The sequence below is a fragment of the Ferrimonas pelagia genome (assembly GCF_039543565.1).
Classification (GTDB): domain Bacteria; phylum Pseudomonadota; class Gammaproteobacteria; order Enterobacterales; family Shewanellaceae; genus Ferrimonas; species Ferrimonas pelagia.
This window is the reverse complement of the sequence record NZ_BAABJZ010000016.1, coordinates 1-56799: the sequence shown is the minus strand read 5'-3', so window position 1 is coordinate 56799 and position 56799 is coordinate 1. Positions and strand designations below refer to the sequence as shown.

The window sequence follows — 56799 nt, the reverse complement described above, 5'->3', positions numbered from 1 at the left end:
TTGTATTCCCACTACCAAAATCACCATCTCGCAACGAGCGGGGGCCTGACTGATCAGCCAGAACCCTATCTGCAGGCGATGTCATTGATTTACACCCAACTGAGGATCGCTAACGATGCAAACCGTTGATGCACGTTTTGTCATTCGCGCTGATAACCAGACCGACAATACCTTCCGGCAAGTAAAAACCAACCTAGAAGGGATGCGTAAAGAGAGTAGCGTGCTCAATGGCGTGCTGGGGACGCTCTCCACTGGGCTAGGAGCGGTGGGGCTGGCCGGTGGTTTCTCGGTCACCGCCTTAGCCGGTTTTACCAGCCAGACTGCCGCGGCTATCGACGAACAGGGCAAGTTCGCCGCATCACTGGGATTGACCTACACCCAGCTGCAAACACTGGATCATCAATTCACCCTGACCGGCGTTAGCGTCACAGAAGGGCACACCGCTCTACAGCGCTTTGTCCGTCGTCTGGCCGAAGCGCGCCGGGGGGCTGGTGTGGCTCGCAGTGCATTGGAAGATCTGGGGCTGGATGCCGTCGAAGTGCAGGCCATGGATACCTATGATGCCTTTGGTCTGGTGCTGGATAGGCTGCGGGATGTGGCTGATGAAGGTCAGCGGGGGGAGCTGGCCAACCGCTTCTTTGATATGTCCTGGCGTGCGTTGCAAAACACCATGGTGGAAGGCAGTGCCGGCTTAGCCAATGCCCGGGAAGATCTGGAAAAGCTCAACGCCTTGGTGGGCGATGATGTGCCGACGTCTGCGGCGCAATTCGTGAGTGCGCAAGAGCGCATGTTCAAGTCGTTGTCGGGCAGCACCACCGCCTTTCTCGTGGCGGTCGGTGTGATGGAGAAAGGTGCCGCAGTCATGGACTGGGTCGCCACGACATGGGCGACCGGCTTCAATGCCGCCTCCGACTCCTTTGAGCGTTGGGGCGGTATCATCGATGATCTGAATACCCGCACCGATGCGGTTGGCCGCATCTATCAGCTAACGATGGGTGGCCTGCTTGGGGTGTCGGACGAGTACAGTCAGCAGATCCATGACGCCGTGAACCAAGGCAAAGCCGAACTGGTCAGCGTCGGCACTCCTTTGCTCAACGCCGGCGAGCAGGCGGGCGAACAGACTGCCGACGCCTGGCTCAAGGGCTACGCTCAGCGGATGGTGGAGGGCAGGGTGATCCCCGAGATCATCAATCCCGACGCCATCGACACCAAGCCCCCCGAGCTGCCCCAATTAAATCAGTCGCTTTATATCCCGCAGGACACGGCCGAAAGCTGGGAGCAGGAACAGGCCGCACTCAAAACCCTGACCACACTCAAACGGCAGGCATCGCTGGCCGGCATGGACAACGACGCCCGTCTGCTGGCTCTGCGCGACGAGCAACTGCAGCAGGTGCAGGCCTTGGCCGATGCGCACCCCAAATACGCCGCGCAGGCCACTGCCGCCGAGCAGGCGATTCATGCTGCTCATGACAAGCGGGTCGATGCACAAACCCAGAAAGAGCAGGAAGCCAACCTGCGTCGGTTGGAAAGCTGGATAGCCAGCAATGGCACCCAAGAGCAGCAGTTGGAGCAGTCGCAAGATAAGCGCTTGGCCGAGCTCAAATCGCTGCTCGATGACGAACTCATCCTTGAGGATGAGTTTCTGCAGCGCCGTCGCGCACTGGAAGAGCGCTTTACCGAAGAGTCTAAGGATCTGGCACGGCAGCGCTACGAAGAGCAGCGTAACTGGGCCGATCGCCTCTACGACGAACTGGCTGATGCCTCCGATCTACAGGGCGAGCTGTTTGAACGCATGGTGGACCGCTGGTCTAGCGGCATGGGCTCGGCTGTCGAGTCCGCGGTGTTTGACTCAGAGAATCTGGGCGATGCCTTAGGCGGCGTATTTGAGGGGATGGCCCGCAGCGTCGTGGCCTTCTTTGGCGAGTGGGCAGCACAAAGGGTGGCCATGTGGGTTCTGGAGAAGGCGCTGGGGGCTGGCGAAGCCGCCAGTTACCAAGCCAGCGTGACGGGTCGAGGCATGGCTGAGACCCAGCTATGGGCTATCAATGCCGCCGCCTCCGCCGCTGCCATTCCCATCACCGGTTGGGCGATGGCGCCGGGTGTGGCTGCCGCGGCCGAAGCCGCAGGGGCTGGTTTGACCGCCGCTGCCGCAGGCTTTGCCGCCACCGCGGGTCTGGCTGGAATGGCCCACAGTGGACTCGACGCTGTGCCTCGGGAGGGGACGTGGTTGTTGGACAAAGGCGAGCGGGTTTATACCCAGGAATCCGCGGGCAAGCTGGATGCCATGTATGACGCCATTCTGGCCCTTTCTCGCAGTCGGGGAGGGGAAGCCCAAGTGCACATTCACAATGCCCCCGCGGGGACCACAGCCCGAGTGGAGCAGGATGACGATGAGTTTGGCCGCCGGGTGATCCGGGTCTTGCTTGAAGATCAGAGCATGGCCGGCGAGGTCTCCAGCGGTTACCAGCAGATGTGGGGCCTGCAGCGGCAGGGGAGGTTCTGATGTCATTGCTCACCGTCGATTGGCCTGAAGAGAAGTTTGGCCTACCGCAAATGGAGTCATACACCCTCAAACGCCAGACCAACCTGTTGCGCACGGATATGGCCAGCGGTCACGTACGACAACGCCGGATCAGTCGGCAAGTTCCCACGCTGATGACGGCGGAGTGGTTGCTTGAGTCGGACCTGCGGGACGATTTTATCGGCTTCATTGATTATGCCCTGCAGGGCGGTGTGGTGTGGTTTCGGATGCCGGTTTTGGTCGGTAAGGCATTGCGCCTGCACGACTGCCGTTTTCTAACCCACCCTGCTGACGATGAAACCCCAGGCCCAATGTTAACCCGCTTCCAATCCACCATCGAGGTGCGGCAAGTGTATCGCTCCGATGATGAACGCATCGTATCGGTCATCTTGGCCCCGAACACCTTGGATGATTGTGTGGCAGGTACGAATGATGCCATGAATAGTTATTACACTGCGAGCTGGAAAGATGACCAATAACTTTTTTAAATTAATTGAAGAACTGCAGCAGCACCTGAGTTGGTTGAATCAAATCCTAAAAGGGACGCAGTCCGAAGATGTGATTATTGATGGCGAGGTGAAACCGACGATATCGAAAGCACTGAATGGTAAAAAAGAGGAGATGGATGCTTTGCTGTCGCAAGCAGAGACTGCCCGTGATGCGGCGCAGTTGGCATCGGGCGTATACGCCAGTGTCGCCGCTGGACTGGCCGCGACAAGTCCTAGCGCTTATTTTAATGTGCCGAGCAGTTCCGCCGCTGAAAACTTGATCTTATATCGCAACGACAACGGTTCGGCGCAAGAAATTAAACGCTACCCTAGTGAGGGGGCGGTGCAGGATTTACGACGCTATGACATTGGATTTTGTACCGGAAACAACACGAATGATGGCGGGATCATCTTTGATTTTGTTAATCTGGTGATCACCGTTGAAGCATCCCGAGTTTTTTTACAGAACAAAACCGGCGAGTGGCTACCGGCAGCAACGATTGTTATTGATAGTACCGATCGGCACTTATACTACAATGCGGGCACCAAGGAGTATGAAACGTATCCCGCGAATGTACCGTTTGGAACCGTGACAGAGCAGCATGCACTGCTGGCCGTTTTTCGCCCTGAAGGCGGCGTCAGCTGGTGTGGCTGGCCAAATTATCGAGTAAATCGAATGCCGACGGATAGCAGTGGCAAACGCGCCAATCTGGTGCGGAATGCACCTATGGGCACCAGTAATAACCTTAGTTATATTGACTTCGATTTTGATAATAACAAAGTTTTGATTATTGGCGGTGTCTATCTTTACACTCAGGGCTTTGGTTACTTTGCACTGCCAGAAGGTGAGATTGAGTTTGATAGTTCTGCTCGTTATCTTTATTACAACAGGACGATAAACGAAGTTATTGCAACCAGTGGTTCGGCCTCATGGTATGATGACGACCTGTATTTGCTGGCTCAGTTTTGGCCAAACCATAAAAAGGTGAATTACTGTGGCTTGTCAAACTATCGAATTAATGGGGTGTTGCAAAGCCTGAGTGCGATTGAGGCGAATCAGATCCGCCTTGCGACCCTGGGCGGGGCTGGCAATAGCAATACTCGCTATCTCAATATAGATACGGTGAATTCGCGAATTGAAGTCATTGGTACGCTTTTTGTCTATTTGGAGAGCTACTCGTTAAAAAGCCTATCCGGTTTCTCTGTGGCATTTGATAGCGACACCCGACATATTTATTATGATCGAATCGCGCATGAATTGGTGGCGCAATCCTATCGGGTCGCCGATGAGTATGTGAGTAGCCATTGTTACCTTATTTTGAGCTTTTACCCTGCGGGCAATGCAAGTGCCATTTGGTATAGCGGTGATGCGGGGTATCGAGTCAATGGCGTGCGGCCTCGCCCTGCAGGCCAGGTAACGACCTGGCTGAACCTGCATGATTATGTGGAAGGTCAAAAGGCGGTGAGTCTCCGTCGCTCCGTTCCCTATCTCGATCTATATGCCGGATCTGGGCTCAACTATCAGAACAAAGACAGCTTCATCTCATCGGATCAACTGCACTATGCCGCAGAAGGGTATGCGCACATCGCAGCGATGACCACGGACTTTATCCGCCGCAATGCTCCTGCGGGTGAGTTAGCAGGAAAAACTGTGGGGGTGTTTGGTGGGTCATTCTCTGTGATTAGCGCATCGCGGGCGTGCAAAGATGTCTGGGCGTCAGAGTTGGGGATCGCTTATACCGACTATGGCGTAAGCGGGGCCGGTTTTGGAAAGCAAAATAACTTGATCGATTCACAGATAGATCAAGCCGGGGTGCATGATATCTATGTGTTGTGGTGCTCTACCAATGACTGCACTGGTGCCGTCGCCATTGGTGAGCCAGATGCTGGCGACAACACCACGCAAAATGGCGGGATGAATGTTTGCATCGATAAGCTGATCGCGCTGAACCCAACGGCCAAGATCTTAATCTTGGGATCTTTGAAAGCGTATTCGTCCAAATATCTGTATGACCCCGCCGTGGTACGTGGCTAAGTTGCCCTCGGTCTGTTTTTAATTGGGAATGTGACCATGAAAGCCATCGAAGTCGCTTACGCCAGCGCCCCCGCTGATGAAGCGGTGATCCACACCCTAGAGCTAGAACACCCCGCCTTTCCCGGCGGGGTGTTTCGTTTGTGCAACGGGTTTAACGATATCGCGCTGACCCTCGAAACCGGCGAAACCGTCACCTTCACCGCTGCCGGACTGGGGATCAACCTGCCCGAACGCGCGGTGGTGGGGCGGGAAGATCTCGCCTTTGCCATGGATAACGTCACCGGCGACGTGCGCCACAACATGCTGGCCGCTCAAGAGCAGGGCGGCGAGATCCCGGTGCGTTATCGGCCCTATCTGGAAACCGACCCAACCGGCCCCGCTCAGCCCCCGCTGGTGTTGACGGCGGTGGGGTATGCCGATGACCGGCGCAGTGCGACGGTCACCGCGTCATTCCGCAATTTGATGGATAAGCGCTGGCCCTTTTTGTTGTTCACTCCAGCCAAGTATCCGGGGATCAAATACGCATGATCACAGACACCCAAGCCGCACAGCACTTCAGCGTGAATGACTTTTTGGCCGTGCCCTATCTCGACGGGGGCCGTGATATGGACGGCCTCGACTGCTGGGGCCAGGTGCGGCTGGCCCGCGCGTTGCTGTTTGGCCGCGACATGGCCACCAGTTACGGCCATATCCTGTGCGCCAACAAACCGGGCATGACCGACGCCTTTGCCCAGATGCTGCCCCGCTTTGCCGAGGTGTCACCGCGCCCTGGGGCCGTGGCCTGCTGCTTTAAGCCTGACGCCGAACAGCGCCCCGTGCTGTTGCATGTGGGGCTGGTGGTCGAAGCCGAGGGCATCAAAGTACTGCACACCAACGCCAAAGCCGGGCCGCATCTGCTGCCGCTGCGCGCCTTTGGTCGCTTATCCCTGGACGTGAGATTTTTTGATGACTGCCACCGTGATCACCTATCCCAACAAGCTGGACAAAACCCAGTTTGAGCAAGAGCGGGTGGCCGCCGGTCAGACCCTGACCCAGCTACTCGCAGCGCGGGTGCCTTCGTTTCGGGTGATGGCCACGCCGCCGATCCTCGCGACCCTCAACGGCGTGCCTTTTTCGCCGAGTCTGTGGGATGTGACCGTGCTGCAACCGGGTGATCGGCTGGAGCTAACCGTGCAGCCCAAAGGCTGGGAGATGTTGGCCTATGCCATTGTCGCCGCCGTGGTGGCGGTGGGCGTATCGGCGGCGATGGCCCCGTCGGACAACTACAACACCACCCAGCCCAAGGGCAGTCCCATCTATGATGTGAACGCCCAGGGCAACCAGATCCGCCTAATGGGCGTGGTGCCTGAGCTGTTCGGCACCCACGGCACCTTTCCGTCGCTGATCTGCCAGCCCCATCGCTACTTCGAAGGGGACGCCGAATACCTGCTGCTGATGACCCTGGTCAGCCGTGGTTACCTGTTGCTGACCCAGGATGATATCCAGATCGGCAATACCCCGATCAGCCATTACGCCAGTGACATCGATGCTGAGATCTTTGCCCCTAGTGCCGATGTCAGCGGCCACCCCGCCCATCGCAATGTCTACACCAGCCCGGAGATCGGCGCGACCGCAGGCACCAGCGGCATCGAACTCGAAGGCGCGGTGGCGCACATCACGCCGCCGCAGGTGACGTTCGAGGGCAAACGCCTCACGTTGTACCGCGACTTTGATGGCGATCTGGAAGCCTGGTGGCCCCAAGAGTGGGAGTTGGGCCAGCAGCTGGAGATCAGCGGCACGCCCGGCGCGGCGTTTATCTCAGCAGGCAGTGCCAACGCCAGCACCGGCTGGCGACGGGACTGGCGCAACGAAGAAAACCACCTGTGCTATCGCAGCACCGATCAAAGCCTGCATGCCTATGAGCTGGGGGCGCGGCTGTACTACCCCATCGCCGGGCAAGTTGGCCAGGTGCTGGCGAAGTACACCACCGACGATGGCGAGGCCACCGCACTCTATGTGGTGGTGATCGGCGATCTGGACGGTAACTACATCGACGACAACCGGGTGGATGATGATGTCCGAGGCGGTCGCATCGAGTTTTTGGGGGAGGATGATGGCCTATACCAAGTGGAGGCGGTGACCGAAACCGATGCTGAGATGGCCCGCGTGGATGGAACGGGCACTTGGGATGGATTCACCCATCAGGGCGATCATGACAGTGTGACCATCGACGCCCTCGATACCTTGCCCGGCAAGCCGGTAGGCCCCTTCTACACCACCCCCGTCAATGAACTCACCGACACCCTCCACATCGATGTGCGCTTTCCCCAGGGGCTGGGCCGACTGAATGATAAGGGCAAGATCCTAGAGCACACAGTGGCCATCATGCTGCAGTGGCGCGAGGACGCCAATAGCGATTGGCAAGATGTGCCGTTTGAGCGCACCGAGGCTACGCGCGATCAGTTGGGCAATACGCTGACCATCAACCTGTCATCGATGTGTCGGCCCCAAGTGCGGGCCTATCGGATCACCGAGGCGGCAGACGACACCAAGATCTGGGACACCATCGAGCTGGTAAGGCTGAAAAGCCTGCTGCCCACCCCGCTGCAGTACGACGATGGCACCACCTTGGCGGTGAAGATCCGCGGCACCAATGCCCTGGCTGGCACCGCTGAAAACAAGCTGTTTTGCGTGCCCACCCGCCTGCTGCATGTGCCGTTTGGGGATGGCTGGACGGGGGCGGATTACAACGATCCGACCAACATGCAACCCACCAACGACATCGCCCCAGTGCTGCGCTACATCGCCCATGAGATCGGCTTGAGCGATATCAACATGGGCCAGGAGGAGCTGCTGCGCCTGCACAATATCTGGCATGGACGTGGTGACTTCTTTGATGCGCAGTTCGATAACGCCGACACCTTTTGGGCTGCGCTCGAACGGCTGCTGGCCGTGGGCTACGCCAAGCCCACGCTGGAGCTGGGGCAGATCATCCCGGTGCGGGACGAGCCGCGCACGGTGTTCGATCACCAGTACCAACCGGAGAACATGACCGGCGATGGCCTCAAGCGCAACGACAGGCTGTTTGATATGGACGAAGCCGACGGCATCGAAGTGGAGTATTTCAGCCGGGAAACCTGGAAAAGCGAAACCGTGCTCTGTCTGCTGCCGGGCGATGTGGGGGCACAACCGGCCAAGGTCAAAGCCTTTGGCGTGACCGATCACCAGCAAGCCTGGCGCTTTGGTATGCGCGAACGGCGGCTGGCTCGATACATTCGCACCGAGTACAGCTGGGCTACGGAGATGGACGGCTTCAACAGCCGCTATCTGAATTATGTGGCGCTGGCCGATGACGTACCGGGTTACGCCCAAACGGGACAACTGTTGGCGTGGAGCCCCTTACCCGATGGCGCATGGTTGCGACTGGATGCCGATCTGGATTGGACTGAGGGAGAAACCCACTGGCTGGCCTTGCGCAAGCCGGATGGCCGCTTGTCCGGGCCTTACCAAGCGGTGCGTTTAGAGCGGCCTGATGAAGTGGAGATCAGCGGTAAGCTGAACTTTAGCCCGGATCTGAGTGGTAGACAGGAGCCGCCGCTGTGGATGTTTGGCCCAGGCAGTCGTTGGTGCTTCCCAGCGCTGGTCACCAAGAGCAAACCCAGTGGGACCGAAAAGATCAGCATGACCGCCCGTAACTACGACGCACGGCTGTACGCCGATGATGATTGCCCGGGGCCGCTACCGGGCAATGATCCGGTGCAAGGGGCAACCGTTCCGGCCATCGGCCATGGCAGTGAGGTGACCTTTGTTGGGTTACCTGGCGATGTGTTGGACGTGGCCTACTTTCGGCCCGGCGACCGGGTGCGGCTCTGGCTCATCGGCCTGACCGGCGGCGAGTACCTGATCACCGGTATCCATCAGAACCTGCGGCAGATCCACATCATCAAGCCGGATGGCCAAGCGGCGGGCCTGGTGTTTACCAACCGATCAATGGTGATCACCCTGCTGGCCCGAGGCGATTGACATCAGACCTGGCAGGGTAAAAAATGACCACAAACAACGACGTAAGGATACGATCATGGCCAAAGCCCTAGAGCAGACCATCAAGCACTGCAGAAAGTGCGACCGTAAGACCACCCACCAGCGTACTTACAACAAAACCGGGCTGGTAATGTTCCTGGTGCATTTGGTACTGACGGTGGCCACCGTCGGTGTGTGGCTACTGCTGCTCATTGTCTGGAAGCTGCTCAACGCCAAGATAGGCGGCTGGATCTGCGCCGACTGCGGCAAGTAACCCGCACCAAATCCAAACCAAACGGCCCGCCGAGTAACCCTTGTTGGGCCGTTTTTGTCTGGGGATCATCAATTCGACAACATCAGAACTGCCGTTGACTAATCATACCTTTCTGTTGGCCGAACAGCCCAAAGCTAGCTACGGATCCCTGTTCATGAGCTCAATTGAGCAAAGTCGAAGCAGCTATTGTTAGGTGCAACGAAACAGGTATTCCGTAGTGGCTCCTATGCTTTCTAACGAAGTGGGGTCATTCCGTTTTTCAAACACACTGAGCATGACGTGATTACCAAAACTCGTCATAAGCGCCTGATTTATATAGACTGAAGAAATTGCTGATTTGGGCCATTTAGGAGGCTTTTGTGGACGTTAAACAACTGAATTACAAGGATATAAATTCAATTCTCGTAGTCTGCATGGGCAATATTTGCCGCTCTCCGACGGCAGAAGCGGTCTTTCGCCATAAGGCTCGAACGCTTGGGCTGGATCTTAAGATCGATTCGGCTGGCACCATTGGCTATCACACAGGTGAGTCGCCGGATCCTCGTTCGGTTCAGGCCGGACAGGCTCGGGGTTATGACTTTTCTGACATGAGAGCTCGGCAGATAGGGCGGGACGATCTGCAGAAATTTGATCTGATCTTAGCGGCAGACCGGCAAAATCTACTTGATATTCAGTCGTTAGCTTCGAAGGAGCTGAGCGATAAGATTGGGCTGATGCTGCAGTGGGGGAAGTTGGAGGAGGATGAGGTACCAGATCCCTATTATGGGGGTGACGGTGGTTTTGATCATGTCTTGGATCTGATCGAGTCGTCGGCGGAGGCATTGCTCTGTGAGATCGCGCTGGCGAAGGGTTAAGTCCGAGCCGATCAAAAAGGCCACCCGAAGGTGGCCTTTTTTTAGTGCTTGAGGATCACTCCTGTGGGCGGGTCATACCGGAGTTGACCATGGTGGCGTAGCGATTCTTGGCAAAATCGTTGGCCTTGGCTTCAAACTCAGGCACTTTAACCTCTTTTAGCGGTGCCGCTTCTTCGGTCTCGGCTGGACGAGTCATCTCAGACTGAGCGCCCTGTTGGAGATCGAGTCGACCCGTGTTGGCTGTTGCAGGTTGCGCTGCGACAGTGGACTCCTTGGTAACCGGAGCTTCGGTCACTTCAGGCTGGGTTTCGGCAACCGGTGCTTCGGCGACTTCAGGCTGAGCTTCGGCCACAGGCTGAGCTTCGGCTACAGGCTGAGCTTCGACTACAGGCTGAGCTTCGACTTCAGGCTGAGCTTCGACTTCAGGCTGAGCTTCGGCTTCAGGCTGAGCTTCGGCCACAGGCGCTTCGGTCACTTTAGGCTGAGCTTCGGCCACAGGCGCTTCGGTCACTTCAGGCTTAACTTCGGCTACAGGCGCTTCGGTCACTTCAGGCTGAGCTTCGGCCACAGGCGCTTCGGTTACTTCAGGCTGAGCTTCGGTTACAGGTGCTTCGGTCACAGGTGCTTCGGTCACTTCAGGCTGAGCTTCGGCTACAGGCGCTTCGGTCACTTCAGGCTGAGCTTCGGCCATAGGTGCTTCGGTCACTTCAGGCTGCGCTTCGACTTCAGGCTGAGCTTTGACTTCAGGCTGAGCTTTGACTTCAGGCTGAGCTTCGACTTCAGGCTGAGCTTCTGCCACAGGCGCTTCGGCAACTTCAGGCTGGGCTTCGGCCACAGGCGCTTCGGCAACTTCAGGCTGGGCTTCGGTCACTGGCGCTTGGGTCATTTCAGGCTGTGCCTGTTCAACCGCTTGAGGCTCAGCTTGTACCTCTGGCAGCTCCATTTGAAGCTGGACGTCGGTGGGTGCCTGCTCTTCTGGATAACGAGCGTTGACCGGATCCTGCTGCGGTGCTGCTTCCTGAGTCTCACCATCGCGATTCATGCGACGACGACGTTGCCCGGCTGCACGAAGGTGACGCGGGCTACGGCGGGAGCGGCGGTGCGCTTGACGTTCATTGTCGGTCAGGCTGAGATCGGTCCCTGCTACCTGCTCGGTACGAGGCTCGGCACTTTCTTGCCCCTGCGCTTCGGCGCGTGGCAGTTCGGCTTGCTGACGTTCAATAGGGGGCGCTTGGGCGATCTCAACTGGCGCTGCAACAAGAGGTGCTGCGGTGCCGTCTTTTTGAACGCGAACGGAGCGTTCCAATTGACGACGTTGACGGCGCTCGCGTTTGGGCTGTTCGCTCTTCTCTTCGGTCGCAACAGGGGCGATCTCCGGAGTTGGCTTGGCTTGGCGTTCTTGGCGACGACTGTCATCACGCTCACTGCGACGTGTGCGGGTTTCTTCGCGCTCTGGACGACGGTTCTCGTTGCGCTCGTTACGGTCGTTACGGTCGTTACGGTCGTTACGGTCGTTACGGTCGTTACGGTCGTTACGCTCGTTGCGGTTACCGCGCTTGTCATCTTTGTTGATGCGTTGGGCGGTTTGCTCGCCCTTCAACTCTTCGGTGCGGTCGCGACGATCACGTCGGCTGCGGCGGCGCTCCTTGTTGGCCTCAACTTGCTGCTCTTTGTCCGCGGGATCGCGCTTTTCATTGCGATTGCGGCTGCGGCGGTTACGGTCATTACGTTCGCCACGCTCTTGACGTTCGCCACGACGACGAGTCTGGTTACCACGACGGCCCTTAGGCTCAGGCTTGTTTTCCTCTTCGCTGCTGAACAGGCCTTTAATGGCCGTCGCTAAGCGGCTAAACAAGCCAGGTTGTTTGGCTGGCGCTTGGTCGGCTTTTGGCTTGCGGCTTTCACGCTTAGGCTTGGCCGGGGCTTCGGCCTTAGCGGCTTTCGCTACAGGCTTAGCAGTATCGCTTGCCGCTGGAGTTGCTAAACCACTGAGGGCTGGCTTATCAGCTTGCTGGCGTTCCAGTTTGCGTGGCTCGTACAGTTTGGCTTCCGGGCGTTCGACCAGGGAGTAGCTGACTTCGGCAATGGTATCGTCTTTGCGGTGACGAGAGACCTTGTAGGCTGGGGTTTCCATGTGTGGATGTGGGATCACATACACTTCAACCTTGTGGCGCTGCTCGATGATGCGAATGGCTTTGCGCTTTTCATTGAGCAGGTAGGCGGCGACGTCGACCGGCACTTGGGCTTCGATCTGAGAGGTGTTCTCTTTGATCGCTTCCTCTTCCATTAGACGCAAGATGGACAGCGCCAGGGACTCGGTGCCGCGAATGGTGCCTTGGCCACTGCAACGTGGACATAGGTTAGCGGCGGATTCACCCAGTGAAGGACGCAGGCGCTGACGTGACATTTCCAGCAGGCCAAAGCGGGAGATCCGGCCGATCTGAACACGGGCTCGATCTTGACGAACGGCGTCGCGTAGACGGTTTTCAACTTCACGCTGGTGGCGAACTGGACCCATGTCGATGTAGTCGATCACGACCAAGCCACCCAGATCGCGCAGGCGCAATTGACGGGCGATCTCATCGGCCGCTTCCAGGTTGGTCTGCAGTGCTGTTTCTTCGATATCGCCGCCTTTGGTGGCACGGGCGGAGTTGATGTCGATGGCGGTCAGTGCTTCGGTCGGATCGATCACGATGGAGCCGCCGGAAGGCAGACGCACTTCGCGCTGGAAGGCGGACTCGATCTGAGTTTCGATCTGGTAGTGGGTGAACAGCGGCACTTCGCTTTGATACAGTTTCAGCTTGGAAACGGCGTCAGGGCGAACCAAGGAGATGTGCTCTTTGGCTTGTTCGAAAATGCGTTGGTGATCGATCAGGATCTCGCCGATGTCGCTGCGCAGGTAATCGCGGATCGCACGGACGATGACGTTGGATTCTTGGTGGATCAGGAACGGCGCAGGGCGCGCTTCTGATGCCTGCTTGATGGAATCCCAGTGGTGCAGCAGTACGTTAAGATCTTCCGATAACTCTTCTGCGGCTTTGCCAACGCCAGCGGTGCGGACGATAAGGCCCATACCCTGTGGCACGGTCAGTTTGGACAGCGCTTCTTTCAGTTCGCTGCGCTCGTCGCCTTCGATGCGTCGGGAGATCCCGCCGGCACGAGGGTTGTTTGGCATCAATACCAGGTAGGAGCCGGCCAAACTGATGAAGGTGGTGAGTGCTGCGCCTTTGGTGCCACGCTCCTCTTTATCCACCTGAACGATCACTTCCTGACCCTCTTTGATCGCCTCTTTTACATTTGGGCGGCCTTTCTGGGTCGGGTTGATGAAGTATTCGCGGGCGATCTCTTTGAGGGGCAAGAAGCCATGGCGCTCTGCACCGTAGTCCACAAATGCAGCTTCAAGAGAAGGCTCTACACGGGTGATTTTACCCTTGTAGATGTTGGCTTTTTTTTGCTCGTGACCTGGGCTTTCGATGTCCAGATCGTACAGGCGCTGGCCATCTACCAGCGCAACACGCAACTCTTCAGATTGAGTGGCGTTGATTAACATTCTTTTCATTGGGTGACTGAATCCATTTTATCGGTCACCGCTCAGGTCGAGCCATTAAGCTTTCCGGCGCCCCAAAAGGCTCACAGCCTCACGGCTGGTGTTGGGGGAGGAGGCAGGTGATATTGATCATCACACACAAGAGCAGGCTGCTGTGGGCGAACCACAGATGGTCTTTTGCCTGATTGGCCTCATTGTCGGGTGTTTATCACACCACCCAGCCGCTATGGCGTCTGGGTATGAATTCTCATGCCGTCTTCTTAGCGGCAACCTGATACGGTAACGCGTACTTTGTTTAAGTTTATTGTTGGGGGAGGTTTCGTCAATGACCTATGTTGTCTGGATCGGGCCGCAATAGGATCGAGCTGCGGGCTTATCAACCTGACGAAAGGAGCGAGACACTAACTGATACAGCGTCGTTGTCTGGCAATCCCTGCCCCGTCGACGGTGATCGAAGGCCTAAGTACTGGCTCGTCTATCTCGTCGATGCGACAAGCATAGCAATTCTGTAATTTTCGAGCAATGCAGTTATCCGCTCATTTGGGCCAAATGGCGATAGCAGGTACAATATCTGCCATGAATGCATCTGAATCCTCATCGTCCGCCAAAGTTCAGTGGGTGGACATCACCGATGACCATGCTGGTCAACGAATTGATAACTTTCTAATTACCTTCTTGAAAGGGGTACCGAAGAGCCTGATCTACCGTTTGCTACGCAAAGGTGAGGTGCGGGTCAATAAAAAGCGGATCAAGCCAGAGTACAAGCTGTGCGATGGTGATCAGATCCGGATCGCACCGGTCCGTGTCTCTGAGCCTAAACCCGATGCCTTGCCGTCGGCCAAGCTCGATAAGGTGTCCTCACTGGAAAAGCACATTATCTATGAAGATAAGGTGATGATGGTGATCAACAAACCTTCTGGGATCGCGGTCCATGGTGGCAGCGGCGTCAGCTTCGGGGTCATTGAGGCTTTGCGCGCACTGCGTCCGCAGGAGCGCAGTCTGGAGTTGGTGCATCGTTTAGACCGCGCAACGTCGGGATTGCTGATGGTGGCAAAAAAGCGTTCGGCGCTGCGCCACTTGCAGGATCAACTGCGCGCCAAGACGATGCGAAAGCAATATTTGGCGTTGGTTAAAGGTAACTGGACAGCTAAGCGTAGAGCGGTACAGGCACCGTTGTTGAAGCTGGAGCAGACAACGGGGATCCGCGCGGTGGTGGTGTCCGATAAAGGCAAACCATCAGAAACCCGTTTTCGCATTATGCAAAACTTTGCCGACGCCACACTGGTGGAGGCAAGCCCTATCACCGGACGGACCCACCAGATCCGGGTGCACAGTCAGTATGCGGGCCACCCGATCGCGTGTGATGAGCGTTATGGCGATGAGGGCTTTGACAAAAAGATGAAGCAAGCGGGGCTGGATCGGCTTTTTCTTCATGCCTTCCGTTTGAGCTTTACCCATCCGGTGGAAGAGACCACCATGCAACTGGAAGCGCCACTTGAGTCTAAGTTGCTCAAACTGCTAAAGGAAATGAAAGGAGCGTAATCGTGCCATCACGCTACGAACTGGTGATCTTTGATTGGGATGGGACGCTGATGGATACCGTCGGGCGGATCGTCAGTAGCTGGCAATCCGCGAGTCGGGATCTGAACGTGACGGTGCCGGACAGTGCCACCATCCGTCGGCTGATCGGGCTGTCGATGGAGGCTTGCATCGAGCAAGTGGCGCCGCACCTGTCCTGTGCCGATAAGCACCAGTTCCGCGAGCGTTACCGAGGGTATTATTTGCAGGCAGAGCAGGTGCCGGCCCCCTTATTTGACGGGGTGCCGGAGCTGCTGGCTCAGATGAACGCGCAAGGGCATCAACTTGCGGTGGCGACCGGTAAAGCTCGGCACGGTCTTGAGCGGGTATTGGACAGCTCAGGCTTGCGCCATTACTTTCCTTACACCCGCAGTGCCAGCGATACCGAATCTAAGCCGGCTCCCCATATGGTGCTGGAGTTGTGTGAGGAGGCAAAAGTCTCGCCGCAACGCACCTTGGTGGTTGGGGACGCTTGGTTTGATCTGGAGATGGCCCGACGCGCGGGCGCGGACAGTATCGGTGTGCGTTATGGCGCGGGCGAGGCAGATAGGCTGCTGGAAGCGAAGCCTAAGGCGCTGATCGACCGTCCGCTTGAGCTGCTGCGTTGGCTTTAGCCTGTGTGAGCTTGTGATCAAGCTGGTTCGTCAGCCAGTCCTTAAGCATGATCCAGTCACTGACAAAGCTATAGAATGGGTATCGCAGCGTGGCCGGCCGGTTGCGCTCAAACAGGAAGTGGCCTAACCAAGCACAACCATAGCCTGCAAGGGGCAGCCACCACCAGTGCTGCCAATCACCGCGCAGGCTCATATCCAATACCAAACCGAGCACCAGCAGCGAACCAAGGTAATGTAAACGGCGACAACGGGGATCTTGATGTTCAAGCAGGTAATAACGGTAGAAGTCATGGTAGCTGTGAAACCGTTGTGCCATCGGTATTGCCCTCTATTCTTGCTGTAACAGTACGTTTAACCCCTCATTGGCTAACATCTCACCAAGGGCGATCAATGGCAAACCGACCAAGGTGTTGGGATCGCGGCCTTCCAACCGCTCAAACAGCATGATCCCCAAACCTTCACTTTTGAAGCTGCCTGCGCAGTTGTAGGGAGTTTCTGCGCGCAGATAGCCATGGATCTGTGCGTCGGTGAGCTGTTTGAAATGCACATGAAACGGTTCGACCCGGGTCTGTGCGGCGCCGCTGGCACTGTTGACCAGGCTCAGACCGGTATAAAAGGTGACCTTTTTGCCACTGGCGGCCTGGAGCTGTTTGACGGCGTTGTCGTGATCACCGGGCTTGCCGAGGATCTGGCCGTCGATCACCGCGACCTGATCTGAGCCGATGATCAGCGCATCCGTATGCCGCTGGGCGACGGCGCGTGCCTTCGCTTCGGCCAGTCGCTCAACCAGTTGTGGTGCTTTTTCGTCCGCCAATGGGGTTTCATCCACTTCGGGTTTGTCGCAGTCAAACGGGAGACCCAGTTTGGTTAAGATCTCGCGTCGAAAGGGGGAGGTGGAGCTTAAAACCAGTTGCTTGTGCATAGTAATAAAAAGAATCGGTTGATACTGGCTGCAAAGGTTACCAAAGCACATTGACAGCACCAAGGCAAAGACGTAAAAAGCCCCGTCCTGTGGATCGTTTCGGCTCGGTTGGACATAGAGATAGAAACCGGCGTCAGCCGGGGGCTTTAGGGGCTAAAATTGTTTTGACTCCCTAAACCACTATCTATAATATGCCCGGCCTATGCAGAAAGTACGAATTCCGGTTACGCTGAACCCAGCCCGATGCGCTCAGCGCCAAACTAGCTATGAAGGAACCCTTCCGGCTAAGGTGTTGTCACGTGTCAATGGAGTCAGCGCCGGCGATTGCAGAGATGTTGATGTTTCCGTGGAATGCGGCGTCGATGTTCAGGGGATAGTCTACCTCAAGGGGAAGGCTGTGACGGAGCTCACTCTGACATGTCAACGTTGTATGGAAAACTATCAGCACCCCGTGGCGGTCGAATTCGCATTCAGCCCTGTGACTGATGATTCACAGATAGATGAGCTCCCGGACGCTTATGAGCCAGTCGAACTCGACGAAAATGGTGAGGTGTTCCTACAACAGTTGATCGAAGATGAGATCTTACTGGCGTTTCCTATCGTGCCTGGTCACGATAACGACGACTGTAAGGTGGCATCACGAGATATTGTGGTGGGGGAAATTAAGACACCAGAGCCTGCTGATGAGCGTCCGAAGAACCCGTTCGCGGTGTTAGAAACTCTTAAGCGAAATTAAACTAGGAGATTGGGGCCATGGCCGTACAGAAAAGCAAAGTAACCCGTTCACGTCGCGGCATGCGTCGTTCTCACGATGCACTGACCAACGTACAACTGTCTGTTGATGCAACTTCCGGTGAGAAGCACTTGCGTCACCACGTTACTGCTGACGGTTTCTACCGTGGCAAGAAGGTAATCAGCCTGTAAGGTTGCTGCCAGCTTGTCCAGTCTAACCCTTGCGTTAGATGCAATGGGGGGCGATCACGGCCCCCATGTTACAGTGCCTGCAGCTTTGCAGGCACTGTCGCATTATCCCCACCTAAATCTTATTCTGGTCGGCGATCGCATCGCTATTGGTGAGCAACTTCGCCGCCATAACGCAACCGAATCCCCCCGCTTGCAGCTGTTGCATGCTGAGCAGGTCGTGCCGATGACGGAACGGCCCATTCAGGCGTTGCGCACTCGCAGGCAAAGCTCAATGCGACTTGCCCTCGATCTGGTCCGTGATGGCCAGGCGGACGCCTGTGTCAGTGCCGGAAACACCGGAGCGCTGATGGCCATGGCGAAGGTGGTGATCCGTACACTGCCTGGCATCGATCGCCCAGCCTTAGTTGCGACCCTGCCCACCCTCTCTGACCAACCTGTCTATTTGCTGGATCTGGGCGCCAATGTGGTGTGCGATTCAGAAACCCTATTTCAGTTTGCCGTGATGGGCTCCGTCTTAGCAGAGTGTGTTGGCCAGCGGCGGATGCCTCGATTGGCGCTGTTGAACGTTGGCTCGGAAGAGATCAAAGGCAATGATCAGGTACAGCAGGCGGCGCAGTTGCTGCAAGCGTGCCCCCAGCTTAACTATCGTGGCTTTATCGAAGGGGATGGGATCTTCTCCGGCGCCGTCGACGTGATCGTCTGTGATGGCTTTGTCGGAAACGTCACCTTGAAAGCCTCGGAAGGGATCGCCCACTTACTTATTCAGCAACTCAAGCAGGGGATCGAGGGCAATCTATTGGCCCGATTGCTAGGCTGGTTGTTGAAAGGGCGCTTACGCCGGCTTAATCAACGAATGAACCCCGACCAGTATAATGGTGCCAGTCTGTTAGGATTGCGCGGTATCGTGGTAAAGAGCCACGGCAACGCCGATCAAGCTGCGTTCCTCCGTGCCCTTGAAGAGGCGATGGTGGAAGTGGAGCGGCAGGTGCCGGGCCGGATCAAAGACCGACTCGAGTCGGTATTACTGGATAAATCTTAAGTCTTCTATGCATACAAAAATTTTGGGCACCGGCAGCTTTCTGCCTGCCCAGGTGCGTACTAACGCCGATCTCGAGCGCATGGTGGATACCAGCGATGAATGGATCCTGGAACGTACTGGGATCCGGGAGCGTCGCATTGCCGGTGCGGATGAATCGGTCAGCACCATGGGGCACCAAGCTGCCTTAAAGGCCTTGGAGGCCGCCGGTGTGGACGCATCGGAATTGGACATGATCATCTGCGGTACCACCAGTGCAGACAATGCATTCCCATCGGCCGCCTGTGACATTCAGGCGCTGCTCGGTAGCGTCGGTTGTCCGGCCTTTGATGTGTCCGCTGCGTGTAGCGGATTTATCTTTGCGCTGTCGGTGGCAGACCAGTTTATTAAAACGGGTCAGTGTCGCAAGATCCTGGTGATCGGTGCCGATGCGCTGTCACGTCAATGCGATCCTGAGGATCGCACCACCATCATCCTGTTTGGCGATGGTGCCGGCGCGGCGGTGGTTGGGGCCAGCGATGAGCCGGGGATATTGTCCACCCACATACACTCCGATGGACGCCAAGGGGAGCTGCTGAAGACCCCGCACGCCAGCCGCAGCAAAGATCCGGTGCAGTCTGACAACGATTATCTGATCATGAAAGGCAATGAGGTCTTTCGTCAGGCAGTAACGCGCCTGTCACAGGTGGTGGTGGAGTCGCTGGAGGCCAACAATATGCAAAAGAGCGATATTGACTGGCTGGTGCCGCATAACGCGAACTTCCGCATTTTGAAAGCGACCGCGAAAAAGCTCAGCATGTCGATGGATCAGGTGGTGGTGACGTTAGAGAAGCACGGCAATACGTCCGCAGCTTCTGTGCCGATCGCCTTGGATATGGCCGTGCGTGATGGCCGGATCCAACGTGGTCAGACGCTGCTGCTAGAGGCGTTTGGCGCCGGTTTCGCCTGGGGCGCAGCGGTCGTTAAGTACTAAGTCTTCCGTTTCAAGGAATAAGAATATGAGTAACACAGCGTTTGTTTTTCCAGGTCAGGGCAGCCAAGCCGTCGGCATGTTAGCGGAATTGGCCGCCGAATACCCCGTGGTACAAGCCACCTTCGCTGAGGCCTCCGAGGCACTTGGATTTGACTTGTGGCAGATGGTGCAAGCGGGCCCGGCCGACGTGCTCAACCAGACCCATAATACTCAGCCGGCCCTGTTGACGGCTTCGGTGGCGATCTGGCGTGCCTATGGCGAAGCCGGTGGCGAGCAGCCTGCGGTATTGGCCGGTCACAGCTTGGGTGAGTATTCCGCACTGGTCTGCGCTGATGTCATTGACTTTAAAGAGGCCGTTAAGTTGGTCGCGTTGCGTGGTCAGCTGATGCAGGAAGCGGTGCCTGCGGGCGTTGGCGCCATGTCTGCCATCATTGGTTTGGACGACGATGCGATCGCTGCGGCGTGTGCCGAGAGTGCTGGTGAGCAAGTGGTTTCGCCGGTCAACTTTAACAGCCCGGGTCAGGTTGTGATCGCCGGTCATGCCGAGGCCGTCGCGCGCGCAGGTGCAGCCTGTAAAGAAGCTGGAGCCAAACGTGCCCTGCCTCTGCCGGTGAGCGTGCCGTCCCACTGTGCGTTGATGAAGCCTGCCGCGGAGAAGCTCGCGGTTGCCCTGCAGAGCATCGAATTTAAGACGCCGACGATCGCGGTGATCAATAACGTGGATGTGGCAAAGGCCGAAACTGGCGAAGCGATCAAAGACGCCTTGGTGCGACAGTTGTTCTGCCCGGTGCGCTGGACGGAAACCGTGGAAGCCATGGCGGCGCAAGGGGTCGAGAATTTACGCGAGTGCGGTCCTGGCAAAGTGCTGACTGGCTTGACCAAACGGATCAATAAAACTTTGACTGCGGCAGCATTGAACAGTCCTGCCGATCTGCAGTCTTTGTAACAAAGGGAGAGAAGGATATGGGCGTAGCCCTGGATCTAACCGGTAAGGTGGCACTGGTGACCGGTGCCAGTCGTGGTATTGGCCGTGCGATTGCTGAGCAGTTGGTTGCAGCGGGTGCCAAGGTGATTGGTACCGCCACCAGTGAGCGTGGCGCGGCTGCGATCGCGCAATATTTGGGTGAAAACGGCACCGGACTGGTGTTGAATGTCACCGAGCAAGCCTCGGTCGATGCGCTGTTTGCCGAGATCAAAGCGCAGTACGGCGATATTGATGTTTTGGTTAATAACGCTGGGATCACCCGTGACAATCTGATGATGCGGATGAAGGAAGATGAGTGGGGCGATATCATCGATACCAACCTGACCTCAGTCTTCCGGACATCAAAGGCCGTGCTGCGTGCCATGATGAAGAAGCGTCATGGCCGCATCATCAACATTGGCTCGGTTGTTGGCACCATGGGCAACCCAGGTCAGGCCAATTACGCGGCAGCGAAAGCCGGTTTATTGGGCTTTACCAAGTCGTTGGCTAAAGAAGTGGCCAGCCGTGGGATCACGGTCAATGCAGTGGCGCCCGGTTTCATTCAAACTGATATGACCGATGAACTGACCGACGATCAGAAAGCCGGTATCATGGGACAAGTACCTGCTGGCCGATTAGGCCAAGCACAGGAGATCGCCGATGCGGTTTTGTTCCTGGCATCTGACCGAGCAGGTTACATCACGGGTGAAACATTACACGTAAATGGTGGCATGGTGATGGCGTAAGCCATCTTGCGGCCAACCTCGGTGAAACTGAGTCGATAAGTGGCGAATATGACAACATTTTCGTGGTTTGACCACGATGCTAAATGCTTGCATTGTCATTGGAATCGAATAAACTAATCGCAAATCGACGCATCTGCGTACTTGAACAGGAAAGTAAAAATCATGAGCAACATCGAAGAACGCGTAAAGAAGATCATCATCGAACAGCTGGGCGTGAAGGAAGACGACGTTAAAGCTGAAGCTTCTTTTGTAGATGACCTAGGTGCCGACTCCCTGGACACCGTTGAGCTGGTAATGGCTCTGGAAGAAGAGTTCGACACTGAGATCCCAGACGAAGAAGCGGAAAAGATCACCACCGTTCAGGCTGCGATCGATTACGTTCAGGCTAACCAGTAAGTCGTTAGTCCACAGTATTTTATAAACAGGTGGCCTTGGCCGCCTGTTTTTGTTTTTGTCGGAGGATGCTATGAGCAAACGTCGCATCGTTGTTACCGGACTTGGGGCGGTTACCCCAGTCGGTAATGATGTAGAAACCACCTGGAATAACCTGCTGGCGGGTCAAAGCGGCATCGCGCCGATCACCCATTTTGATGCCAGCGAGTTTGCTGTGCGCTTTTCTGGCTCGGTTAAGGATTTCGACGTCGAAGCTTACCTGCCGAAGAAAGAAGCCCGAAAGATGGATCTGTTCATCCAGTACGGTCTGGCGGCTTCTATCCAGGCGCTGAAAGATTCGGGCTTGGAGATCAATGACGGCAATGCCCATCGAGTGGGCGCTGCCATCGGTGCAGGGATTGGCGGTCTGCCTTTGATCGAAGCGAACTACGCTCAGTATCAAAAGTCCGGTCCCCGCCGGATCTCGCCATTCTTTATCCCGTCCACCATCATCAACATGGTGGCGGGTCACCTGTCCATCATGTACGGCTTTACCGGGCCAAACATTGCGATCACCACGGCCTGTACCACAGGTGTGCACAACATTGGCCACGCCGCACGGATGATCGCCTATGGCGATGCGGATGTGATGATCGCCGGTGGCTCAGAGATGGCGACGACCGCACTGGGTGTCGGTGGTTTCGCTTCGGCCAAGGCACTCTCGACTCGCAATGACGATCCTCAGAAGGCGTCTCGTCCTTGGGATAAGGATCGGGATGGCTTTGTGATCGGTGATGGTGCCGGCATGGTGGTACTGGAAGAGTACGAGCATGCTAAGGCACGCGGTGCGAAGATCTACGCCGAGTTGTCTGGCTTTGGTATGAGTGGCGATGCGCACCATATGACGTCGCCACCAGAAGATGGCCGTGGCGGTGCTGCTGCGATGCGCAATGCGATTGACGACGCAGGGATCGCGCCAGAAGCCGTGGGTTACATCAATGCCCACGGCACCTCCACGCCAGCCGGTGACATTGCTGAGGTGAACGGGGTGAAAGGCCTGTTCGGCGAGCATGCGTATCAGTTGATCATGGGTTCGACCAAGTCGATGACCGGTCACCTGTTAGGGGCGGCGGGTTCGGTGGAGGCGATCTTCACCATCTTGGCTCTGCATAACCAAGAAGTGCCACCCACCATTAACTTGGAAAATCCAAGTGACGGGTGCGATCTGGACTTTAATACCGAAGGTGCGCGTAAGGTGGCGTTGGATTACGCCCTGTGTAACTCCTTTGGTTTTGGCGGCACCAACGGCTCCTTGCTGTTCAAACGCGCCTGATAGACCAGACACGGACAGCGCCACTCTTCGGAGTGGCGTTTTTTTTGCAATTTGCAAAGTGGGCTGGCGCTTGGCCCGAATATATATATAGAAATCAGTCATCTAAAAAGTGGCACGGCTCTTGATGTGAACGATTACTTGTTCACTTAGGGAACCTTGCTATGCGGATATCAGCGGCACTACTCAGTTTTATCCCGATATCACTATGGGCTGCGCCATTTGATCAATGCCCGACCGAAGCGTTTCTTTTTCAGGATCCCACGACGGTGGTGTACGGGGTCGATCTGGTCACCGGCAAAGCGGATCTGCTTGCCGGCAGTACGGGGATCTCTGGCACCGTTAATGCGGTCGGTTTTGATGAGTCCGAGCGCTATATCTATGGCTTCAGTAAGGATCTGAAGGATGTGGTTCAGATCGACAGTGACTTTCAGGCGACTGCGCAAGGGGTGACCGGGCTGCCTCAGGGGGTGCATTTTTTCGTTGGGGATGTGGCTGACAGTACGTACTGGGTCTACAAGAAGAACACCGGCTTATTTGCCATTCCGCTGGTTGGGCCCGATGCGATGCAAGCCAGCGAGATCGTCGGGGCCGACTTGAGTTTGAACCTGACGGACTTTGCCTTCCATCCGGGCGATGGCAACCTCTATGCCCTGGATAACAGCAGCGGCTTGCTGCATCGGATCGATACCAGCGACGGCAGCGCGACGGTGGTCGCCGATGCGGGGATCACTGGCACTTTTGGCGCTGGCTATTTCGAAAAGTCCGGTTTTTTCTATGTCTCGCGCAATCAGGATGGTCAGATCTTTCGGCTGGACTTGCGTGATCCCGCCAACATTGCCAATGGCGCCACGCTGTTCGCCTATGGCCCCTCGTCCGGTCAAAATGACGGCGCCCGCTGTGCCAGTGCTCCTATCGTGGCCAGCAATACCGACTTCGGCGACGCGCCGGACAGCTATGGCACCACATTGGCGAGCAATGGAGCCCGTCACGCCTTGCTCAGTGGCGGCCCTGTGCTTGGCGCCTCTGTGGATGCTGACAACGACGGTCTACAGGCCCCCTTTAGCGATGACAGCACGCAGAGTGATGATGAAGATGGCGTGGTGGTGATGACGGGGCTGCAAAGTGGCCAAGATGCACTGCTTATCGTGACCGTCAGTGGCACTGGCGGTTATCTGCAGGGCTTCTTTGATTGGGACCGTAATGGCCAGTTTGAGACGGACGATGAATGGGCCATCGCTGATCGTTATCTTGATCCGGGCGAGCACCGCTTGTTGGTGCGGGTGCCGGATGGGGTATCTGAAGGCAGCAGTTATGCGCGCTTTCGACTGAGCAGCGCCGCCGGGATCGGTCCTATGGGCGGCGCGGCCGACGGTGAGGTGGAGGATCAGGCGATAGAGCTGTCGGTGATCCCGCTCACCTACACCTATTACCCCTCAGCTAATACGTGGGCGACCTTGGCGTTCGAGGATCATTGGCCGCGGCAGGCGGATTTTGACATGAATGATCTGGTGGTGGCGATCCGCACTACGGAAGTGCGCAGCAGCGGTGAGATCGTCCGCATTGATGTGCAAGGCACGCTGGTGGCCAATGGCGCCGATTACCACAATGGGTTTGCGTTTCACTTGCCTGGCGTGTCTGCGGGCGCGGTGGATGTGACGCGATTGAAGATGCGGATCAACGGGGTTGATCGGCTCGCGTCCGGCCAGCTCGAGCCAGGAAGAACGGATGCGATCGTGCGGATCTTTGATGACGCCCAGTCGGTGATCTCAAAATCGTGTCGCTACTATCGTACCGATAAGGGCTGTGATGATGGGCTGCAATATCAATTTGAGCTGACCATCCCCTTTGTCAGTGGCACCTCTGGCAGTGGATTTCCAGCGATGCCTTACAATCCGTTTTTGTTTGCCACACCGGGTACTTACCGTCAGGGGTTCGACCAGCCACCGGGGCGCGGGCTTGAGATCCATCTGGCCGATCACCCCCCCACGGAGGCGGCGGATGTCGGTTTGTTTGGTACCGAGGCGGATCGCACTGTGCCAGGGGCGAGCACGTATCGAAACGACAACAACCTGCCTTGGGCGATGTTGCTGACACAGAGTTGGCATTGGCCTGCCTCTGGGGTTGACCTGCTGCACGCCTATCCGCAGTTTGAGCAGTACATTTTATCCGATGGCTCGGCCCAGCAGGACTGGTATCTGCGCTCGAAAGCCAACACTGACCAGCTATTTGAATAGGGGAGATCATCATGTCTGTTAACTATGGCGTTGTCATTGCGGGGGTGTTGCTGCTCTTGGTCGGCTGCGGCGGAGGCGGTGGTTCGGACAGTCCGTCGCCACCTGCGCCCGCGCCGGCTCCGGAAGCCGTTGCTGATGAAGAGGAAGAGGGGCAAGAGGAGCAGGAGGAAGCTGAGCCGCAGGGCACCACGGCCGATCTGAACGCCAGCTCGGCGCTGCGCTTTAATGAAGATCGCGTATTTCAGGTGGATGTTGAGTTTGGTGAGGCTGGGACGGTGTGGATCTTGAGTCAGGATGATGAGGGCGGGATCGATCGCAGCGCGCCGCTGGCCGTGGGCGCGCTGCAAGGCTCGCCTTTCTCGGCCACCGTCCGAGTGGCGCCGACCGTGGCGTCGGTGCGGCTGGAGCTCTGGTTTGCCGATCCACTGCGTCCGCCGTTGCAGCAGCAATTTGTTGTCGATGGCGCCGACATGAGCTGGCGTCCCTAGTTTTCTCGATCGGTTTGGTCAACAATGGCAACCCTCTGACGTTAAAAGGAAAGACACATGAGTAAGGTTGCCTTTATCGGCCTTGGTGTGATGGGTTACCCCATGGCCGGTCACCTGAAAAACGCCGGTCACGAGATCTGTGTTTATAACCGCACGACCCGAAAGGCGGATCAATGGGTGGCGCAGTATGGTGGTCGACGCGCAGATTCGCCGGCTGAGGCGGCCAAAGGCGCCGATGCGGTGTTTGTGTGTGTCGGCAATGACGACGATCTCCGGGCGGTGGTATCTGGTGCCAATGGCGCACTGAGTGGCATGGCGGCCGGAGCCGTGTTGGTCGATCATACAACGGCGTCCGCCGATGTCGCGCGTGAGTTGGCCGCGCTCGCTGCCGAGCAGGGCAAGCATTTTGTTGATGCACCGGTGTCCGGTGGTCAGGCTGGTGCAGAGAATGGCCTGCTGACGGTGATGATGGGGGGCGAGCCCGAGGTGGTCGAGCGCGTGATGCCGATGATCGAGGCGTTTGCTCGCTCGGCCGTGCAGCTTGGCCCAGTGGGCAGTGGCCAACTGTGCAAGATGGTTAATCAGATCTGCATCGCCGGGGTGGTCCAGGGGTTGGCCGAAGGGCTGAATTTTGCCCAGCAGGCTGGGCTCGATGGGGAGAAGGTGGTGGAGGTGATCAGCAAAGGTGCCGCCCAATCCTGGCAGATGGACAACCGCTCCCATACCATGCTCAAAGGTGAGTATGACTTTGGTTTTGCGGTCGATTGGATGCGCAAAGATCTGGCCATCGCCCTGAATGAGGCGCGGCGCAACGGCTCGCCTTTGCCGTTGACCGCTCTGGTGGATCAGTTCTATCAGGAGGTTCAAAAGCAAGGGGGCGCACGTTGGGACACCTCGTCACTGATGGCCCGTTTTCGCGATTAGGACAAAGCCCCAAAATAAAACACCGCCAACGGGCGGTGTTTTTTTGGATCCGTGGCGCCTTACTCGACGAGGATCGTTTCCAACCCGATATCACTGACGGTGGCCAGCGCGCCGGCGGCGCTGTGGCGTTGATCTATCTGGCCCTGGGCTGACTGCAGCAGCACGGCGCGGCGGATCGCACTGAATGGGATCTGTGCCAGCGCCATCGCGCTCAGTGCCATCTGCATGGGGGGCAGGCTTGGATTGAAGGCGGCGTTCTCAGCGTAACGTCCAGCGAAGCATTGCCCGGCATCGGTTTGCAACACAACGGCGGATGGGCTGCCGGAATAGGGGGCATAGCTGGCGTTGGCGTGCTGCAATGCCAACTGAATGACCGGATCGGTGTGTGCGCACGTCAGCTGATGTTGCTGTGTTGCCATCAGGCCGGTGTCGATCCCCAGATCGGTTGGGCCGAAGGCATAGGGCAGGTAATGCGACAGGCTTTGGCTGCCCTGCTCTGGTAGGACAACCTTTAATTGATCCGCATACTGCAGCTCATTCATAAACTGGCGACAGTGGCCACAGGGCGAGGCATTGATCACCATGGCTTCGAGTCCGGTTTCTCCGGCCAGCCAGGCATTGCTGATGGCGGACTGTTCGCCGTGGACCGAATGGAACAGGGTTTGACCCTGCAATTCCAGGTTGGCACCCAGGTAGAGCGCGCCAGAGCGGCCAATGGCGATGGCGCCGACCTTGAAGTGCGATACCGGGGCAATCGAAAGTGTTGCCGCCATCGGTAACAACGCCAGGGCCAATGCTTCGCCGCTTAATCCGCTGTGTTGCTCCAGCTGCACGCGCTCGTCGGCTGAGAGTTGGCCAACAAACGGGCGTCGTAGGCGCTGAGCAAACCATTTTGCCAGCGTATCCGGTAGATCTGCGATCAAGCTTTGGGTGTCAATCTTCATAGTTCAGTGGTCCGATCTGAATTCGGTTCTAGTGTAGTTTTTTAACTGTTGTCTTGATGTGCGCCGGTTCACGGGCCGACCGCTCTGTTACAGGCTCTGAAGGTAGTGGCCCAGAGCGGTCAACAGGCGGAGCCGGGTTTCATCGCTGCTGTGCTGCTCAAATAACTGCTCCAGCTTGTACAGGTATTCGGGGTTGTCCAGCGTGGCCTGGCAGTGCTCGCGCCATTTGAGCTGCTCCCCTTCTGACAGGGTCTGTGGATAGTTTCGGGCACGATAATGGAACAGCAGTGGCGCTAAACGGGGATCCGTGAACTCGGGTGTCAGCGCGGCCAGATGCTCGGCTGGCGTGGTTCGCACCAGCTCGATCTGAGCCCGGTCAGCCTCGCTAAAGAAGCCATCGTAAAGTTGCTGCTCGACTTGGCGTTCCGCCGTCTGTGGTGGTGCCGAGTCGGTAAACAGGCCGTGGAGCTTTTCCCGAACGATCTTATGATGCTGTTTGAGAAGACGAAAGTGCTCGCGACAGAGAGGTTTATCGAGGCCGAGTCGCTCGGCATTGCCATCATCGAGCGTGCTGGCTGGCGCAACAAATGGGCTGCGGTTGAGGTGAACCAATTTTACCGGCACACGCGGTTCGCCTTCTGGTCGCTCACTGGCCTTGAGGTAGAGTTTGCTGCGCAAGGTGGCGATGTCCCACTCCAGTAACGGGGTGGGATCTTGGGTCAAATCGACACACGCCACCGCATTTTTGTTGTCCGGGTGCCAGGCCATCGGCAGCACGAGGGCGGCACAGCCTTGCGCCGCGGCAAAGCGGGAGCTGACGTGCAGCAGCGGTTTGAGGGCCAGGATGTCGATCTGTTGGGCAACCGCCTGCTTCCGGCGCAGCGAAAAGTACCATTGATACAGCTTGGGCTGTTTCTCTTTTAACAGCTTGGCGAACGCGATGGTGGCTTTGACATCGGAGACGGCGTCGTGCGCGCTGTCATGGCCGATGCCGTTGGCGGCGGTGAGATGTTCCAGCTTGAAGCTGGGCACACCGGGTTCACGCTCAGGCCAGACGATCCCGTCAGGGCGCAGGGCGTAGCAGGCTCGGGCCAGATCAATGATGTCCCAGCGACTGTTGCCGTTTTGCCACTCGCGGCCATAGGGCTCGAAGAAGTTGCGGTATAAGGAATAGCGGGTCACTTCATCATCAAAACGGATGGAGTTATAGCCGACGGTACAGGTACCGGGGCGCGCCATCTGTTCGTGCACCTTGGCAATGAACTCGGCTTCGACCAAACCGAGGCGATTGGCTTTTTGTGGCGTGATCCCCGTGACGAAGATCGCCTCAGGTTGTGGCAAGTAGTCGGTGGGTAACTGACAGTAATACTCGACCGGCTCTTCAATGATGTTGAGCTCAAGATCGGTGCGGATCCCGGCAAATTGAGCGGGCCTATCCGTCGAGGGATCGGCGCCCCATGTTTCATAGTCATGCCATAACAGGGTTTGCTCTTGTTTCATGATGTGCCTGGGATCGAGAGTAAAACACCAGTGTACCAGATGTTTGCAAAGCAGAGATTGGGCTTGCTCTTCGGTTGGCGAGTTTGCCGCCATTTCGGCTAAAAGGTGGCAGTTGGTCGGCTCCATTGACAGCGCGCGGCTTTCGCTCGGCGCTCCCGTGATGGCGTGCTGCGCTCTGTTCACCCAGTCCATAGGAGGGCCGGACCACGTGGATAGGTCAGAGCATTAGGTTGATTTTTTGCCAGTGAAGCACGGTTCTCGACTGGTGTTCGATGGCTGAGAAGTGTCTTTGTCAGGCGAGGCTTTATGGCAGTGATAGCTTGCGCTATTAGCGCGAGCGTTCAATCAGGCTGCGTTTGCCTCCTCGTCGTTAGAAGTATAATGTAAATGCATAATTATATGTCCGTTGCATGAATGATGGACGGTTTAAGGTTTGGAGTACCGACCTCAATGAACGAGCTTATTGTCTATTTTAGTTCTCCGCGATTAACCCTGCGCTCTTGCGCGTTAGAGGATGTCGGCTGGCTGCTGGAGCTGCTGGCAGATGCGGATGTGGCACCGGCATTTCATCGGTTGGGGTTATCAACGGATGCGCATGATCTGGGGCTGACTCGACTGATCGAAAGCGCTCAGTCCGGCCGCTACCTGCTGGCGGGATTTGATGCCTTAGGCGAAGCGGTCGGGGTGTTGGCGCTTTGGCCCGATAGCGACGGCCGGCCGTGGGTTATGTTGGCGGTCTGCCCCAGTTATCGCAGGCAAGGCTATGGCAATGAGATGCTGCGCGCTTGGAGTCATTATTTTCAGCAACACAGCGATAGCACAGATCCGGTGTGCTTCTTCAGTGAGAGTGTTATCGGCAGACACATGGCGACTCGCGCCGGTTTTCAGCCTGCCGTGGTTGGTGAGAACACCGCTGAGGGATACCGTTTGCCCACTTAAAGAGTCTGGGGTTAGAGGGGGGCTGAGCCTGGTTCCGCTGAGGAGTTATCCTCATCTGCTGAGGACTTATCCTCATCCGCTGAGGGCTCTCTGGCCAGATCGTTGACATAATCATCCAGCGTCTGCATTACCTTCTTGCGCGTGTACAGCTTGGGATCAAACAAGATCCGCAAGCTCATCCCCATCAGGAGGTTAAGCATGGCTTCGGCCGCCACGGTGGCGTCGAGATCTGGCCGTAAGTGGCCTTGCTCCTTTTGTTCATTGATGATGTACTCCAGCGTGTCTTGTGCATAGACCATGGATTGAGCCAGCTCGTTCTTTAATTTAGGCTGGACCATGGTGCGGCCCCAAAATGAGATCCGTACCCACCACTCTTCTCGGCGAGAGTGGTCCAAAGGCAGGATCGCCTCTAAGGCTCGGCGCAAAGAGCGATTACGTAATAAGGCAAAGCGCTCGGCGGATCTTTGGTCGACATGGGACAAGGCCGCCCGCATCAGCTGATCTTTGCTGTCAAAGTAGTGACCCACCAACCCCGGCGTGAAACCTGCTTCGGCGGCGACGTCCTTGAGTGTGGTATTTTCCAAGCCCCGCTGAGCGATGACATTGGCTGCCGTCGCTGCGAGGATCTGCCGGCGCGCGTCATGATCAACAACCTTTGGCATGGTGCCCCCTTCTGTTAAAACTGATCTTCGCCTATTTTATTGATCTGGAAAAATAAATCAGCATTTTATTGAAGCGGACAAGGTTTTTGTTTGACAACTTCTTTACGTTTTTTTATTGTTTGGCCATTCAATATAAGGAAGCGCTCATGGACGACAAGGGGATCCCCGCCGCATGGCAGCAAACCATGGCCGATTGGTCGGCGCGACGTACGATGGCATTAGCGATGGGAGGGGAGTGTAAGCTCACCAAGCAGCGGCGACAGGGCCGCGGCGATGCACGACAACGGCTCGAACGCTTGGTAGATCCCGACTCGTTTCGTGAGTTTGGCACGCTGGTTGGAGGCATTGAGCGGGTTGAGCAACCGATCGCGCCGGCGGATGGCATCGTCACCGGTTTTGCTCTGCTCGATGGCAGGCCTGTGTTGATCGGCGCAGAAGACTTTACCGTTCAGGGCGGCTCGATCGGCTTTGGCGCGCACGCTAAGCGACTTCGTTTGGCTCAGTTGGCTCTGCAAGAGCGCTGTCCGTTGATCTTGCTGTTAGAGGGGGCCGGTGAGCGCGCCAGCAACAGCTTGCAACGTCACCCTTATGCGCCAAACGATCTGCAACTGCTGGCGCAGCTCAAGGGGAAGGTGCCAACGGTGGCGGTGGTGATGGGGCCATCGGCCGGTCATGGTGCCTTATCCGGTGTGTTGCTGGATCTGGTGATCATGGTTGAGGGCAGCTCGCTGTTTGCGGCTGGTCCGCCGCTGGTGGCGAAGGCGCTGGGTGAGCAGATCAGCGCTGAAGCGCTGGGTGGGGCGTCGATCCATACCCGTCACTCGGGGGTAGGCCACAATCGGGTGGCCGATGAGTCTCAGGCGGTTGCTGCAGTACGTCAGTTCCTCCACTATCTGCCGCAGAACGCGTGGCAGCGTCCTCAACGACGCGTGGGTGGGGGCGATGAAGGCAAGCGTGCCTTGGCGGAGATCTTTACTCTGGTGCCCCGTGATAATAACCAACCCTATGAGATCAGGGCCGTGATCCAAGCCCTGGTGGATGATGGCAGGTACTTTGAATTGCAGCCGGAATATGGCCGGTCCATGGTGTTGGCGCTGGCGCGCCTCGCGGGCCAGTCGATCTTGATTGTCGCTAACCAGCCCATGGTAATGGCGGGCACGATCAACAAAGCGGCCGCGACAAAAGCGGCTTATTTCCTCGAGTTGGCGGCGGACTTTCATCTGCCGGTGCTGTTTCTGGCGGATAATCCGGGGGTGTTACCCGGCAGTGCGGCGGAGCGTGAGGGCACACTGGCGGCGGCCGGTCAGATGTATTTGGCGCAGTCGCGTCTGCGTGCTGCCAAGCTGCACGTGACGCTGCGCAAAGCCTACGGCTTTGGCAGTTCGGTGATGGGGATGAACCCTTTTGATCAACAGACGATGACGCTGGCTTTTCCCGGTCTGAGCTTTGGAGGCTTACCGAGTCAGGGGGGGAGTGAGGCGGCAGGCATGGACTCAGAAGCCGCGGCTAGGATGGCGCAGAGGGAGCAGCAAGCGGCTTGGAGCGCGGCGGATACCTTAGCGTTTGATGAGATCATCGATCCGAGATCACTGCGCAATGCTTTGATCGATGGCTTGGTCCTGGCCCAGGGGCGCTTAGATGAGGGGGCACAACCGCGCGGCTGAGTGGCGCGTTTCTGCCATGCTTAGGGTCGGCTTTGGTGTGGATCGGCAGATCGACCATGATCTTTTACCCCAATGGCGTTAGACTGCGCGGATCCCAGTGTTTTCAAGAGAGTTTACGATGGCTATCCAATGGTTCCCCGGCCATATGAATAAGGCGCGGCGTGAGATCAAAGAGGTCATGCCGCAGATGGACGTGATCATCGAGGTGCTCGATGCCCGGATCCCATACAGCAGTGAGAATCCGATGGTGGCTCAACTGCGCCGCGATAAACCGGTGATTAAGATCCTCAATAAAGCGGATCTGGCGGATGCTCAGATGACGGCCAAATGGATGGCCTACCTCGAGCAGGAGCAGGGCGTGAAGACCTTGGCATTGGATACCGACAAGGCCAGTCACACCCATAAGATCACCGAGTTGTGTCATAAGTTAGTGCCGCATAAGGTGGGTCAGGACAAGCAGATCAAGGCGATGATCATGGGGATCCCGAACGTTGGCAAATCCACTTTGATCAACACCCTGGCAAAGCGGATCGTGGCGAAGACCGGGAATGAGCCGGCGGTTACCAAGGCGCAGCAGCGGATCAAGCTGGAGCAGGGGATCATGCTATATGACACCCCGGGCATGTTGTGGCCAAAACTAGAAAATGAGCACTTTGGTTACCGCTTAGCGGCGATCGCGGCCGTTCGGGATACGGTTGTGGACTATGAGGATCTGGGCAGTTACGTCTCGGAATATCTGATGGGTGCGTACCCTGAGCGCTTGATGGAGCGCTACAAGCTGGATGAGTTGCCGGCAGAAGACTGGCAGTTTATGGAAGCGGCCGGGCGTAAGCGCGGCTGTATGCGCTCCGGCAATCAAGTGGACTACGCCAAGTTCGGCACCATCTTGGTCAATGAGTTGCGTAACGGCACCTTGGGGGGGATCACCCTAGAGACGCCCGCGATGGCGGAGATCGAAAAGGCGGAGTTGGAAGAGGCACGTCGCAAAGCGGAAGCCCTGAAACTGGCCCAGGAAGAGCAAAAGAATCGCCGCAAGCGCGATCGATAATGCGTCAGTTCGTTATTGACGATCAGGCCGGGCATTGCCCGGCTTTTTTCTGCCTGGGTGTTTAATAAAAAGGGAGGTGACAGCTGGGCAGTTCGTTCTTGGCCAAGTAGTCCTGATGGTACTCCTCTGCCGGCCAGAAGATCTGCGCGGGTACGATCTCGGTCACGATGGTTTTGCCTTGCCAGTAGCCTTCCTCTTGCTGACGAGCCTTAGAGGCCAGGGCTTGTTGCTGCTGGCTTTCGTCGTGGTAAAACACCACGCTGCGGTATTGGCTGCCGAGATCGTCGCCTTGTTGATCACGCGTGGTGGGATTATGGTGCTGCCAAAACAGATCTAAGATGGCGTCGAAACTGACGTAGGCCTCGTCGTATTCCACTTGCACCACTTCGGCATGCCCGGTATCACCTTGTTTGACTTGGGGGTAGCTGGGATTGTCTAACGTGCCGCCCATATAACCGCAGCGCACCGTGGTGATCCCCGGGATCTGGCGTAGAAAGTATTCAACCCCCCAGAAGCAGCCTGCGCCTAATGTTGCTATTGCCATGAATTACCCCTCTGCCTTCTATGGACGTTTGGATGGCTAAACGTCCGTTGACAATAAGCGAGATCCCCATCGATGGCAAGCGGTTTCCTGTGACAGCTTTGCTATCGCCTGGTTACAATGTTCGGCATGTCGATGAAGTAATGGAGATACGGGTGTTTGACACGGACATGTTGCAACATACTTTGAGTCAGGGTGAGCGGATGGCAGCACCACTGCCACAGCGGTTGAGCCATACTCTGGCGGATGGGACGCATGTCAGCATGCAATGGCCGGGGATCTTGTGGGTCGAGCCGGCGTCGCCGGCGGAGCACGATGTGGTGCTCTCAGCCGGCGTCCATGGCAATGAAACAGCGCCCATAGAGCTGCTTAATGAGTTGGTTACAGCTTTGCTTGAAGGGCAGTTCTCCTGCCGGCAGCGGTTGCTGGTTCTGTTTGGCAATCCCGCGGCCATGTGTCAGGGCCAGCGCGAGCTGAAGCTCAATATGAATCGCTTATTTTGTGGTGCGCATCGCCGCTATGAGGGCGAGGAAGCGATGCGGGCGGCTTTGTTGGAGCAGACGGTCGAGGCATTCTTCGCTCAGCCCGATCGCCGTCGTTGCCATTATGATCTGCATACCGCGATCCGCGATTCTCGCCGAGAGAAATTTGCGGTCTACCCCTTCCGGCATGGCCGCCCTTGGAAGCGCAGCCAATTGGCGTTCTTGGCCCGATGCGGGGTGGATACTGCGCTGTTGTCCCATGCCCCCACCACCACGTTCAGTTATTTCAGTTCAGATCGCTTCGATGCCGATGCCTTTACTGTGGAGTTGGGCAAGGTTCGGCCCTTTGGTCAGAATGACTTAAGTCGATTGGCAGCGTTGCGGCAAGAGTTGGTGGCCTTGCTGTCTCATCGGCAAAGTGAGTCGTCGCCACCGGCGCCGATCACGGTGTTTGATGTCGCTCAGACCATCATCAAGCGCAGCGAGGCCTTTCGGCTCAATTTTGCCGATGACACCGCGAACTTTACCGAATTTAAGCCAGGAGCCCTACTAGCGCAGGATGGGGAGTTAGCGCATCGGGTGGGTGAGCAGACTGAGGCGATCGTCTTTCCCAATGCGCATGTCGCGCTCGGCCAGCGTGCGTGCTTGACGGTGGTGCCGGTGGGCGATGAGCAGCCCTTTGAGTAGGTGAGCTCATGCCGTTGTAAATCCCCTTGTACAGCGTTCGGTCGGATCGGCCTGCCGGGGCTGGGTTGTTTTGTTGTTATGCCGTTTACGTAAAGGTAACTTGTTGGTCGATGCTTCATGACAACCATGACAGATCTTGCCCGGACGGATCCGGCGGGATCGGCAACAGGAAGTGCAACAATGACAGATAATTCCGCATTCAGTCGCGTTCAGCATCAAGCTCGGCTACTGGATGGACAGACCCTCAGCATTCCGACGGTGAAGATCTTGGACGCCGATGGGACCATCTACTCTGACGCTGAGCTGCCCGAGCTCGACCAGGCGATGGCGCTGAAGATCTACCATAGCTGTGTGTTCACCCGCGTGCTGGACGAGCGGATGCTCGCGGCGCAACGACAAGGGCGGATCAGTTTCTATATGACCTGCACCGGTGAAGAAGCTGCCGTTTTGGGGGCTGCCGCCGCGCTATCACAAGACGATATGATCATGGCGCAGTATCGGGAGCAGGCGGCGCTGCATTATCGAGGGTTTACCACGTCGCAGTTTATGGATCAGATGTTCTCCAATTGCCAAGATCTTGGTTTGGGTCGGCAGATGCCGGTCCACTATGGCAGTCGCGCGTTGAACTACATGACCATCTCTTCGCCGCTCGGCACGCAGATCCCGCAGGCCGCAGGCTATGCCTATGGCCAAAAGCTGGAGGGGCGCTCAGCCTGTACCTTGTGTTTCTTTGGTGAAGGAGCGGCGTCTGAGGGGGACTTTCACGCAGGATTGAACATGGCGGCTGTGCATGGTTCGCCGGTTATCTTCTTCTGCCGCAATAATGGCTATGCGATCTCGACGCCCGCCAGTGAGCAATATGCCGGTGACGGTATTGCGCCAAGGGGCGTGGCGTATGGGATCAAGACCATACGGGTGGATGGCAATGATCTGCTGGCGGTGCTGGCTGCGACGCAATTGGCACGTCAGATAGCGATTGGGCAGCACTGCCCTGTGTTGATAGAGGCGATGTCTTATCGCCTCGGCGCCCATTCCAGCTCGGACGATCCCAGCGGCTATCGCAGTAAAGAGGAGGAGGCGAAGTGGCAGCAACATGATCCGGTGCGTCGGTTTAAATTGTGGTTGATGCAGCAAGGCTGGTGGGACGAGCCGCAGGACGAGGCGCTGTATGGCCAGTATCGGCAGGAGGTGTTGGCCCAGTTGAAGATCGCCGAGCAGGTGGCGCCCCCGCCGCTTGGGAGTTTGGTGACGGACGTTTATGATCAAGTGCCCCCCCATCTGCAACAGCAACTTGAACAGGTGCAGCAACAGGTCCGATTATATCCGGAGTCTTATCCCAAAACCGCCGGTAAGGAGGTGTGAGCATGGCGCAGATGAACCTATTGCAAGCGATCAACCAAGCCTTGGATCTGGCCATGGGCAATGACGGACGCGTCTTGGTGTTTGGTGAAGATGTGGGTCAATTCGGTGGGGTGTTTCGCGCCACTGCCAAGTTGCAGGACAAGTATGGAAAAGCGCGCTGTTTTAACACGCCGCTGACTGAGCAGGGGATCGTGGGTTTTGCCAATGGCCTTGCGGCCCAAGGGATGCGGCCGGTTGCCGAGATCCAATTTGCTGATTACATCTTTCCGGCGTTCGATCAGATCGTCAATGAAACGGCGAAATTCCGCTACCGCAGTGGCAATGAGTTTAATGTCGGTGGGCTGACCATCCGCACGCCCTATGGGGGCGGGATCGCCGGTGGTCATTATCATTCGCAGTCACCGGAGGCGTACTTTACTCAGACGCCGGGCCTGAAGGTGGTGGTGCCGCGTGATCCTTACCAAGCTAAAGGGCTGCTATTGGCGTCGATCCGAGACGACAACCCGGTGATCTTTTTGGAGCCCAAGCGACTCTATCGAGCGTCTGTGGGCGAGGTGCCGGAGCAAGATTATGAGTTGCCTCTCTCTCAGGCAGAGGTGATGCAAGAGGGGACGGATATCACCTTGGTTGGCTGGGGCGCGCAATTGGAGGTGATGGGCAAGGCGATAACACAGGCGGAGCAGGAGGGGATCCGCTGTGAGCTGATCGATCTGCGTACCCTACTGCCTTGGGATGTGGATACGGTTGCAGCCTCGGTTGAAAAGACGGGACGATTGCTGATCAGCCATGAAGCGCCGTTGACCGGTGGCTTTGCCGGTGAGATCGCCGCGACCATTCAGGATCGTTGCTTCCTCTATTTAGAGTCACCCATAGCCCGTGTCTGTGGCATGGATACCCCCTATCCATTGGCGCTGGAGCAGGAGCATATGGCAAACGAACATAAGATCTACGAGGCCATCAAGGCCAGCGTCCATTTTTAAGGAGATAACATGCTCAAGGAATTTATCCTTCCGGATATCGGTGAGGGCGTTGTCGAGTGTGAGCTGATCAACTGGCTGGTGGCGGAAGGCGATAACATTAAAGAGGATCAGCCTATTGTCGAGGTGATGACGGATAAGGCGATGGTGGAGATCCCCGCACCGTATGATGGGGTGATCACCAAGCTGCACTACCGTCAGGGTCAGATCGCCAAGGTGCATGCGCCTCTATTTCAGGTTGAGACCAAGGCAGAGGCGAACGAGGAGAGCCCAATGGTGCCGGCGTCAACGGCAATGATGGGTGAGGGGGAACCCGAGCAGACGGTAGTGCACGACTTTATCTTGCCCGATATCGGCGAAGGGATCGTCGAGTGCGAGTTGATCGACTGGTTGGTGGCAGAAGGGGACGAGGTTGAGGAAGATCAACCGATCTGCGATGTCATGACCGACAAGGCCTCGGTACAGATCCCCGCCAAAGAGGCAGGCACCATCGCCAAACTGTATTACCGTAAGGGCCAAGTGGCGCGTGTTCATCAGCCTCTGTTTGCTCTGGCGGTAACGCGCTCGATGGCCGACAAGGTCGAGAAACCAGAGCAGGCCACGCCTGACACACCGCAGCCGCAGCGGCTTGCTGGTGGCTTGCGGGATGCGGAGCAGGGACAACCTCGCGCGGGCAAGGCACTGGCCAGTCCGGCGGTACGTCGCTTAGCCAGAGAGCATGAACTGGATCTCAGTCTCGTGCCGGGCAGTGGCAAGCGCGGGCGGATCGTCAAAGAGGACATTAATCGTTATCTGGAGTCTGCACAGCCGTCAGCACAGGGTACCAACGCCGCTGCTGGTACAGCCGCGAGCGGGCAAGATAGGATCGAGCCGATCCGCGGGATCCAGGCTGCGATGGCGCGGCAGATGACCGCGGCGGCTCAGACGATCCCTCATTTCACCTATTGCGAAGAGTTCGATCTGACTGAGCTGGTGGCGCTGCGCTCAAGGCTAAAAAGTCAGTATGCCGAAGCTGGGATCAAGCTGACGTTAATGCCGTTTTTTATCAAAGCGCTGTCGTTGGCGATCAGCCAATATCCCCGCTTGAACAGCCGGGTTAACGATGACTGTACCGAACTGACCTACTGCCACGATCACAATATTGGTATGGCCGTTGATGGCAAGCTGGGCCTACTGGTACCGAACATCAAACGGGTTCAGAATCTGTCTATCGTTGAAGTGGCCGAGGAGGTGACCCGCTTGGGCGACGCGGCAAGGGTTGGCAAGGTCGCGCCTACGGATCTGCAAGGGGGCTCGATCTCGATCTCGAATATCGGTGCCATTGGTGGGACAGTGGCGACACCCATCATCAATAAGCCGGAAGTGGCGATCGTGGCTCTGGGCAAGTTGCAGTCTCTGCCGCGCTTTAATGGCAAGGGAGAGGTCGAGGCACGCACCGTCATGCAGATCAGCTGGTCTGGTGATCACCGCGTGATCGACGGCGGAACCATGGCCCGCTTCTGCAATCTATGGAAGCAATATCTGGAACAACCTGAGCAGATGCTGCTGAGGATGCGGTGAGTTAAAAGAGGGTACATAGTTCTTGTGTAATTATTGGGCAGGCGCTAGCTTCGGTTTACCGACATAAGAAAGGCGCCTTAATATGTGGATAATGCTGTTGGCTACGGGATTAAATGTGCTTGGCTTGACCATGAGCTTGGCCCAGCCGGGCTCTTGGTGGCTCGTTGTGCTGGCATTAGGGGTATTATTGAGCCTTGAGCCTTGGCTGCAGCAACTGAATGGCACGGGGTGGGTTGGCATTATCCGTCGTCAGAAGAGATCAGTGTGATACACGTGCATTGGATATTGCTTCGCAGTAAAGCAATATCCAATGACGTTTGAAACAGCGTAGAAGCGAAACATTCACTATAATTGCGACTGAATAACGGTTCCTTATTTCTGGAGTAAGTACGTGTATCGTCGTGTATTGCTTCTTGTCAGCGTCCTTTCCGTTCTATGTGTACCGGCTAGCTACGGTAACGATCCCTCTCAAAACAAGCATTGGCTATTGCCTGAATATCAAGAATACACGCTGCAGTGGCAAGCGTTGCTGGCTGATCTCGGCTTGCTTCCGCCGGGCTGGATGGACGAGTCACTTGAGCAGCAAGATCATGCGATCACGCAGGCGTCCCTAAGATTATTGGCGCTTCAGGCCGAGCTGCAGGGAGAGGACAACATCAAAGGCATTCACTATCTCCAAGATATTTGGAAAAGTGGCATGCAGCGGCAGTTTATCGAGCAGATGACGCCGCAATTTTCCGCGTTTGAGCGTTTGCGCGCCGCCCTACATCACCAACAAGCGATCGCTGCGTTGCCCAGGCCGGATCTGACTGAATTGGCCGAGTTGGGGTTGGGGCAAGCACACCCAGATCTGGCGAGCCTCAGGCAGCTCATTGCTTTGCGATTGCAGCAGATCTTACCGTCGGCCTTGGAACACAGGACGGTCTGGGATCCTCCGTTTGAGCTGCTGCTGAAAGAGTACCAGCGGCGGCATGGATTGGCGCCCTCTGGCCGGTTGGATCCGGCCACCCAAAAGAGCCTGACATTGGATCCTGCGCTGCGGCTTCAACAGATCCGCTTTTCGTTGCTACAGTGGTTTCAGCTACCCAGTCAACTGGAGGGATATTCGATATTGGTCAATATTCCGCATTTTCAGTTAGTGGTGCTCAATGGTGAACGTGTAGAGCTGGTGCTGCCAGTGGTGGTCGGCAAGCCACAAACTCCAACGCCACGAATGAATAGTCGCTTTCGAAGTGTCACCCTGAATCCTACTTGGACGCCACCGTCGAGCATTGTTCGTAACGAGCTATTACCGGCATATCGTAACAACCCAAGCAGCTTAGCCAGTCAGGGCTTCTATCTCAGTAGTGCTAGCCAAGAAGTCTTGCCATGGGAGCAGGTAGAACTCGATGGGCTGGAGCAGCAATTGGGTCGCTATCGATTGGTCCAGGCACCAGGTAGAGCGAACCCTTTGGGCAAGATGCGACTCAACCTCACGGCCAGTGATGCCATCTACCTGCATGATAGTAACAACAAGGCGTTGTTTGGCCACCGGCAACGCGCTTATAGCCATGGTTGCGTTCGAGTGGGTGAGGCAGAGCAGGTGCTGCAATATCTGGCTTCTCAAGAGACGAAGGATACAGCCCGCCGGCTTGAACTGGCTCTTGGAAGCCGTAAGACGGTGACCCAAAGGTTGCAGAGCTCTATCGGTGTGTATCTGGTGTATATGCCTGCTTGGGCTAGTGAGGGAAATGGGTTGGTGTTAAAACCGGATATTTATCACTTAGCCAGCCAAGGTTAGTTGATAAGGTTGTACCCTTGAGTCGCAAAGGCGGTCGTTTTAGCCAGAATTTGGGTGCTCAGAAAAAGGCAGCACAATACCAGAGAAGCTCTGGCGTCCCATTTCACTCCATATCGAAGATATGGAGCTTATTCTCCCTTTGGTCCGATAAGGTTGTCTCTTTTAACTTGAGGGCTATCAATGTGTTTAGCGCAGATATGTCTAGAGATGTATGGGGAAAGGGTCATACCATTGGCATTTTGTTGCTTCGGGAAAAGGGGGGCCTGATGTTGCGTTATGTTTGTCCATCTGGGCTGGTTAAAATTCTGTTTTGATGTGACTTAAGTCTTGGCACTGCGGGGCTTTGTGTCGAGTCACAAGACAGCTAGATCTGGCAGTAGACCGGCTCGAACAGAAAATAATTACGTTTTGCTCACCACATTTTACGATCTTCGACTAGATTTACTCTTGCTTCGAGTTGACAGGACGTTGATTCCTAAATTTCACAAGGATGCGCAGTAAGTTGCCTCTGTCCACACTTGGAGAATTAGTCATGTTAAAGCAAGCTTTGATTGAGTTTTGGAATGATGAAAGTGGTCTGACTACCGTTGAGTATGCGGTTGCCGGTTCGTTAGTTGCTGCCGCATTGGTTACCGCGTTTACCGATCTGGGTGAAGAGGTGGGAACCAGTATTTCTAACTTGTGTGAGCAAGTGGACGGTGATCCAGCTGCAAACACCAGCGGTTGTTCAAGCTAATATCGGCTGAGACTTATTGTGTCATTGGTTTTATCAGAAGTACTGCCATTATTATAAGTCGTATTTTGTAGGCGATAGTAGTGGGCATTTCATAGGAAATGCCCTCTGACCTGTTAAATTATTTCGGATGGATTCTAACCATGTTGCACGATCCGCAATGGATATCGGCATCGGTGTTGTTATCGATCGCAGTTATCATTGATCTTCGAGCTCATATAATCCCGAATAAACTGTGCGTGCTCGCACTTGTATTTGGGTTGATAACGCAAACGTGGTTGTTTGGTCTCACTGGTTTAGGCCTATCTGTTGTTGGGGCATTCGTTCCAGCCATCATCCTTTCTTTTTTTTATGCACGCAAAGCCATTGGCGCGGGTGACGTTAAACTCATGATCGCTCTAGGAGCGATTGTTGGGCCAATGTGGATATTGTGGGCCATTGTTTTTGGCATCCTATTCGGTGGCATAACCAGCGTGCTGCTTTCCATCTATCGCACAGGTTGGATGGGTTTAAGCAAAACACTAGGTCGTTATCGAGCCATCTTTATTACTCGCACATATTACCAACCGGAAGCGTCGGAATTGGCCAGTCAAAAGGTGCCGTATGCACCTGGGCTGGCGCTGGGGTGGTTGGTGCTACTGAATTGGCCTGGCCAATTACCCGGACTAGGTTGAGGGGACGACGATGAATATCTTTACCCGAGAGGCCTCGTTGGAGCAGGAGCCCATAGTCATACGAAAACCGGCACCGGTGACGATTGCCGAGATAGGGGTGGATCCTGCTCTGTTAATGCAGCTGCTGGTGAAGCATCTATCGGACGGTGATGTACTGACGTTAAGTGAACTCAGCCAGCGTTTGGCCTTGCGCGCGGTATTGGTGCAGCAGTTGTTGGACGAAGCCAAGCAGACGGCATTGGTTGAGAATCGACAAGCGTCACACACAGGGCAAATGCGCTACAGCTTAAGTCGTCAAGGGCGAGATGCTGCCCAGATGTATTTTGCAACAAGTGGTTACCTTGGACCTACGCCGGTTCCTTTAGCGCAGTTTGCCGATCAAGTTCGGGCGCAGTCCAGCCGTCAGCAGCAAGTGACGCGAGATGATTTTATCAAGGCACTTGAGGGCATGGTGATCCCTGGTGATCTGGTGGAGCAGCTCGGGCCGGCGCTAAACTCTCGCCGACCGCTATTGATCTACGGCCCAGCAGGTACCGGTAAGAGCTATATCTGTAGCCGCTTGAATCAGATATTTGAAGACGATGTGCTCATTCCTCACGCCATATGCGTTGGTCATGCCATTATTCCGGTGTTTGACCCGCAATTACACTGCTTGATGGGAAAGGTGGCAGAGGAGGAGCTCAATGTCCTCGCCGCGGATGACGATCTCCGTTGGTATCGCTGCCACCGACCCGCTTTGATTGTCGGTGGTGAGTTGACCGCAGATATGCTCGATATTCAGTTTGATACGAAAAATAGAACGTACCAAGCCCCGATCGGACTGAAGGCAACCAATGGGATCTTGTTGATCGACGACCTTGGCCGTCAGAGCATCACGCCAAAGCAGATCCTGAATCGTTGGATCTTGCCGTTGGAGGAGGGGAGGGACTTTTTGTCATTGCCTAGCGGCGAGCATTTCGAGGTGCCGTTTGAGCAATTACTGCTATTTTCAACCAATCTGTCGCCCACCGAGTTGGTAGACCCTGCCTTTTTACGCCGACTCGGCTACAAGATCCATTTTGGTGCGTTAGAGCCGCATGAATACTGGGAGATCTGGCAGCAAAACTGTCGGACGGCCGAACTTGAGGAAGCGAACGGGATCCGCGAGTGGTTGCTCAATGAGCGTTATCGCCTCAGTGCGACCCCAATGCTGCCATGTCATCCACGGGATCTATTGGCGATCGTGATTGATAGGATCCGTTACAACCAACTGCCGAACCTGATCACCCAAGAGCTGCTTGAACACGCTTGGGATATGTATTTTGTTCATGATGATCGGCAATTCACTCAAATGCCCGATGCTCAAGTCAGCGGGGAGGATAAATGAACACGCGTTCAATATTGTTTGTCGGTTTGTCATTGGCTTTTGGCGCTGGCGCGGTGTTTATGGCACAGCGTTGGCTTAACCAGAATCAGCTCGAGTTCTCACCAGATAGCGACAGTGTGCCGGTGGTCGCTATGGCCGTTTCAGTGTCTGCTGGCACTATCTTGCAGGATAAACATGTCACCGTCACCAGTGTCCCGGTTGCGTTGGCGCCCAGCAATGTGATCACCGATCCGGCCGACGCGGTGGGAAAAGTCACTAAATATCCTGTTATGGAAGGGGATACGTTACATCCGCAAAAGTTGGCGCTCAAAGGCGAAGGGAGCGTTTTGGCCAGCCTGATTGAGCCCAATATGCGAGCGGTGTCTATCCGGGTTAATGATGTCGTCGGTGTCGCGGGCTTTTTGTTACCGGGCAATCGTGTTGATGTGTTGGTGACCCTAAAAAATCGTAAGCGCAATGACATGGATTGGTCGTCGGGCACTGAAGTGATATTGAGCAACCTTAAGGTGTTGGCGATTGATCAGAAGGCCAATCAGGATTCGAACCAGCCGGTAGTGGTCCGTGCGGTGACACTTGAAGTGACGTTGGAGCAGGCCGAGATCTTGATGAGTGCCCGTTCCAAAGGGGAGATCCAGCTTGCCCTGAGAAACCCAAATGATGCCGGTGAGATCCAAGTGGCTTCGTCTCAAATCGAAGAGAAGTCAACATTGAGTGTGACCGCAGAGCCGATTCCTCAGCCCAACAAGGCTGCGCCGGTTCGTACGACCCCAAGGAAGCGGGTTGAGTTGATCAAGGGGACGGCGAAGGAAACGGTCACTGTGGGGAAAGATGCAACAACCGAACTGGATAAAAAGGACAGCTAACCATGACCGACTACTTAAAATCTCTCACCTACCGCGTTGCTAAGGGGTTTGCGACAGCCTGCTGCGTGGGGTTGATGCTGTTGCCGGCCGTCTCACAGGCAGGCGGGCCAGCAGGTTTGGTTCCTATGAGTTTTCCGGTACCCATCTATAAATCTCGAACGATGGGGTTGGACAAAGCGGCATCGCGGATCTCCGTCGGCAATCCGGAAATCGCCGATATATTACTGATCAACCCTCAGGAGCTTTATATTTTGGGGAGGCAGTTGGGTAGCACCAATATCATGGTTTGGGACGGTAACGATAATCTCGTTGATATTATCGACATCGAAATTACGCATGATCTTAATGGGCTAAAAGAGAAACTCTATCGGTTCTTGCCCGAAGAAGAGATCCAAGTACACAGCTCACAAGGGCAGTTGGTGATCGGTGGTCAGGTTGCCAATTTGGATAAGATGAACCAAGCGCTGGATCTTGCCCGTGGCTATGCGATTGCGGCGGATAACTCCGATAACACCAGCACCGTGCTCAATATGATGTCGGTGGGTGGCGGACATCAGGTGATGTTAGAAGTCACCGTGACCGAAGTTCAACGGGAATTGGCGCGCTCGTTAGATTCCGATTTTGCCCTGGTGTTCGACGGCAGTGATTTTATTGGTGGGATCTTGGGTGGGGATGGTCTCCTTAGTGACAAGGGTATTTTTGGTAGTTATGTCAGCGGTGATGTGCTGTTTGAATTTGCCATGGATGCAGCCAAACAGCAGGGCTTGGCACGCGTGCTGGCCGAGCCAAACCTAACCACCATGAGTGGCCAACTGGCCGAGTTTCTCTCAGGCGGTGAGTTTCCGGTGCCGGTGCCTGATCGTGATGGCACAACCATTCAATATAAAGAGTTTGGTGTGGGCGTGAAGTTCGTTCCTACGGTGCTGAGCAATGGCCGCATCAACCTTAATCTTAATGTTTTGGTCAGTGAATTAAGTAATGCCAATGCCGTTGGCATTATCCCTGCGGGCTCGACCACTGGGTTGGTTACGCCTTCTATCATCAAGCGCAGTGCCAACTCAACCGTTGAACTTGGAGATGGACAAACCATCGCGATCGCAGGGCTGCTGAGCAATACCATTCGAGAGAGCATGGACGAACTTCCAGGTTTGGGTGAGATCCCGGTATTAGGCCAGCTATTCAGCAGTCAGGAATACCGAAATGGTGAGACTGAACTGGTGATCTTGGTTACGCCACGCTTGGTTCGTCCTGTTAATAAAGACGACCTGTTGTTGCCGACCGACGGCTTTGTCGATCCCACGGATCTTGGTTTCTATCTTATGGGGCAGCTCTCGAAGCGGGATCTCGATCAGCAACCGGATACAAGCCCTAACGCGCCCGTGGCTCAGGAGCCTATTGCCCCTGCCACCGATGGCGGTGGTACCCAAAATAAATACGGCCATAGCCTCTAAGGAGTCAGCATGAGAATCGTCGTTTGTTTGGCCATTGGCCTAGCCGGGTTAGCTGGCTGTGAAAGTAATAATGTGATGAAGCAATTTGCACTGGGTGGCAGCATTGAATCGGTCAAGCAGCAGGAGATCCTTGATCCTGATGCGGCTCGACGCAACGCAGGCAAGCTGGTGGATTTAGATGGCACCTATGGAAGCAAGGTGATGGAAGGGTACAGAGAGTCGACTTACGAGCCTAAGGAAGCACGTGGGGAGATCAGCAAGTTCTCAGTCTCAGGTGGCGCGGGTCAGTAGGTTCGTAGCGCAGAGGTTGAACGGGGGTGCGCAGCATGTATGTGAGTTCTCATTCTGGATATGGCTCGGGTCTCTCGAGGAGTCGAGGGGCGGTCTTAATAGTGATCGCCATTGCGATGTTTGCCATGCTGGCGATGGCAGGGCTGGCTCTGGATGGAGGCCATATGTTGCTTAATAAAACGCGACTGCAGAATGCGGTAGATGCGGCAGCGTTGAGCTCGGCTGTGGCTCTTGATCAAGGAAAAACCCAACAAATAGCTAAACAAGAAGGGATAGCAACGCTAGCCGGTGCCTTGTCTGCCGGTGACTTCAGCCAACTGGATGACGCCATTGAATTGACCGGGCTGAACTATGCGACGGCGGATCTGTCTTCGCAGATCACGGTGGAATTCTCTTTGCAGCCAGATCCCTTTATTCCGACCACGGATCCAACGGCGGACTATGTTCGGATCTTGGTTGATGAAGTTAATCTCGCGTCCTATTTGGCCCGGATCATGACCTTCGATAAGTGGATCAGTGCCTCGGCGGTATCCGGCCCCAGCACCGCAATCGATTTTTGCAATACCAATGTATTACCGATGACCGTGTGCCTGTGCGATACCGCCGATTGCGCCGCAGCGGGGGATAGTGCCAGTTTTGGCTATCCGCACGAGACCTTGATGGCGATGAAGTTAGCTTCCAGTAACGATACAGACATCGGGCCGGGCAACTTTCGTCTACTCGATTTTGAAGGGCTTAATGGGGCCAATGGGATCCGGGATGCGTTCGCCGGCAAATATACCGGTGAAGAGTTCTGTTTCAGTAAAACCGACGACTCGGTGGTGACCAAACCGGGTAATAATGTCGGACCCACGGCTCAGGGCCTGAATACTCGGTTGGGTATATATTTAGGTCAATTCAAAAAGGAGTCTGATACCTACCCTCGTGATAAGTCGACCTGTGTGGGTGAGGAATTGGCGGTGACCGAAGACCGAGACGTGATCTATGAAGCCGACAAAAATAGTGATGCACCGGTTGATGTAAACGATGAACCCGGTGGGCTTTATCGTCACGATGATTACGATAACGACTATAGCAATGCCAGTGCATCTTCAGCTTGCTTAGCTGGGGGATGGGACGGTACGGGTGGCGATAGACGGCGGGAGTTTGCCATTGTTGTGTCGGATTGCAGCGGCGAGGATACCGGTAAGTCGAGTCTACCATTTGAAGGGTTCGCTTGCTTCTTTATGAGCCAAGAAGTGGTGCAGACAGGGACCGATAACTTTGTGATTGGCGAGTTTCTCAATGACTGTACCGGCAACGGCTCTCCGAGCTATGACACGAGCGATAACGATGGCCCCTATCAGATCGTGTTGTACCGTAACCCGTCCAATAAGGATTCGTAATCATGAAAACGGTTCCTGGTTCGATGAAACGTCAACGCGGAGTCGCGGCGGTGGAAGCGACCATCGCTTTGCCAATAGTGTTCTTTTTGTTTCTGGCGACGGCGGAGTTTGGTCGGCTAATTTATCAATATAATCAGGTGAATAGCTTGGCGCGTGATGCTTGTCGATACTTGATTAGCAATACTCGATTAGGGTCCAATGATCAGGTTGAGATCAGCGATTCGGTGGCATTGGCAACGAAACGGTTGGCTGTGTTTGGCAATGTGACCTCCGGAACGCCATTAATGCCCGGGATGACGATAGATGATGTCACGGTTGCGTTGGTATCGGATGAGCTAGTGACGGTATCGGTAACATACGATTGGACACCCATATTTGGCAGCAGCTTAAATACCTTTTTCGGTAATAGCCTTGATCTGACCTGGGATCTCACTGCCACATTGTCGATGAGGCCGCTATGAGAGTAAGACGTCAACGAGGCACCTATCTAACCGAATTTGCGATTGTGGCAAGCGTGGTATTTACAGCGATATTCGCTGTGCTGGAAGTGGCGAGATTGATGTACACCTACAATGTACTCACGGAGGCTTCGCGTCGCTCCGCACGACTTGCGGCAGTGTGTGCACCAAATAATCCGGCAGGCGTCCCCAGTGTTTATGAGGATCTTAAGTCTCTTGCGCTATTTGACGGAACAACGCTGGTTAAGAACCTTACGAATGACAATTTAACCATCGATTACTTAGATAAAGATGGTGCATCGGCGTTGACTTACTCTGCGATCAGTCTGGTTCGGGCATCGATATCGGATTACCAACATCAATTATTGATCCCAGGATTTTTTATTACGTTGAATGCGCCGACCTTTGTCACCATCCTGCCGCGAGAGAGCTTGGGTGCCACACGATTTGGCATTACCACCATATGCAGTTAGCTGAGGGGATCTTATGAATGCACCGAACACACATGGTACCCATTTAGAGCTCAGCGATACAGGATCTGTTGAGCGGATCGATATGGTGGGGCGGCCACGAAGTTTACCTGTGTTGTTGCCGACCTTATTGGTGGTGCCTGACGATATGCACGAGCAGGAGTTGGCGGCGCTCTTGATGTCTCGGCCCAACCTGAAGCTGACGATGATATCCGCTGAGGAGGCGAGCAGTGAGTACTTCGACGCGAATCGCCTTTTAGTACTAATGCTGCCTGCTGAATTGGAATCGGCCCAAATCTTGTTGCAGCAGTTTGCCGGTAAGTGTCCGCATTTCTTGGCGGTTGGTGAGGGCATGTCGCCGCAGATCCTGCGCGAGGCGATGAAGGCAGGCGCTTGTGACTACATCCCTTTAGGCGAACAGTCCGATGAATTAGAGCGCACCTTGTTCCGGGTGGCGGAAGCGGTGGCGGCTGAAATGGAGTTGGGGCCATCGGTTGTGGTGATGAACAGTAAAGGCGGCTGTGGCACCAGCTTTCTTAGTGCTGCCATCGCTGACCACTTAGCCTGTCGCAATGGCGATTGTCCGGTGGCATTGGTCGATGGTGATCATGTGCAGGCCGGACAGTCTCACCTGCTCGATGTCGATCCAGAGTACTTCTTTTATAACGCATTGAGCCAGGCGGAAGAGCTGGATAACACAGCCCTTGTGGGCATGATGACGCAGCTTGATGAATTGCACCTGTTGCCAGCGATGCCATACAGCCAACAGGAAGGGACCGAAGAAGCGCATCTGCAACTGCCACATTTGATGTTTAAGTTACGGGGCTGTTACCGGGCCGTGGTGGTCGATTTGTCCCGTGGGCCGGAGTATTGGTCCAATGGCATCGTTATGGACTCTCAGGCCATTTTAATCGTGATCCAAGACAGCTTAGCGTCGTTGCGAAGTGCAACGGCGACGGTGCGGCATTTGGTGTTCGAACTAGGGGTCGCAAAAGACAAGTTACATATTGTCTTTAATCGTTACAGCGCAGGGAAGAGCGCACTGTCGTTGCAAGATGTGCAGCAAACGACAGGCGTGGCATCCGTGTTCACTGTGAGAAACGATTTCCGATGTGTCAACGCATGCTTAGATGAAGGCAAGCGCTTGTCTGAGTTTGCGGCAAAAGAGCCATTAACAAAAGATGTGGGCCTGATCTGTGATGCTTTGTTCCCCGATCCACAAGCGGAGCAAAAGAAAGGGCTTTGGGCGAGATTATGGCGTTAACCGTTGAGGAATAGCCTGCATGGATACACAAGCAAACCATCAAAATTCGTTCAATTTGCAGTGTCTGAATGAACAAGAAAGTAAGATAAAACAAGAATTATATGAACGGCTTCTGGATATGCTTGATGTCGCCAAGCTGGAGGCGACCGAGGAAAAAGAGTCTCGGCATCAGATCGCTCGGTTGTGCAATCAGCTACTGAGTGAGCGGCCCAAACCGATCAGTCTTTCAGCTCGGGATAAGATCATCAAGCAGATCAACGATGAGATCCTGGGTTTGGGGCCACTGGAGCCTTTGCTGGCGGACAATACCGTTTCCGATATTTTGATCAACAGCCCCAAAAGTATTTATGTCGAACGGTTTGGCAAGTTAGAGCCTGTACCATTTACCTTTCAGGACGATCGACATCTGCTCAATACGATAGACAAGATCGTCTCAAACGTGGGCCGACGAGTTGATGAATCAAGCCCGTTGGTGGATGCCCGCTTGAAGGATGGCTCGCGGGTCAATGCGATCATTCCGCCATTGGCGTTGGATGGCCCGAGTATGTCCATTCGTCGCTTTACCGTAGATAAGCTGACCGCCGAACAATTGATTGAGTACCAGGCGATGACTCAGGCGATGTATGAGGTGCTCAAAGCCTGCGTGGTAGGAAAGCTCAATGTCTTGATCTCAGGAGGAACCGGCAGCGGTAAAACGACCATGTTGAATGTGTTGTCTGGGTACATTCCAAATGATGAGCGGATCATTACCATTGAGGATTCCGCGGAATTGCAGCTTCAGCAGCCACACGTTGTCCGACTCGAGTCACGGCCGGCAAACCTTGAAGGGCGCGGGGAGATCACCCTGCGGGATCTGGTGAAGAACAGCTTGCGGATGAGGCCCGACCGGATCGTCGTTGGTGAGGTAAGGGGAGGGGAAGCCCTGGACATGCTGACGGCAATGAACACCGGGCATGAAGGTTCTTTGACGACCCTTCACGCAAACAGCGCCCGAGATGCGCTGAGTCGATTAGAAAATATGGTGTGTATGTCAGGCTTCGATATGCCAGTAAAAAATATTCGAACTCAGGTGGCATCAGCGATAGATCTCATTGTCCAGCTTGAGCGGCAGGAAGATGGTCGCCGGCGGGTCGTCAGTATTCATGAGATAAACGGTATGGAAGGTGAGGTGATCACCATGTCAGAGTTATTTGTGTTCCGTCGTAAAGGTCGAAATGAAGATGGAACCATTCGTGGTGACTTTATGGCGACCGGGGTGATCCCCGGATTCTATGACGAGTTGGTCAGTAAAGGGATCAACCTGTCTCACAGCCTATTTAATACAAGCGAAGGGTTCGAGATCCTTTGAGGGGCATCCAATGAGTGTGCAGATCATCTTTCTCGGTTGTGTGTTTATTGCGGTGTTGCTGCTATCGCAAGCGTTGTTTATTCCCATTACTCGACCGCAACGCGGTAATACCAAAGTGGTGCGTGAACGCTTGGCGAAGGTAGCACAAGCAAAGGGAACCGAGGGGGAAGTGGTTTCCATTGCGATGGAAAATCGGCTCAAGAAAGCGTCAAGTCTCGGGTTGGCTCTTGAGAAAAATGCTTTTATTCATGAGCTTTCATTTAAATTGCAGCAGTCCGGCTCTAACTTGTTGGGATATCAATATGTCTTGCGGGCATTGTTGACTGCTGGCGTACTCGCGGCAGCAGTCTGGTTTTGGCAACACGATCCTCTGTATGCCCTGTTTGCGTTTGTACTGGTATTGATGTTGTTCAATATCAAGCTGAATCGCCAGTTTAACAATCGGATGGAACTGCTTGAGGAGCAATTTCCTGAGGCGCTTGATGTGGTTAAGCGAGCTTTGCAAGCGGGTTACTCGTTTACCGATGCAGTGCGGCTTACGTCGGAAGAGATGAGTGATCCGATCGCACATGAGTTTAAGATACTGTTTTCAGATATTAACTATGGCAAAGATACGCGCCGCGCTCTGCTCCACATGATTGAGCGGATCCCTTCTGTATCGGCAATGGCGTTCTCAACCGTGGTGCAGGTACAAAAAGAGACCGGGGGGAATCTGGCGGAGAACATTAATAACCTATCGGTGATCATTCGCAAACGGTTTGCCTTTCGGCGAAAGGTAAAAACGCTTTCCGCCGAAGGTCGCATGTCTGCTTGGGTACTGACGCTTACGCCTTTGGTGCTGTTCGCGTTGCTGTTCGTTACCAGCCCAGATTACGCCAATGAGTTGGTCGATAGCGAAGAGGGGAATCGTTTGATGCTCTATGGTGGTATTGGCATGCTGCTGGGGATCTACTGGTTAAGCCGCCTGATCCGGATCGAGGTGTAACCATGGACTATCTATTTGCTTTGATTAAAGAAGGTTTGCAGGATCAGACCTATTATGCCTACGTGATCTATGTGGTTGCTGGGCTGGCGGGAGTCACTTTGGCGATCAGTATTGCCTACATTATTAGTGGTCTTTATTCTCCCTTTCGGCAACGATTGGCAAAGTTAAACAGTGCGGGCGGGGGCGTGCAAGCGAGCGGTGATTTTGATAATTCATTAGAGCACTCTTTAAATAGCACCTCCGGATTTTCGCGTTATTTTTTATTTGGTGGTGATGAGATCAAGCGGCGCTTGGTGCATGCGGGGTATCACTCAGACAGTGCGTTAGCTGTGTATAACGGCACACGGATCCTGTTTGCTTTTATTATGTTATTGATCGGCTTGGCTGTCTTGCAGATGAATTTGGACGTAGAGCCAAAGACAGAGATCTATATCATGGTGGTGCTATGTTCTCTGGGCTTTCTGTTACCGAGCTTTGTGTTGGATCGGTTGGCGGATGAACGAATGCGGGCAATGCGTATCGGCTTTCCCGACGCGCTAGATATTCTGGTGGTATGTTGCGAAGCGGGACAGGGGTTGATGGCTGGGTTGCAGAAGGTCGCGCTCGAACTGCAGGTGAGTCACCCCAAGTTGTCGGATGAACTGATCCTGGTGTGCCAAAAAGTGCGTGCAGGATTCACCATTGATGTGGCACTGAAGGAGTTCGTGAGTCGGACGGGTTTGGAGGAGATCAAAGGCCTGAACAGCGCGATCACCCAAAGTATGAAGCTGGGAACCGGGATCGCTGAAACCTTAAGGGTCTATGCTGAAGAGTATCGTGATAAACGCATGCAAGCAGCGGAAGAGCAGGCAGCGAAGTTGGGGGTCAAGATGATCTTTCCTATGGTGCTCTGTATTTGGCCGTCGTTCTTTATTGTCGCTGTGGGTCCGGCGATCCTGAAGGTTCTGCAAGCATGGAATGGCACCAGTTAACTTGGGGAAGGGTGATGACAGATAAATGGCGTAGGCGCGTTAGGTCCAACGGTTTATTACTGATGATGTTGGCATTATTAGCAGGTTGTCAAAACACACCGGACGATCCGATCAAACCGGATCTTTCCCAGATAGAGCAACAGGCAGCAACGTCTTTGCAGCGTGGACATTATCCTACCGCGCTGAAGCATTACCTAGAGCTTTTGGAATATGCGCCGGACAATGTGGATGCAATTTATAAGATCGGTGTGATCCAGTCTAAGTTGGGACAAGATCATCACGCCATGAAGGCTTTTCGTGATGTGCTGAAACTGCAGCCTGACCATATCGGTGCGTTGGCAGAACTGGCCGTCACCGAACTGAGTCATGGCGACAGCCGGGAAGCGAAGATCCACCTGCGATCCGCACTCGATTTAGATCAGCAGAGATTAAACGCGAATGATCCGACCATTAAGATCATGCTGGGTGAAGAGAATGAGTGGCACGGGCTGGATCGGGGATCACCGGTTAAGGCATACCTTGCTCAGGGGATCGTTCATGATATGAAGAGCGAGTATGAAGCGGGGCAGAAGATCTATCGATTGGTACTCGAGCATGATCCCATGTCGGCGGACGCGTTAAATAATTTGGGCTATTCCTATTATCTAGCTGGAGATCTGGCGCAAGCTGAGATCCACCTGCGTAAGGTCACACAGCGCCATCCCAATTACCGGCGAGCGTGGACCAATCTCGGCTTGGTTTACGTACGAATGGGGCATACGGAGCGGGCTTTTCAGGCCTTTAAGCGCGTAATGCCGGAGGCGGATGCATATAATGATATTGGTTATTTTGTGTTACTGGATAGCCGCTTGGAGGAAGCAGAGGCCTTGTTCTTAAAAGCGATAGACAGTTCGCCGAGTTACTTCGTCAAGGCGCAGGACAACCTAAAGCGAGTGCAAGCACTCCTCAAGCGGCAACGGTTGGCGCAAGGAGGCGAGCCTGATCCGATCGAAGCGCAATTTAAGGCTGAGCTGGTAGGTTCAGGCTATTCAGGACTTCAATCACTGAGCGATACGCGCGCTCTGCAGTAGCGGTGGAGGCGGAGGCCATCGCGCCTCCGTTTTCCGATCTTGAGCGTTGGTCGTCAAAAACGAGAGTTAACCTCAGGCGCTGCATCTCGTATAATGGCCGCAGTTAGTACCAGAGGCCTGAACCCGAAATGATTGAAGCCCCCGTTGTAGATGATCTGCAGTACCCGTTCCCGCCAAAGCCATTGCCATTAGATAACCAAGAAAAGCAGGCATATAAAGAGCGAATTAAGCATCTGTTGAAGGAGAAGGATGCGGTCCTCGTTGCACATTACTATACCGATCCTGAGATCCAAGCGTTGGCTGAAGAAACCGGCGGTTGCGTCGCAGACTCATTGGAAATGGCACGATTTGGTAACGATCATCCAGCGAAAACCCTATTGGTGGCTGGTGTGCGGTTTATGGGAGAAACGGCTAAGACCCTGACTCCAGAGAAAACGGTATTGATGCCAACATTGGACGCAACCTGCTCATTGGATCTGGGCTGTCCGGCGGATAAGTTTGCTGAGTTTTGTGACGCCCATCCAGATCACACCGTAGTTGTTTACGCCAATACGTCCGCTGCAGTGAAGGCGAGAGCGGATTGGGTGGTAACATCCAGCATCGCGCTAGAGATCGTCGAGCACTTGGATAGTGAAGGGCATAAGATCATCTGGGGTCCAGACCGGCATTTAGGCAGCTACATATCTAAGCAAACTGGGGCCGACATGCTTATGTGGCAAGGGGCCTGTTTGGTACACGATGAGTTTAAAGCGAATGCGCTATTGGCGTTGAAAGCTCAAAATCCTCATGCGGCTGTGTTGGTCCATCCTGAATCACCGGAGTCGGTAGTCGAGGTTGCCGACGCGGTTGGCTCGACTTCTCAACTCATTCAGGCGAGCCAAACCATGGATAACGACACCTTTATCGTGGCGACAGATAAGGGGATCTTCTACAAAATGGCACAACTGTCGCCAGAGAAGACCTTTATCGAAGCGCCAACGGGCGGCAACGGCGCAACCTGTCGAAGCTGTGCCCATTGCCCATGGATGGCGATGAATGGCTTAGTTGCGATTGAAAATGCGCTGACATCTGATGATAAAAGTGAACATGAAGTGTTTGTCGATGAAGCGTTGGCCCAACGCGCGATGTTACCGCTAAATCGGATGCTGGATTTCGCCGCGGAACTCAAGATGAAGATCAAAGGCAACGCCTGATCGGATGAACTAAGATAAAAACGCCGCTCTAGCGGCGTTTTTTATGGGAGCAAATCAGCATGACCGAAGGATTGGTAAGTGGGATCCGTTTTCGCGTCTTGGATCTCTATGAGCAAGCACTGATGCAGCTGCCGGCGCTTAGGGAGGAGGGGGATCGTGAGGCCTTACACCGGTACCGAGTCAACTTGAGAAAGTGTCGTTGTTTATTGGAGCTGTTTATTGAAGAGCTGTGGCAAACTCCAGCCTGCGCACTCTCGCTGAGCTTTGCCGCCCAGATCAAGGTGAGTAACCTTGTGCGTGATCTGGATGTGTTTGTGGCTCAGCTGAAGCCAGGGCCATTGCGTGATTATGTTGAGCAACTACGTCAATTCAGGCTAGCCAACCTTCACGACCAACTTCATCGATTAGAACGTGAACAACTCCTTTGCCAAAGTGTGTTGGCCTTGAAATGGACATTGAATCAAACGCAGCTGGCGGATGCCACGGTTGATATCAGTGAGCAATTGCGGCTTCAGATCATTGCGCAGACAGAACGAGCGCTCTCGACGGGGAAAAGTAAGCATTGGCACCGTGTTCGGATCTTGGTTAAAAAGCAGCGCTACTTGATCGATCTGTGCCTGCCTCAGGGGCGGAGCGGTTTAGCGCAGGAGTGGCAAGATCGCTTGGGTGCATTCAATGACAGCTGTTGCCAATTGACGATCTTAAACGACATTGAACCGGGATCTGCAGAACTGAAGACGGAGTTGTTAAGCCAAAAGAGCGACTTACAGCTGCAAAAAGCTCAGACACTTGATGTATTGGTTAAGCTGGGCCGACGAGAGTTGAAGAAAAAAAACGCATTCGGTCATTTGGTCGAAATTAATCGTTGACTCAATACGGCGACTTCCCTAATATGCGCAACCCGTAGCGACGCGATACCACATTGGTGTCTCGCTGCAAAAAATTGGTCAGGTGTCCGAGTGGCTGAAGGAGCACGCCTGGAAAGTGTGTATACGGCAACGTATCGAGAGTTCGAATCTCTCCCTGACCGCCATATTGCGAAAGCCCCAACCGAAAGGTTGGGGCTTTTTCGTATCTGTTTCACCTTGATCCGCTAACCTGTGCTGCTACCAACGGCTTGTTCCTCTCTGGTCGATGGTTGCGCCTGCCGCTCCCGTTACCTGTGATGGTTCAATAGCAGCGAGGGTGTTCATAACTCTGTGTCAGTAATCTAATTCACAAGTCGATGTATTCGTCCAATCGACCCTCAAAGTGGATCGACAACTGAGACAGCGTCAAATTCCAATTCTGGATGGGGTGCGACCA

Annotated in this window: 54 protein-coding genes and 1 tRNA gene (1 of these 55 only partly in view); 48 read left to right on the top strand and 7 right to left on the bottom strand. The window is 55.2% G+C overall.

The window, feature by feature from the left end:
* The 9 genes from ABEA08_RS06495 to ABEA08_RS06455 form a co-directional block, all read left to right on the top strand.
* On the top strand, nt 1-129 hold the 3' end of the coding sequence (locus ABEA08_RS06495; protein ID WP_345334469.1) for a hypothetical protein. 168 nt of this gene lie to the left of the window's left edge; 129 of the gene's 297 nt are visible here — the last part of the coding sequence; the start codon falls outside the window, past its left edge; the stop codon is at nt 127-129.
* Entirely contained in the window at nt 116-2503 is a 2388-nt protein-coding gene (locus tag ABEA08_RS06490; RefSeq protein ID WP_345334467.1) for a hypothetical protein, read from the top strand. Before ABEA08_RS06495 ends, ABEA08_RS06490 begins: the two co-directional genes overlap by 14 nt.
* The gene (locus tag ABEA08_RS06485; protein ID WP_345334465.1) at nt 2503-3000 is read left to right on the top strand and encodes a hypothetical protein; all 498 of its coding nucleotides are present in this window, start codon (nt 2503-2505) and stop codon (nt 2998-3000) included. The genes ABEA08_RS06490 and ABEA08_RS06485 overlap by 1 nt, the downstream gene beginning before the upstream one ends.
* Nucleotides 2990-5044, top strand: coding sequence for an SGNH/GDSL hydrolase family protein (locus ABEA08_RS06480; RefSeq protein WP_345334463.1), 2055 nt, complete (start codon nt 2990-2992; stop codon nt 5042-5044). The genes ABEA08_RS06485 and ABEA08_RS06480 overlap by 11 nt, the downstream gene beginning before the upstream one ends.
* 36 nt (nt 5045-5080) lie before the next feature.
* Complete coding sequence (locus ABEA08_RS06475; protein ID WP_345334461.1) at nt 5081-5572, top strand: DUF1833 family protein; 492 nt, start codon at nt 5081-5083, stop codon at nt 5570-5572.
* On the top strand, nt 5569-6042 hold the full coding sequence (locus ABEA08_RS06470; protein WP_345334459.1) for a hypothetical protein: 474 nt from the start codon (nt 5569-5571) through the stop codon (nt 6040-6042). The genes ABEA08_RS06475 and ABEA08_RS06470 overlap by 4 nt, the downstream gene beginning before the upstream one ends.
* Nucleotides 5990-9046: a host specificity factor TipJ family phage tail protein gene (locus ABEA08_RS06465; protein ID WP_345334457.1), complete on the top strand. Its 3057-nt coding sequence runs from the start codon at nt 5990-5992 to the stop codon at nt 9044-9046. Before ABEA08_RS06470 ends, ABEA08_RS06465 begins: the two co-directional genes overlap by 53 nt.
* 55 nt (nt 9047-9101) lie before the next feature.
* Nucleotides 9102-9317, top strand: a complete 216-nt coding sequence (locus ABEA08_RS06460; protein WP_345334455.1) for a hypothetical protein — start codon at nt 9102-9104, stop codon at nt 9315-9317.
* Between the two features lie 389 nt (nt 9318-9706).
* Nucleotides 9707-10171, top strand: a complete 465-nt coding sequence (locus tag ABEA08_RS06455) for a low molecular weight protein-tyrosine-phosphatase (RefSeq protein ID WP_345334587.1) — start codon at nt 9707-9709, stop codon at nt 10169-10171.
* A 55-nt stretch (nt 10172-10226) separates the two neighbouring features.
* Here ABEA08_RS06455 and rne read toward each other — a convergent pair whose 3' ends face one another.
* The gene (rne, locus tag ABEA08_RS06450; RefSeq protein WP_345334453.1) at nt 10227-13730 is read right to left on the bottom strand and encodes a ribonuclease E; all 3504 of its coding nucleotides are present in this window, start codon (nt 13728-13730) and stop codon (nt 10227-10229) included.
* Between the two features lie 564 nt (nt 13731-14294).
* Between rne and rluC the strand changes: the two genes are divergently transcribed.
* Nucleotides 14295-15260, top strand: a complete 966-nt coding sequence (rluC, locus tag ABEA08_RS06445) for a 23S rRNA pseudouridine(955/2504/2580) synthase RluC (RefSeq protein ID WP_345334451.1) — start codon at nt 14295-14297, stop codon at nt 15258-15260.
* Between the two features lie 2 nt (nt 15261-15262).
* Complete coding sequence (locus tag ABEA08_RS06440) at nt 15263-15910, top strand: HAD family hydrolase (protein WP_345334449.1); 648 nt, start codon at nt 15263-15265, stop codon at nt 15908-15910.
* On the opposite strand, the gene ABEA08_RS06435 is transcribed toward ABEA08_RS06440, so the two are convergent.
* Together ABEA08_RS06435 and ABEA08_RS06430 are read right to left on the bottom strand one after the other, a co-directional pair.
* Entirely contained in the window at nt 15864-16226 is a 363-nt protein-coding gene (locus ABEA08_RS06435) for an Mpo1-like protein (RefSeq protein ID WP_345334447.1), read from the bottom strand. The genes ABEA08_RS06440 and ABEA08_RS06435 overlap by 47 nt on opposite strands.
* 12 nt (nt 16227-16238) lie before the next feature.
* Entirely contained in the window at nt 16239-16832 is a 594-nt protein-coding gene (locus tag ABEA08_RS06430) for a Maf family protein (protein ID WP_345334445.1), read from the bottom strand.
* 202 nt (nt 16833-17034) lie between these two features.
* Here ABEA08_RS06430 and yceD point away from each other — a divergent pair, with 202 nt between their 5' ends.
* The 11 genes from yceD (at nt 17035) to ABEA08_RS06375 (ending at nt 26826) form a co-directional block, all read left to right on the top strand.
* On the top strand, nt 17035-17568 hold the full coding sequence (gene yceD, locus ABEA08_RS06425; protein ID WP_345334443.1) for a 23S rRNA accumulation protein YceD: 534 nt from the start codon (nt 17035-17037) through the stop codon (nt 17566-17568).
* Nucleotides 17569-17585: 17 nt separating this feature from the next.
* A complete protein-coding gene (gene rpmF / locus ABEA08_RS06420; protein WP_345334441.1) occupies nt 17586-17756 on the top strand; it encodes a 50S ribosomal protein L32 in 171 nt (56 codons plus the stop codon).
* A gap of 13 nt (nt 17757-17769) precedes the next feature.
* The gene (plsX, locus tag ABEA08_RS06415) at nt 17770-18795 is read left to right on the top strand and encodes a phosphate acyltransferase PlsX (RefSeq protein WP_345334439.1); all 1026 of its coding nucleotides are present in this window, start codon (nt 17770-17772) and stop codon (nt 18793-18795) included.
* Between the two features lie 7 nt (nt 18796-18802).
* The gene (locus ABEA08_RS06410; protein ID WP_345334437.1) at nt 18803-19765 is read left to right on the top strand and encodes a beta-ketoacyl-ACP synthase III; all 963 of its coding nucleotides are present in this window, start codon (nt 18803-18805) and stop codon (nt 19763-19765) included.
* A gap of 25 nt (nt 19766-19790) precedes the next feature.
* Nucleotides 19791-20711 carry an ACP S-malonyltransferase gene (fabD, locus tag ABEA08_RS06405; protein WP_345334435.1) on the top strand — a complete coding sequence of 307 codons (921 nt, stop codon included), beginning with the start codon at nt 19791-19793 and terminating at the stop codon, nt 20709-20711.
* Between the two features lie 17 nt (nt 20712-20728).
* Nucleotides 20729-21475, top strand: a complete 747-nt coding sequence (fabG, locus tag ABEA08_RS06400) for a 3-oxoacyl-ACP reductase FabG (protein ID WP_345334433.1) — start codon at nt 20729-20731, stop codon at nt 21473-21475.
* Nucleotides 21476-21637: 162 nt separating this feature from the next.
* Complete coding sequence (gene acpP / locus ABEA08_RS06395) at nt 21638-21871, top strand: acyl carrier protein (RefSeq protein ID WP_345334431.1); 234 nt, start codon at nt 21638-21640, stop codon at nt 21869-21871.
* Nucleotides 21872-21941: 70 nt separating this feature from the next.
* On the top strand, nt 21942-23180 hold the full coding sequence (gene fabF / locus ABEA08_RS06390; protein WP_345334429.1) for a beta-ketoacyl-ACP synthase II: 1239 nt from the start codon (nt 21942-21944) through the stop codon (nt 23178-23180).
* Nucleotides 23181-23341: 161 nt separating this feature from the next.
* A complete protein-coding gene (locus ABEA08_RS06385; RefSeq protein WP_345334427.1) occupies nt 23342-25414 on the top strand; it encodes an LruC domain-containing protein in 2073 nt (690 codons plus the stop codon).
* Between the two features lie 11 nt (nt 25415-25425).
* Nucleotides 25426-25902, top strand: a complete 477-nt coding sequence (locus ABEA08_RS06380; RefSeq protein WP_345334425.1) for a hypothetical protein — start codon at nt 25426-25428, stop codon at nt 25900-25902.
* A gap of 57 nt (nt 25903-25959) precedes the next feature.
* Nucleotides 25960-26826 carry an NAD(P)-dependent oxidoreductase gene (locus ABEA08_RS06375; RefSeq protein WP_345334423.1) on the top strand — a complete coding sequence of 289 codons (867 nt, stop codon included), beginning with the start codon at nt 25960-25962 and terminating at the stop codon, nt 26824-26826.
* 59 nt (nt 26827-26885) lie between these two features.
* Here ABEA08_RS06375 and cdd read toward each other — a convergent pair whose 3' ends face one another.
* Entirely contained in the window at nt 26886-27770 is an 885-nt protein-coding gene (gene cdd, locus ABEA08_RS06370; RefSeq protein ID WP_345334421.1) for a cytidine deaminase, read from the bottom strand.
* 87 nt (nt 27771-27857) lie between these two features.
* A complete protein-coding gene (gene sbcB / locus ABEA08_RS06365) occupies nt 27858-29270 on the bottom strand; it encodes an exodeoxyribonuclease I (protein ID WP_345334419.1) in 1413 nt (470 codons plus the stop codon).
* A gap of 450 nt (nt 29271-29720) precedes the next feature.
* On the opposite strand from sbcB, the gene ABEA08_RS06360 reads away from it, so the two are divergent.
* The gene (locus ABEA08_RS06360) at nt 29721-30209 is read left to right on the top strand and encodes a GNAT family N-acetyltransferase (protein WP_345334417.1); all 489 of its coding nucleotides are present in this window, start codon (nt 29721-29723) and stop codon (nt 30207-30209) included.
* Between the two features lie 11 nt (nt 30210-30220).
* On the opposite strand, the gene ABEA08_RS06355 is transcribed toward ABEA08_RS06360, so the two are convergent.
* On the bottom strand, nt 30221-30871 hold the full coding sequence (locus ABEA08_RS06355) for a TetR/AcrR family transcriptional regulator (RefSeq protein ID WP_345334415.1): 651 nt from the start codon (nt 30869-30871) through the stop codon (nt 30221-30223).
* A gap of 146 nt (nt 30872-31017) precedes the next feature.
* Between ABEA08_RS06355 and ABEA08_RS06350 the strand changes: the two genes are divergently transcribed.
* Both ABEA08_RS06350 and ylqF read left to right on the top strand, forming a co-directional pair.
* The gene (locus ABEA08_RS06350; RefSeq protein WP_345334413.1) at nt 31018-32535 is read left to right on the top strand and encodes an acyl-CoA carboxylase subunit beta; all 1518 of its coding nucleotides are present in this window, start codon (nt 31018-31020) and stop codon (nt 32533-32535) included.
* 118 nt (nt 32536-32653) lie between these two features.
* Nucleotides 32654-33583, top strand: coding sequence for a ribosome biogenesis GTPase YlqF (gene ylqF, locus ABEA08_RS06345; RefSeq protein WP_345334411.1), 930 nt, complete (start codon nt 32654-32656; stop codon nt 33581-33583).
* A 61-nt stretch (nt 33584-33644) separates the two neighbouring features.
* On the opposite strand, the gene msrA is transcribed toward ylqF, so the two are convergent.
* Nucleotides 33645-34127, bottom strand: a complete 483-nt coding sequence (gene msrA / locus ABEA08_RS06340; protein WP_345334409.1) for a peptide-methionine (S)-S-oxide reductase MsrA — start codon at nt 34125-34127, stop codon at nt 33645-33647.
* A gap of 152 nt (nt 34128-34279) precedes the next feature.
* Here msrA and astE point away from each other — a divergent pair, with 152 nt between their 5' ends.
* From astE to ABEA08_RS06225, 23 genes are all read left to right on the top strand, one after another.
* Nucleotides 34280-35293 carry a succinylglutamate desuccinylase gene (gene astE, locus ABEA08_RS06335; protein WP_345334407.1) on the top strand — a complete coding sequence of 338 codons (1014 nt, stop codon included), beginning with the start codon at nt 34280-34282 and terminating at the stop codon, nt 35291-35293.
* Nucleotides 35294-35473: 180 nt separating this feature from the next.
* Nucleotides 35474-36655, top strand: a complete 1182-nt coding sequence (locus tag ABEA08_RS06330; protein ID WP_345334405.1) for a thiamine pyrophosphate-dependent dehydrogenase E1 component subunit alpha — start codon at nt 35474-35476, stop codon at nt 36653-36655.
* 2 nt (nt 36656-36657) lie between these two features.
* The gene (locus ABEA08_RS06325; protein ID WP_345334403.1) at nt 36658-37635 is read left to right on the top strand and encodes an alpha-ketoacid dehydrogenase subunit beta; all 978 of its coding nucleotides are present in this window, start codon (nt 36658-36660) and stop codon (nt 37633-37635) included.
* Between the two features lie 9 nt (nt 37636-37644).
* A complete protein-coding gene (locus ABEA08_RS06320; protein WP_345334401.1) occupies nt 37645-39192 on the top strand; it encodes a dihydrolipoyllysine-residue acetyltransferase in 1548 nt (515 codons plus the stop codon).
* An 82-nt stretch (nt 39193-39274) separates the two neighbouring features.
* A complete protein-coding gene (locus ABEA08_RS06315) occupies nt 39275-39460 on the top strand; it encodes a hypothetical protein (protein WP_345334399.1) in 186 nt (61 codons plus the stop codon).
* Between the two features lie 219 nt (nt 39461-39679).
* Nucleotides 39680-40972 carry a L,D-transpeptidase family protein gene (locus ABEA08_RS06310; protein WP_345334397.1) on the top strand — a complete coding sequence of 431 codons (1293 nt, stop codon included), beginning with the start codon at nt 39680-39682 and terminating at the stop codon, nt 40970-40972.
* A gap of 532 nt (nt 40973-41504) precedes the next feature.
* Entirely contained in the window at nt 41505-41708 is a 204-nt protein-coding gene (locus tag ABEA08_RS06305) for a Flp family type IVb pilin (RefSeq protein ID WP_345334395.1), read from the top strand.
* Between the two features lie 140 nt (nt 41709-41848).
* On the top strand, nt 41849-42379 hold the full coding sequence (locus ABEA08_RS06300; protein WP_345334393.1) for an A24 family peptidase: 531 nt from the start codon (nt 41849-41851) through the stop codon (nt 42377-42379).
* 10 nt (nt 42380-42389) lie between these two features.
* The gene (locus tag ABEA08_RS06295; protein WP_345334391.1) at nt 42390-43745 is read left to right on the top strand and encodes an AAA family ATPase; all 1356 of its coding nucleotides are present in this window, start codon (nt 42390-42392) and stop codon (nt 43743-43745) included.
* The gene (gene cpaB, locus ABEA08_RS06290) at nt 43742-44608 is read left to right on the top strand and encodes a Flp pilus assembly protein CpaB (RefSeq protein WP_345334389.1); all 867 of its coding nucleotides are present in this window, start codon (nt 43742-43744) and stop codon (nt 44606-44608) included. Before ABEA08_RS06295 ends, cpaB begins: the two co-directional genes overlap by 4 nt.
* A 2-nt stretch (nt 44609-44610) precedes the next feature.
* Nucleotides 44611-46059, top strand: coding sequence for a type II and III secretion system protein family protein (locus tag ABEA08_RS06285; RefSeq protein WP_345334387.1), 1449 nt, complete (start codon nt 44611-44613; stop codon nt 46057-46059).
* Nucleotides 46060-46068: 9 nt separating this feature from the next.
* On the top strand, nt 46069-46350 hold the full coding sequence (locus tag ABEA08_RS06280) for a hypothetical protein (protein WP_345334385.1): 282 nt from the start codon (nt 46069-46071) through the stop codon (nt 46348-46350).
* 35 nt (nt 46351-46385) lie between these two features.
* Nucleotides 46386-47735 (top strand): Tad domain-containing protein, encoded by a 1350-nt coding sequence (locus ABEA08_RS06275; RefSeq protein ID WP_345334383.1) that lies wholly within the window; start codon nt 46386-46388, stop codon nt 47733-47735.
* A 2-nt stretch (nt 47736-47737) separates the two neighbouring features.
* Entirely contained in the window at nt 47738-48196 is a 459-nt protein-coding gene (locus tag ABEA08_RS06270) for a TadE/TadG family type IV pilus assembly protein (RefSeq protein WP_345334381.1), read from the top strand.
* Complete coding sequence (locus ABEA08_RS06265; RefSeq protein WP_345334379.1) at nt 48193-48666, top strand: TadE/TadG family type IV pilus assembly protein; 474 nt, start codon at nt 48193-48195, stop codon at nt 48664-48666. Before ABEA08_RS06270 ends, ABEA08_RS06265 begins: the two co-directional genes overlap by 4 nt.
* Nucleotides 48667-48679: 13 nt before the next feature.
* Entirely contained in the window at nt 48680-49927 is a 1248-nt protein-coding gene (locus tag ABEA08_RS06260) for a CpaE/TadZ family protein (RefSeq protein WP_345334377.1), read from the top strand.
* A 19-nt stretch (nt 49928-49946) separates the two neighbouring features.
* Nucleotides 49947-51275, top strand: coding sequence for a TadA family conjugal transfer-associated ATPase (locus ABEA08_RS06255; RefSeq protein WP_425557339.1), 1329 nt, complete (start codon nt 49947-49949; stop codon nt 51273-51275).
* 10 nt (nt 51276-51285) lie between these two features.
* Nucleotides 51286-52260 carry a type II secretion system F family protein gene (locus ABEA08_RS06250; RefSeq protein WP_345334373.1) on the top strand — a complete coding sequence of 325 codons (975 nt, stop codon included), beginning with the start codon at nt 51286-51288 and terminating at the stop codon, nt 52258-52260.
* 2 nt (nt 52261-52262) lie between these two features.
* Entirely contained in the window at nt 52263-53231 is a 969-nt protein-coding gene (locus tag ABEA08_RS06245) for a type II secretion system F family protein (protein ID WP_345334371.1), read from the top strand.
* 14 nt (nt 53232-53245) lie between these two features.
* Nucleotides 53246-54301 carry a tetratricopeptide repeat protein gene (locus ABEA08_RS06240; RefSeq protein ID WP_345334369.1) on the top strand — a complete coding sequence of 352 codons (1056 nt, stop codon included), beginning with the start codon at nt 53246-53248 and terminating at the stop codon, nt 54299-54301.
* Nucleotides 54302-54429: 128 nt separating this feature from the next.
* The gene (gene nadA / locus ABEA08_RS06235) at nt 54430-55494 is read left to right on the top strand and encodes a quinolinate synthase NadA (protein ID WP_345334367.1); all 1065 of its coding nucleotides are present in this window, start codon (nt 54430-54432) and stop codon (nt 55492-55494) included.
* A gap of 59 nt (nt 55495-55553) precedes the next feature.
* Entirely contained in the window at nt 55554-56363 is an 810-nt protein-coding gene (locus ABEA08_RS06230; RefSeq protein ID WP_345334365.1) for a CHAD domain-containing protein, read from the top strand.
* Between the two features lie 76 nt (nt 56364-56439).
* A tRNA-Ser gene (locus ABEA08_RS06225) sits at nt 56440-56527 on the top strand.
* Nucleotides 56528-56799 lie beyond the last annotated feature (272 nt).

Excerpts from the sequence above, each read along its gene's own strand:
- ABEA08_RS06410 (WP_345334437.1), top strand. The coding sequence starts at position 18,803 with ATGCATACAAAAATTTTGGGCACCGGCAGCTTTCTGCCTGCCCAGGTG.
- nadA (WP_345334367.1), top strand. The coding sequence starts at position 54,430 with ATGATTGAAGCCCCCGTTGTAGATGATCTGCAGTACCCGTTCCCGCCA.
- ABEA08_RS06490 (WP_345334467.1), top strand. The coding sequence starts at position 116 with ATGCAAACCGTTGATGCACGTTTTGTCATTCGCGCTGATAACCAGACC.
- ABEA08_RS06470 (WP_345334459.1), top strand. The coding sequence starts at position 5,569 with ATGATCACAGACACCCAAGCCGCACAGCACTTCAGCGTGAATGACTTT.
- ABEA08_RS06250 (WP_345334373.1), top strand. The coding sequence starts at position 51,286 with ATGAGTGTGCAGATCATCTTTCTCGGTTGTGTGTTTATTGCGGTGTTG.
- ABEA08_RS06375 (WP_345334423.1), top strand. The coding sequence starts at position 25,960 with ATGAGTAAGGTTGCCTTTATCGGCCTTGGTGTGATGGGTTACCCCATG.
- ABEA08_RS06435 (WP_345334447.1), bottom strand. The coding sequence starts at position 16,226 with ATGGCACAACGGTTTCACAGCTACCATGACTTCTACCGTTATTACCTG.
- rluC (WP_345334451.1), top strand. The coding sequence starts at position 14,295 with ATGAATGCATCTGAATCCTCATCGTCCGCCAAAGTTCAGTGGGTGGAC.
- ylqF (WP_345334411.1), top strand. The coding sequence starts at position 32,654 with ATGGCTATCCAATGGTTCCCCGGCCATATGAATAAGGCGCGGCGTGAG.
- ABEA08_RS06385 (WP_345334427.1), top strand. The coding sequence starts at position 23,342 with ATGCGGATATCAGCGGCACTACTCAGTTTTATCCCGATATCACTATGG.
- ABEA08_RS06280 (WP_345334385.1), top strand. The coding sequence starts at position 46,069 with ATGAGAATCGTCGTTTGTTTGGCCATTGGCCTAGCCGGGTTAGCTGGC.
- rpmF (WP_345334441.1), top strand. The coding sequence starts at position 17,586 with ATGGCCGTACAGAAAAGCAAAGTAACCCGTTCACGTCGCGGCATGCGT.
- ABEA08_RS06350 (WP_345334413.1), top strand. The coding sequence starts at position 31,018 with ATGGACGACAAGGGGATCCCCGCCGCATGGCAGCAAACCATGGCCGAT.
- ABEA08_RS06230 (WP_345334365.1), top strand. The coding sequence starts at position 55,554 with ATGACCGAAGGATTGGTAAGTGGGATCCGTTTTCGCGTCTTGGATCTC.
- ABEA08_RS06380 (WP_345334425.1), top strand. The coding sequence starts at position 25,426 with ATGTCTGTTAACTATGGCGTTGTCATTGCGGGGGTGTTGCTGCTCTTG.
- fabG (WP_345334433.1), top strand. The coding sequence starts at position 20,729 with ATGGGCGTAGCCCTGGATCTAACCGGTAAGGTGGCACTGGTGACCGGT.
- ABEA08_RS06275 (WP_345334383.1), top strand. The coding sequence starts at position 46,386 with ATGTATGTGAGTTCTCATTCTGGATATGGCTCGGGTCTCTCGAGGAGT.
- cdd (WP_345334421.1), bottom strand. The coding sequence starts at position 27,770 with ATGAAGATTGACACCCAAAGCTTGATCGCAGATCTACCGGATACGCTG.
- ABEA08_RS06255 (WP_425557339.1), top strand. The coding sequence starts at position 49,947 with ATGGATACACAAGCAAACCATCAAAATTCGTTCAATTTGCAGTGTCTG.
- ABEA08_RS06320 (WP_345334401.1), top strand. The coding sequence starts at position 37,645 with ATGCTCAAGGAATTTATCCTTCCGGATATCGGTGAGGGCGTTGTCGAG.
- ABEA08_RS06330 (WP_345334405.1), top strand. The coding sequence starts at position 35,474 with ATGACAGATAATTCCGCATTCAGTCGCGTTCAGCATCAAGCTCGGCTA.
- ABEA08_RS06270 (WP_345334381.1), top strand. The coding sequence starts at position 47,738 with ATGAAAACGGTTCCTGGTTCGATGAAACGTCAACGCGGAGTCGCGGCG.
- ABEA08_RS06315 (WP_345334399.1), top strand. The coding sequence starts at position 39,275 with ATGTGGATAATGCTGTTGGCTACGGGATTAAATGTGCTTGGCTTGACC.
- msrA (WP_345334409.1), bottom strand. The coding sequence starts at position 34,127 with ATGGCAATAGCAACATTAGGCGCAGGCTGCTTCTGGGGGGTTGAATAC.
- ABEA08_RS06325 (WP_345334403.1), top strand. The coding sequence starts at position 36,658 with ATGGCGCAGATGAACCTATTGCAAGCGATCAACCAAGCCTTGGATCTG.
- fabD (WP_345334435.1), top strand. The coding sequence starts at position 19,791 with ATGAGTAACACAGCGTTTGTTTTTCCAGGTCAGGGCAGCCAAGCCGTC.
- ABEA08_RS06485 (WP_345334465.1), top strand. The coding sequence starts at position 2,503 with ATGTCATTGCTCACCGTCGATTGGCCTGAAGAGAAGTTTGGCCTACCG.
- ABEA08_RS06355 (WP_345334415.1), bottom strand. The coding sequence starts at position 30,871 with ATGCCAAAGGTTGTTGATCATGACGCGCGCCGGCAGATCCTCGCAGCG.
- ABEA08_RS06480 (WP_345334463.1), top strand. The coding sequence starts at position 2,990 with ATGACCAATAACTTTTTTAAATTAATTGAAGAACTGCAGCAGCACCTG.
- yceD (WP_345334443.1), top strand. The coding sequence starts at position 17,035 with ATGCAGAAAGTACGAATTCCGGTTACGCTGAACCCAGCCCGATGCGCT.
- sbcB (WP_345334419.1), bottom strand. The coding sequence starts at position 29,270 with ATGAAACAAGAGCAAACCCTGTTATGGCATGACTATGAAACATGGGGC.
- ABEA08_RS06475 (WP_345334461.1), top strand. The coding sequence starts at position 5,081 with ATGAAAGCCATCGAAGTCGCTTACGCCAGCGCCCCCGCTGATGAAGCG.
- ABEA08_RS06260 (WP_345334377.1), top strand. The coding sequence starts at position 48,680 with ATGAATGCACCGAACACACATGGTACCCATTTAGAGCTCAGCGATACA.
- ABEA08_RS06285 (WP_345334387.1), top strand. The coding sequence starts at position 44,611 with ATGACCGACTACTTAAAATCTCTCACCTACCGCGTTGCTAAGGGGTTT.
- ABEA08_RS06460 (WP_345334455.1), top strand. The coding sequence starts at position 9,102 with ATGGCCAAAGCCCTAGAGCAGACCATCAAGCACTGCAGAAAGTGCGAC.
- ABEA08_RS06295 (WP_345334391.1), top strand. The coding sequence starts at position 42,390 with ATGAATATCTTTACCCGAGAGGCCTCGTTGGAGCAGGAGCCCATAGTC.
- ABEA08_RS06305 (WP_345334395.1), top strand. The coding sequence starts at position 41,505 with ATGTTAAAGCAAGCTTTGATTGAGTTTTGGAATGATGAAAGTGGTCTG.
- acpP (WP_345334431.1), top strand. The coding sequence starts at position 21,638 with ATGAGCAACATCGAAGAACGCGTAAAGAAGATCATCATCGAACAGCTG.
- ABEA08_RS06430 (WP_345334445.1), bottom strand. The coding sequence starts at position 16,832 with ATGCACAAGCAACTGGTTTTAAGCTCCACCTCCCCCTTTCGACGCGAG.
- ABEA08_RS06240 (WP_345334369.1), top strand. The coding sequence starts at position 53,246 with ATGACAGATAAATGGCGTAGGCGCGTTAGGTCCAACGGTTTATTACTG.
- ABEA08_RS06300 (WP_345334393.1), top strand. The coding sequence starts at position 41,849 with ATGTTGCACGATCCGCAATGGATATCGGCATCGGTGTTGTTATCGATC.
- cpaB (WP_345334389.1), top strand. The coding sequence starts at position 43,742 with ATGAACACGCGTTCAATATTGTTTGTCGGTTTGTCATTGGCTTTTGGC.
- ABEA08_RS06265 (WP_345334379.1), top strand. The coding sequence starts at position 48,193 with ATGAGAGTAAGACGTCAACGAGGCACCTATCTAACCGAATTTGCGATT.
- rne (WP_345334453.1), bottom strand. The coding sequence starts at position 13,730 with ATGAAAAGAATGTTAATCAACGCCACTCAATCTGAAGAGTTGCGTGTT.
- ABEA08_RS06360 (WP_345334417.1), top strand. The coding sequence starts at position 29,721 with ATGAACGAGCTTATTGTCTATTTTAGTTCTCCGCGATTAACCCTGCGC.
- ABEA08_RS06465 (WP_345334457.1), top strand. The coding sequence starts at position 5,990 with ATGACTGCCACCGTGATCACCTATCCCAACAAGCTGGACAAAACCCAG.
- ABEA08_RS06245 (WP_345334371.1), top strand. The coding sequence starts at position 52,263 with ATGGACTATCTATTTGCTTTGATTAAAGAAGGTTTGCAGGATCAGACC.
- fabF (WP_345334429.1), top strand. The coding sequence starts at position 21,942 with ATGAGCAAACGTCGCATCGTTGTTACCGGACTTGGGGCGGTTACCCCA.